This window comes from Finegoldia magna (genome assembly GCF_003182075.1).
Classification (GTDB): Bacteria; Bacillota; Clostridia; order Tissierellales; family Peptoniphilaceae; genus Finegoldia; species Finegoldia magna.
On record NZ_QGTH01000003.1, the window covers coordinates 1 to 57,671 of the forward strand.

General features: G+C 29.3%; 54 protein-coding genes and 1 pseudogene (1 of these 55 running past the window's edge). 50 read left to right on the forward strand and 5 right to left on the reverse strand.

Annotated elements, in window-relative coordinates; translation table 11 throughout:
• The coding region (locus DES33_RS01720) for an IS110 family RNA-guided transposase (RefSeq protein ID WP_110057920.1) at positions 1–929 on the reverse strand (929 nt) is incomplete at its 3' end.
• A 274-nt stretch (positions 930–1,203) separates the two neighbouring features.
• On the opposite strand from DES33_RS01720, the gene yajC reads away from it, so the two are divergent.
• The 12 genes from yajC (at position 1,204) to DES33_RS01780 (ending at position 13,207) form a co-directional block, all read left to right on the forward strand.
• Entirely contained in the window at positions 1,204–1,524 is a 321-nt protein-coding gene (gene yajC, locus DES33_RS01725) for a preprotein translocase subunit YajC (protein WP_110057921.1), read from the forward strand.
• Between the two features lie 66 nt (positions 1,525–1,590).
• A complete protein-coding gene (gene recJ / locus DES33_RS01730; protein WP_110057922.1) occupies positions 1,591–3,333 on the forward strand; it encodes a single-stranded-DNA-specific exonuclease RecJ in 1,743 nt (580 codons plus the stop codon).
• A 64-nt stretch (positions 3,334–3,397) separates the two neighbouring features.
• Positions 3,398–5,569, forward strand: coding sequence for a RelA/SpoT family protein (locus DES33_RS01735; protein WP_094205718.1), 2,172 nt, complete (start codon positions 3,398–3,400; stop codon positions 5,567–5,569).
• Positions 5,569–6,015 (forward strand): D-aminoacyl-tRNA deacylase, encoded by a 447-nt coding sequence (gene dtd, locus DES33_RS01740; protein ID WP_094205717.1) that lies wholly within the window; start codon positions 5,569–5,571, stop codon positions 6,013–6,015. The genes DES33_RS01735 and dtd overlap by 1 nt, the downstream gene beginning before the upstream one ends.
• Positions 6,015–6,623: an MBL fold metallo-hydrolase gene (locus DES33_RS01745; protein ID WP_094224732.1), complete on the forward strand. Its 609-nt coding sequence runs from the start codon at positions 6,015–6,017 to the stop codon at positions 6,621–6,623. Before dtd ends, DES33_RS01745 begins: the two co-directional genes overlap by 1 nt.
• A gap of 14 nt (positions 6,624–6,637) precedes the next feature.
• Positions 6,638–9,256, forward strand: a complete 2,619-nt coding sequence (locus tag DES33_RS01750) for a valine--tRNA ligase (protein ID WP_110057923.1) — start codon at positions 6,638–6,640, stop codon at positions 9,254–9,256.
• Positions 9,256–9,426, forward strand: a complete 171-nt coding sequence (locus tag DES33_RS01755; RefSeq protein ID WP_110057924.1) for a cation:proton antiporter — start codon at positions 9,256–9,258, stop codon at positions 9,424–9,426. Before DES33_RS01750 ends, DES33_RS01755 begins: the two co-directional genes overlap by 1 nt.
• Positions 9,401–9,922 (forward strand): hypoxanthine phosphoribosyltransferase, encoded by a 522-nt coding sequence (gene hpt, locus DES33_RS01760; protein WP_002836478.1) that lies wholly within the window; start codon positions 9,401–9,403, stop codon positions 9,920–9,922. The genes DES33_RS01755 and hpt overlap by 26 nt, the downstream gene beginning before the upstream one ends.
• The gene (locus tag DES33_RS01765; RefSeq protein WP_110057925.1) at positions 9,915–10,631 is read left to right on the forward strand and encodes a class I SAM-dependent DNA methyltransferase; all 717 of its coding nucleotides are present in this window, start codon (positions 9,915–9,917) and stop codon (positions 10,629–10,631) included. The genes hpt and DES33_RS01765 overlap by 8 nt, the downstream gene beginning before the upstream one ends.
• An 87-nt stretch (positions 10,632–10,718) precedes the next feature.
• Complete coding sequence (locus DES33_RS01770) at positions 10,719–10,922, forward strand: cold-shock protein (protein ID WP_002836476.1); 204 nt, start codon at positions 10,719–10,721, stop codon at positions 10,920–10,922.
• Between the two features lie 52 nt (positions 10,923–10,974).
• Positions 10,975–11,853, forward strand: coding sequence for an Hsp33 family molecular chaperone HslO (gene hslO, locus DES33_RS01775; RefSeq protein WP_110057926.1), 879 nt, complete (start codon positions 10,975–10,977; stop codon positions 11,851–11,853).
• 13 nt (positions 11,854–11,866) lie between these two features.
• Entirely contained in the window at positions 11,867–13,207 is a 1,341-nt protein-coding gene (locus DES33_RS01780; protein WP_110057927.1) for an MATE family efflux transporter, read from the forward strand.
• 40 nt (positions 13,208–13,247) lie between these two features.
• Here the strand turns inward: DES33_RS01780 and DES33_RS01785 are convergent, their stop codons facing one another.
• The 3 genes from DES33_RS01785 to DES33_RS01795 form a co-directional block, all read right to left on the reverse strand.
• Positions 13,248–14,477, reverse strand: coding sequence for a lipid II:glycine glycyltransferase FemX (locus DES33_RS01785; protein WP_110057928.1), 1,230 nt, complete (start codon positions 14,475–14,477; stop codon positions 13,248–13,250).
• Positions 14,478–14,588: 111 nt separating this feature from the next.
• Positions 14,589–17,219, reverse strand: a complete 2,631-nt coding sequence (gene ppdK / locus DES33_RS01790) for a pyruvate, phosphate dikinase (protein ID WP_110057929.1) — start codon at positions 17,217–17,219, stop codon at positions 14,589–14,591.
• A gap of 15 nt (positions 17,220–17,234) precedes the next feature.
• Positions 17,235–18,053, reverse strand: a complete 819-nt coding sequence (locus DES33_RS01795; RefSeq protein WP_094205708.1) for a pyruvate, water dikinase regulatory protein — start codon at positions 18,051–18,053, stop codon at positions 17,235–17,237.
• A 205-nt stretch (positions 18,054–18,258) separates the two neighbouring features.
• On the opposite strand from DES33_RS01795, the gene DES33_RS01800 reads away from it, so the two are divergent.
• The 12 genes from DES33_RS01800 (at position 18,259) to holA (ending at position 34,311) form a co-directional block, all read left to right on the forward strand.
• Entirely contained in the window at positions 18,259–19,668 is a 1,410-nt protein-coding gene (locus DES33_RS01800) for a L,D-transpeptidase family protein (RefSeq protein ID WP_110057930.1), read from the forward strand.
• Positions 19,669–19,760: 92 nt separating this feature from the next.
• A complete protein-coding gene (dprA, locus tag DES33_RS01805; protein WP_110057931.1) occupies positions 19,761–20,831 on the forward strand; it encodes a DNA-processing protein DprA in 1,071 nt (356 codons plus the stop codon).
• A gap of 49 nt (positions 20,832–20,880) precedes the next feature.
• Positions 20,881–22,848 (forward strand): transketolase, encoded by a 1,968-nt coding sequence (gene tkt, locus DES33_RS01810; protein ID WP_110057932.1) that lies wholly within the window; start codon positions 20,881–20,883, stop codon positions 22,846–22,848.
• A 143-nt stretch (positions 22,849–22,991) separates the two neighbouring features.
• Entirely contained in the window at positions 22,992–23,459 is a 468-nt protein-coding gene (locus DES33_RS01815; RefSeq protein WP_094208627.1) for a tRNA (cytidine(34)-2'-O)-methyltransferase, read from the forward strand.
• An 8-nt stretch (positions 23,460–23,467) separates the two neighbouring features.
• Entirely contained in the window at positions 23,468–25,066 is a 1,599-nt protein-coding gene (locus DES33_RS01820) for a Na/Pi cotransporter family protein (RefSeq protein ID WP_110057933.1), read from the forward strand.
• Positions 25,067–25,138: 72 nt separating this feature from the next.
• Positions 25,139–26,140 (forward strand): type I glyceraldehyde-3-phosphate dehydrogenase, encoded by a 1,002-nt coding sequence (gene gap / locus DES33_RS01825; protein WP_094205702.1) that lies wholly within the window; start codon positions 25,139–25,141, stop codon positions 26,138–26,140.
• A 66-nt stretch (positions 26,141–26,206) separates the two neighbouring features.
• A complete protein-coding gene (locus DES33_RS01830) occupies positions 26,207–27,394 on the forward strand; it encodes a phosphoglycerate kinase (protein ID WP_094224718.1) in 1,188 nt (395 codons plus the stop codon).
• A gap of 4 nt (positions 27,395–27,398) precedes the next feature.
• Entirely contained in the window at positions 27,399–28,154 is a 756-nt protein-coding gene (gene tpiA, locus DES33_RS01835; protein WP_094224717.1) for a triose-phosphate isomerase, read from the forward strand.
• Complete coding sequence (gpmI, locus tag DES33_RS01840; RefSeq protein WP_110057934.1) at positions 28,144–29,691, forward strand: 2,3-bisphosphoglycerate-independent phosphoglycerate mutase; 1,548 nt, start codon at positions 28,144–28,146, stop codon at positions 29,689–29,691. Before tpiA ends, gpmI begins: the two co-directional genes overlap by 11 nt.
• Before the next feature lie 3 nt (positions 29,692–29,694).
• On the forward strand, positions 29,695–30,981 hold the full coding sequence (gene eno / locus DES33_RS01845; protein WP_094224715.1) for a phosphopyruvate hydratase: 1,287 nt from the start codon (positions 29,695–29,697) through the stop codon (positions 30,979–30,981).
• 59 nt (positions 30,982–31,040) lie between these two features.
• The gene (locus tag DES33_RS01850) at positions 31,041–33,347 is read left to right on the forward strand and encodes a DNA internalization-related competence protein ComEC/Rec2 (RefSeq protein ID WP_094224714.1); all 2,307 of its coding nucleotides are present in this window, start codon (positions 31,041–31,043) and stop codon (positions 33,345–33,347) included.
• On the forward strand, positions 33,313–34,311 hold the full coding sequence (gene holA, locus DES33_RS01855; protein ID WP_110057935.1) for a DNA polymerase III subunit delta: 999 nt from the start codon (positions 33,313–33,315) through the stop codon (positions 34,309–34,311). The genes DES33_RS01850 and holA overlap by 35 nt, the downstream gene beginning before the upstream one ends.
• A gap of 53 nt (positions 34,312–34,364) precedes the next feature.
• On the opposite strand, the gene rpsT is transcribed toward holA, so the two are convergent.
• Positions 34,365–34,628: a 30S ribosomal protein S20 gene (gene rpsT / locus DES33_RS01860; protein ID WP_002836452.1), complete on the reverse strand. Its 264-nt coding sequence runs from the start codon at positions 34,626–34,628 to the stop codon at positions 34,365–34,367.
• Between the two features lie 122 nt (positions 34,629–34,750).
• Here rpsT and lepB point away from each other — a divergent pair, with 122 nt between their 5' ends.
• The 26 genes and pseudogenes from lepB to DES33_RS01985 all read left to right on the forward strand — a co-directional run.
• Positions 34,751–35,275 carry a signal peptidase I gene (gene lepB, locus DES33_RS01865; protein ID WP_094224712.1) on the forward strand — a complete coding sequence of 175 codons (525 nt, stop codon included), beginning with the start codon at positions 34,751–34,753 and terminating at the stop codon, positions 35,273–35,275.
• Between the two features lie 9 nt (positions 35,276–35,284).
• Positions 35,285–37,096, forward strand: a complete 1,812-nt coding sequence (gene lepA / locus DES33_RS01870) for a translation elongation factor 4 (RefSeq protein ID WP_094224711.1) — start codon at positions 35,285–35,287, stop codon at positions 37,094–37,096.
• Positions 37,097–37,143: 47 nt separating this feature from the next.
• Entirely contained in the window at positions 37,144–38,247 is a 1,104-nt protein-coding gene (gene hemW / locus DES33_RS01875; protein ID WP_094224710.1) for a radical SAM family heme chaperone HemW, read from the forward strand.
• 81 nt (positions 38,248–38,328) lie between these two features.
• A complete protein-coding gene (gene hrcA, locus DES33_RS01880; RefSeq protein WP_110057936.1) occupies positions 38,329–39,375 on the forward strand; it encodes a heat-inducible transcriptional repressor HrcA in 1,047 nt (348 codons plus the stop codon).
• Positions 39,365–39,931 (forward strand): nucleotide exchange factor GrpE, encoded by a 567-nt coding sequence (locus DES33_RS01885; RefSeq protein ID WP_094224708.1) that lies wholly within the window; start codon positions 39,365–39,367, stop codon positions 39,929–39,931. Before hrcA ends, DES33_RS01885 begins: the two co-directional genes overlap by 11 nt.
• A gap of 42 nt (positions 39,932–39,973) precedes the next feature.
• Complete coding sequence (dnaK, locus tag DES33_RS01890; RefSeq protein ID WP_094224707.1) at positions 39,974–41,800, forward strand: molecular chaperone DnaK; 1,827 nt, start codon at positions 39,974–39,976, stop codon at positions 41,798–41,800.
• Between the two features lie 98 nt (positions 41,801–41,898).
• Complete coding sequence (gene dnaJ, locus DES33_RS01895; RefSeq protein WP_094207141.1) at positions 41,899–43,017, forward strand: molecular chaperone DnaJ; 1,119 nt, start codon at positions 41,899–41,901, stop codon at positions 43,015–43,017.
• A complete protein-coding gene (gene prmA, locus DES33_RS01900; protein WP_110057937.1) occupies positions 43,017–43,940 on the forward strand; it encodes a 50S ribosomal protein L11 methyltransferase in 924 nt (307 codons plus the stop codon). The genes dnaJ and prmA overlap by 1 nt, the downstream gene beginning before the upstream one ends.
• The gene (locus tag DES33_RS01905; RefSeq protein WP_094224705.1) at positions 43,933–44,658 is read left to right on the forward strand and encodes an RsmE family RNA methyltransferase; all 726 of its coding nucleotides are present in this window, start codon (positions 43,933–43,935) and stop codon (positions 44,656–44,658) included. The genes prmA and DES33_RS01905 overlap by 8 nt, the downstream gene beginning before the upstream one ends.
• Positions 44,658–45,950 carry a tRNA (N(6)-L-threonylcarbamoyladenosine(37)-C(2))-methylthiotransferase MtaB gene (gene mtaB, locus DES33_RS01910; RefSeq protein WP_094224704.1) on the forward strand — a complete coding sequence of 431 codons (1,293 nt, stop codon included), beginning with the start codon at positions 44,658–44,660 and terminating at the stop codon, positions 45,948–45,950. Before DES33_RS01905 ends, mtaB begins: the two co-directional genes overlap by 1 nt.
• Before the next feature lie 46 nt (positions 45,951–45,996).
• A complete protein-coding gene (locus DES33_RS01915) occupies positions 45,997–46,332 on the forward strand; it encodes a histidine triad nucleotide-binding protein (RefSeq protein WP_094203655.1) in 336 nt (111 codons plus the stop codon).
• A gap of 94 nt (positions 46,333–46,426) precedes the next feature.
• Positions 46,427–46,606, forward strand: coding sequence for a 30S ribosomal protein S21 (rpsU, locus tag DES33_RS01920; protein ID WP_002836438.1), 180 nt, complete (start codon positions 46,427–46,429; stop codon positions 46,604–46,606).
• A gap of 135 nt (positions 46,607–46,741) precedes the next feature.
• Positions 46,742–47,329 carry an NfeD family protein gene (locus DES33_RS01925; protein ID WP_484493033.1) on the forward strand — a complete coding sequence of 196 codons (588 nt, stop codon included), beginning with the start codon at positions 46,742–46,744 and terminating at the stop codon, positions 47,327–47,329.
• Between the two features lies 1 nt (position 47,330).
• Positions 47,331–48,314 (forward strand): flotillin-like protein FloA, encoded by a 984-nt coding sequence (floA, locus tag DES33_RS01930; RefSeq protein ID WP_002836436.1) that lies wholly within the window; start codon positions 47,331–47,333, stop codon positions 48,312–48,314.
• Complete coding sequence (locus DES33_RS01935) at positions 48,314–48,727, forward strand: hypothetical protein (protein ID WP_094205684.1); 414 nt, start codon at positions 48,314–48,316, stop codon at positions 48,725–48,727. Before floA ends, DES33_RS01935 begins: the two co-directional genes overlap by 1 nt.
• 106 nt (positions 48,728–48,833) lie before the next feature.
• The gene (locus DES33_RS01940) at positions 48,834–49,298 is read left to right on the forward strand and encodes a ribosome maturation factor RimP (RefSeq protein WP_094224702.1); all 465 of its coding nucleotides are present in this window, start codon (positions 48,834–48,836) and stop codon (positions 49,296–49,298) included.
• Positions 49,299–49,307: 9 nt separating this feature from the next.
• Positions 49,308–50,582, forward strand: a complete 1,275-nt coding sequence (gene nusA, locus DES33_RS01945) for a transcription termination factor NusA (protein WP_110057938.1) — start codon at positions 49,308–49,310, stop codon at positions 50,580–50,582.
• A 25-nt stretch (positions 50,583–50,607) separates the two neighbouring features.
• Entirely contained in the window at positions 50,608–50,871 is a 264-nt protein-coding gene (rnpM, locus tag DES33_RS01950; RefSeq protein ID WP_110057939.1) for an RNase P modulator RnpM, read from the forward strand.
• 18 nt (positions 50,872–50,889) lie between these two features.
• Positions 50,890–51,018: pseudogene (locus tag DES33_RS09945) on the forward strand (translation initiation factor IF-2 N-terminal domain-containing protein); the annotation flags it as partial.
• Between the two features lie 423 nt (positions 51,019–51,441).
• Positions 51,442–53,181, forward strand: coding sequence for a translation initiation factor IF-2 (infB, locus tag DES33_RS01955; protein WP_394371397.1), 1,740 nt, complete (start codon positions 51,442–51,444; stop codon positions 53,179–53,181).
• Positions 53,182–53,188: 7 nt separating this feature from the next.
• On the forward strand, positions 53,189–53,554 hold the full coding sequence (gene rbfA, locus DES33_RS01960; protein ID WP_094224698.1) for a 30S ribosome-binding factor RbfA: 366 nt from the start codon (positions 53,189–53,191) through the stop codon (positions 53,552–53,554).
• Positions 53,544–54,512 carry a DHH family phosphoesterase gene (locus tag DES33_RS01965; RefSeq protein ID WP_094224697.1) on the forward strand — a complete coding sequence of 323 codons (969 nt, stop codon included), beginning with the start codon at positions 53,544–53,546 and terminating at the stop codon, positions 54,510–54,512. Before rbfA ends, DES33_RS01965 begins: the two co-directional genes overlap by 11 nt.
• Positions 54,496–55,359 carry a tRNA pseudouridine(55) synthase TruB gene (truB, locus tag DES33_RS01970; protein ID WP_094224725.1) on the forward strand — a complete coding sequence of 288 codons (864 nt, stop codon included), beginning with the start codon at positions 54,496–54,498 and terminating at the stop codon, positions 55,357–55,359. The genes DES33_RS01965 and truB overlap by 17 nt, the downstream gene beginning before the upstream one ends.
• On the forward strand, positions 55,350–56,276 hold the full coding sequence (locus DES33_RS01975; protein WP_094224696.1) for a bifunctional riboflavin kinase/FAD synthetase: 927 nt from the start codon (positions 55,350–55,352) through the stop codon (positions 56,274–56,276). Before truB ends, DES33_RS01975 begins: the two co-directional genes overlap by 10 nt.
• Positions 56,277–56,357: 81 nt before the next feature.
• Positions 56,358–56,624, forward strand: coding sequence for a 30S ribosomal protein S15 (gene rpsO / locus DES33_RS01980; RefSeq protein ID WP_002838220.1), 267 nt, complete (start codon positions 56,358–56,360; stop codon positions 56,622–56,624).
• A gap of 46 nt (positions 56,625–56,670) precedes the next feature.
• Positions 56,671–57,671 carry the start of a polyribonucleotide nucleotidyltransferase gene (locus DES33_RS01985; protein ID WP_094224695.1) on the forward strand. The gene runs 1,144 nt beyond the window's last position, so 1,001 of the gene's 2,145 nt are visible here — the first part of the coding sequence; its start codon is at positions 56,671–56,673; its stop codon lies beyond the right edge, outside the window.

Sequence of the window (57,671 nt, forward strand, 5' to 3'; positions counted from 1 at the left end):
TTAACAGCAACATCTAAGCCAGCATAAGCAACTAATTGATTAGCTCTCTCAAATCGAGAAATATCACCGATTTCTGAGAAAATAGCAGCACCTAAGACATCACCAATACCGGTAATAGAAGTAATAACAGGGCATAAAGAATTAATCATAGAAGAAATTTCATCTTCAATCTCAAAAATCTGATCTTCAAGAAAAGAAATTTGAGCAATAATTTGTTTGATTTGAAAAGAAAAAGACTTCAAAGCAAACTTAACACCAAAGGAATTAGAAGCTTTCTCTTGGATTTCTTTAGCCTTATCAATACCAAAGCGTCCTTTACTACACTTAGACAACATCTTAGCTAGCTCATCAGCAGGAATAGAAATCATGTCCTCAGGCAAAGGATACTTACTCAAAAGTTCTTTAGAAGTTACACCATAAATATTAGAAAAAAGCGAAGAATACTCAGGAAAAACCTGATCTAAAATAGCAACAAGCTTTCTTTTCCAATCAGAAGCTTCATCAACAAGAGCAAACCTAAACCTAGAAAGATTTCTTAAAGCAAAAGTATCCTCATCAGAAAAATGAGAAACAGAAAATTCACCAAACCTAAGAATTTGAGCAATGACAAAAGAATCAACAGAATCATTCTTGGTCTGTCTAATGTACATCTTTCTAAAAGCATCAGATTGAATAGGGTTAATAACAACACAGGAAAAACCTAAATCTATCAAGAAAGAATAAAGAGAAAGCCAATAATGACCTGTAGCTTCCATACCAATAATACAATTGTTAGAATCAATCGAAAAAGAGGAAATAAATTTCTGAAACTTTTCTAAACCCCTGATAGAATTAGAAAAAGAAAAAGACTCAGAAACAAGTTTACCATTAGAATCAATTATTGAGGCTTCGTGGTTATTCTTTGCAATATCAACACCAATGTAAAACATAAAATCACCTAGCTTTAATATAAATTTAGATAGAGAAAGAACCCTCAAGAACTTTACGACAATCAAACCTCGTTAGACATACAGCAACGAAATGTGCTATCCAGCTCATACTGATAAGGACGTAAAGTAGAGGCGTAACCCTTAAATAGGAAGACTAGCTTCAAGGAGGATAGCTACGACCTCTATCTATACAATTATTATCCCATATGAAAGTGGGATTGAGAATAAAAAGTAGTATTTATTACTACAACTACATTATACGAGGAGGATTATTATGCCAAAAATGTTAGCATCATTATTGCCTTTGATTGCACTTTTTGCTGTAATGTATTTTTTAATGATTCGTCCACAACAAAAACAACAAAAACAATTAATGGATATGAGAAACGCTATAAAAGTTGGAGACGAAGTAATTACAATTGGTGGAGTTAAGGGAACAATAGTTTCTGTAACTGATGATAGTGTCATCTTGGAAACTGCATCACAAAAAACAAGACTTGAATTTGTTAAAAATGCTATTGCATCTAATGTAAAGGCAGCAAAAGTAACAGAAAACAAGCAAGAAGACAAAAAAGAAGATAATGAAGAAAAATAGAAATTGATTTATAGCTCAAACTTAAAATTTGAGCTATAAATCCATTTTTTTATTTGGAGAGAATGAATGAATAAATGGTTAATAAACAATAGAGGTAATAATTTTAGCGAAGTATCTCAAAGATATAATATTCATCCATTAATAGCAAAGATTTTATTAAATAGAAATATTACAAATTTTGAAACCTTTTTGAATCCTAATGCAGAGAATTCATACCATGATCCTTTTTTAATGAAAGATATGGACAAAGCTGTGGAAATAATTACAAATGCTATTGAAAATGAGCAAAATATAAGAATAGTTGGAGATTATGATCAAGATGGAAATTCATCGACTATGACTTTATTAGATGGTCTTGGATATTTTACAGATAAACTTTCTTATGATATTCCTAATAGAATGATTGATGGATATGGGATTTCTTTTAGCATAATAGACAAATGTATTGAAGATAATATTGATTTAATAATAACATGTGATAATGGTATAAGTGCTATAGAACAATGTGATTATGCCAAACAAAATGGAATAAAAATAATTGTGACTGACCATCACCAAACAATAAAACTTGATGGAAAAGAAATCATTCCAAATGCTGATGCAGTTATTAACCCCCAACAGCTGACTTGCAATTATCCATTTAAAAGTTTATGTGGCGCAGGGGTTGCTTATAAATTAATTCAGGCTATAAATATCAAAAAAGGATACGGTATGTTAGAATGTGAAAATTTGCTCCAATATGTAGCAATGGGAACTGTATGTGATATCGTAGATTTAAAGGACGAAAATAGATATTTTGTGACTAAAGGATTAGAAGAAATCAATAATACAGAGAATTACGGTTTAAAATGCTTAATTGATATGACTGGAATTAAAAATGGAGTAAATGTTTACAGTTTAGGATTTATTATTGGTCCATGTATTAACGCCGCCGGAAGATTAGATACTGCTAAATTAGGCGTTGAACTATTTCGTGATGAAAACATGGATAATGTTGAGGCTTACGCTAAAGTCTTAGTTGATCTCAATGAAAAAAGAAAAAAATTAACAGAAGATGGATTTAATAAAGCTGTCGAAATAATTGAAAACACAGGACTGATAAATGATGATATTTTGATTTGTAATGTTGAAGAAATTCATGAAAGTGTTTGTGGAATCATAGCTGGTAGAATTAAAGAGAAATATAATAAACCAACGTTAATACTAACACAATCAGAAAATCAAGATGTTCTTAAAGGATCGGGAAGAAGTATTTCAGAGTATGATATATTCAAAGAATTTGATGAATTTAGAGAATTGTTTGTATCATTTGGTGGTCATCCTATGGCGTGTGGATTATCAATTGAAGAGGAAAAGTTAGATGAGTTTAGAACTAAAGTTAATCAAAGAAGCAGACTAACAGAAGAAGATTTTGTAAAAAAAATCCTTATCGATTCAAGCTTTTATGTAGACAAGATAGATTTTGATTTGATAGAAGAAATCGATCGTCTTCGTCCTTTTGGCAAGGATAATCCTAGACCGATTTTGGGAGATAAAAACTTGGAACTTATTTTTGCAAAGATGATTGGAAAAAATAAGAATGTTTTGAAGTTGAAATTACTCAAAAATAATAAAATAATTGATGCAATTATGTTTTCAGAAGCTATAGAAAAATATAATTATTTATTAGAAAAATTCGGTAAAAATGTAATGATTCAACTTGAAAACAGTATTGCTAGTAATGCAAAAATAGATATAATATATTACCCTGAGATTAATGATTTTAATAATGTGAAGAATATTCAATTAAATTTAATTGATTTAAGATAAGTGTTAACAATAATGCTCATGTTATGGTATAATTATAACAAAATAATTATTAGGAGGTAGCTTTATGCATTATGAACAATCGGATTTACAAAGTTTGATAAAATCTATAAAATCATATAATCCAAATACTGATGTAGATGAGATAACTAGAGCATATGGCTACATGGTTAGAGCTCATGAGGGACAATTTAGAAATTCTGGTGAGCCTTATGCAATTCATCCGATGGCTGTAGCTAAAATTTTGGCTTCTTTGAACATGGATGATGCAACTATTATAGCCGGGCTATTTCACGATGTCGTAGAGGATACAGAAATAACATACGAAGATTTAGAGTATTTATTTAGCAAAGAAATAGCTGACCTGGTCGATGGTGTTACAAAATTAAAACAAATCAAATTTAAAACTAAAAAAGATAATCAAGCAGAAAATTTAAAGAAAATGATCTTGGCAATGGCCAAAGATATTAGAGTTATAATAATTAAGTTGTCTGACAGGCTTCACAATATGAGAACTTTGGAATACATGACTCGAGAAAAGCAGATTGAAAAAGCCAATGAAGTTTTAGAAATTTATGCACCACTTGCTCACAGACTTGGTATGTCCACTATAAAATGGGAATTAGAAGATTTAAGCTTAAAGTATTTGGAACCAAATATTTATCAAGATATTGTAAATAAAATAAACGAAACTAGACAACAAAGAGAATCCCAAATACAAAATATTATAAGACAATTTCAAGATGAACTTGAAAAATATAATATAAAAGCGGAGATTTTTGGAAGGCCAAAAAGTGTTTTTTCAATATATAAAAAAATGTACAAAAAACATTTGGCTTTTGAAGAAATCAAAGATTTATCAGCCATCAGAGTTATAGTCAACAAAGAAAGTGAATGCTATGATGTTTTGGGAATTGCTCATAGATTCTTCAGACCAATTCCTAATACTTTCAAAGATTATATTGCAACTCCAAAACCTAATATGTACCAATCTTTACACACTACAATATTAGCTCATGACGGAAGAACGTATGAGATACAAATAAGAACTTGGGAAATGCATAAAACTTCTGAATATGGTATCGCTGCACATTGGAAGTACAAGGAAGGTACAACTAATAAAAAATCGAAATATGATAGCAAATTAGCATGGCTAAGAGAAATCATGGATTGGCAAAAAGATTATACTGATTCAAAAGAATTCATGGATTTATTCAAAGAAGAATTTGCCAATGATGAAGTTTTTGTTTACTCACCAAAAGGTGATGTAATGGATTTGCCATCTGGTTCAACACCGATTGATTTTGCGTACAAAGTTCACTCTGCAGTAGGAAACAAATGCGTTGGTGCAAAAGTAGACGGAAAGATTGTACCATTAACTTACAAATTAAAAACAGGAAATGTTGTTGAAATTCTTACAAATCCAAATTCAGGTCCTTCAAAAGACTGGCTAAAAATTGTAAAATCATCTCAAGCTAAAACAAAAATTAAACAGTGGTTTAAAAAAGAACAAAGAACTGAGAATATTGTTTCTGGAAGAGATATGCTTGAAAAAGAAGTTGCAAAAATGGGCTATAGTTTCAATGAATTACTAAAAAGAGAATGGCTTGAAGAAATTGCAAGTAAATTAAGCTTTTCATCTATTGATGATTTGTACGCTGCTATTGGTTACGGATCTACAAGGGTTACGCAAGTTATTCCTAAGCTAAAGGAATACCACAAAGACTATTACGAAACAGACCAAGTTGTAAATAAACCAAATCATGTCGATTTTGTTAATGAAGAGCCAAAAGAAAGTGGAGTAGTCATTGATGGAATTGATAATGTAGAAATAAAACTTGCTAAATGTTGTAACCCAATTCCTGGTGACGAAATAGTCGGCTACATTACTAGAGGTAGAGGAATTAGTGTTCACAGAAGAGATTGTTCCAATGTAAAATCAGTCAATGACAAAGATAGATTAATCACAGTTAGATGGGGCAATAATTTAATCAATCATAATTATCAAGTTGAACTTCAAATAATATCTTTTAGTAATGTCGGTTATCTTGCTGATATAACTAAAGTTATAAGTGAGTGCAAATTAAACATTAAAACATTTAACACTAGAACAAATAAAGATAAAACAGTAACGATTAATATAATATTAGAAATTAGTTCTAGTTCTCAGATCGATACAGTAATTGCTAGAATTAAAAATATTAAAGGAACTATAGACGTTTTTAGGGTGAATTCATAATGAAATTATTAGTTCAAAGAGTTAATAAAGCAAAAGTTGAAATAGATGGTACAACAAAAAGTGAAATTAAAGATGGTTTTTTAGTACTATTAGGAATTCATAGGGAAGATAATGAACAGGATATTGATTATTGCATCAGAAAACTTGTTAATTTAAGAATATTTTCTGATGAAGAAGATAAGCTTAATCTTTCAATTAAAGATTTAAATTATGAAATTTTACTTGTCTCTCAGTTTACATTGTATGCAAGTACTAGAAAAGGGAATAGACCATCATTTGATAAATGTGCCAAAGGAGAATTTGCTAGAGATTTATACGAAAAGTTTATTGAAAAGTTAAAAAAAGAAAATGTACCTTTTCAAACTGGGGAATTTGGAGCTGATATGAAGGTATCACTTACAAATGATGGACCAGTTACGATAATTATAGATAGTAGGAGTGAATAATGACATTAGACAAAATAGTTACTACAAAATATGGAGAAAACATGTACATTTTATCGGAAGATAATAAATGTTTTGTTGTGGATCCAGGTGCACAATCTGATGATATTTGTGAATATATCAAAAATCGTAATTTAGAAATACAATTTATATTGATTACACATGGTCATTTTGATCATATATTTGCAGCTGAAGAATTAAAAAATAAGCTAAATACAGTTATTTACGCTCCAGAAAAAGAAAAAGATTTACTCGAAGATCCTGAAAAAAATTATACAAGAAAAGTTGGAAATCCAATTACTTTAAAAGCAGATTATTATGTAAAAGAAGGAGATACAATTGAGTTTAATGATTCTAAAATATCAGTTTTAGAAACTCCAGGTCATACTTATGGCTCTAGTTGCTATATTTACAAGGATGTAATGTTTTCAGGAGATATGTTGTTCAAGAATTCAATAGGTAGATATGATTTGCCAACTGCAAGTTTTGAAGACATTAAAAATAGTGTTGAAAAGCTAAAACTTTTAAATAATGATATAAAAGTTTATCCTGGACACGGACCAGAAACTAATATTGGTGACGAAAAGAAATACAATCCATATTTTAAATAAAATTTAGGAGAATTATGAAAAATTTAGAAAAAAATTACAATCCAAAAGATTTTGAAGATAAGATATATAAAATTTGGGAAAATGAAGGTTACTTCAAAGGCGTTATTGATAATGATAAAAAACCATTTACAATTGTAATGCCACCACCAAATGTAACAGGTAATTTACACCTTGGACATGCGTTAAATAACACTATTCAAGATATATTGATTAGAAAAAATAGAATGGATGGATATAGTGCTCTTTGGGTTCCAGGAACAGACCATGCTAGTATTGCAACTGAAGCAAAAGTTGTAAGTAAATTAAAAGAAGAAGGAAAATCCAAAGAATCTTTAGGTAGAGATGGATTTTTGGAAGCATCTTGGGACTGGACACGTGAATACGGTGGAAATATCAAAAATCAATTAAAAAAATTAGGAGTATCTTGTGATTGGAGTAGAGAAGCTTTTACTCTTGATGACAATTTAACAGAAGCAGTAGAAGAAGTATTCATAAAAATGTACAATGATGATTTGATTTACCAAGGTGACAGAATTGTAAATTGGTGTCCAAATTGTCATACTGCAATAAGCGACATAGAAGTTGTCCACGAAGATGAATCGGGACATTTTTGGAATATTCGATATAAATTCAAGGATTCTGATGATTATATTGTAATAGCTACTACTAGACCAGAAACATTGTTGGGTGATTTGGCAGTCGCTGTAAATCCAGATGATGAAAGATATACTGACATTGTTGGAAAAACTTTGATATTACCATTAGTTAATAGAGAAATTAAAGTTATTGCTGATAGCTATGTGGATATGGAATTTGGAACTGGAATTGTTAAGATTACTCCTTCACATGATCCTAATGACTTTGAAGTAGGTGCAAGACATGAGCTAGGTCAATGTGTTGTAATTGATGAGGATGCAAAGATTGTTGAAGGATATGGTAAATATTCTGGATTAGATAGATATGAAGCAAGAAAATTAATTATCGAAGATTTGGAAAAAATCGGACAACTAGATTCAGTAAAAGAACATGAACATGCTGTAGGTCATTGTGAAAGATGTCATACTACTGTTGAGCCATTAATCAGTAAACAATGGTTTGTTAAGATGGATAAGTTAGCAAAATTAGCTTTAGACGCTTATAAAAATGAAGAAATTAGATTTATTCCAAAAAGATTCGAAAAAGTTTATGTAAATTGGTTAGAAAACATTAGAGATTGGTGTATTTCTCGCCAATTATGGTGGGGACATAGACTTCCTGTTTATTACCATAATGAAACAGGTGAAGTTGTAGTTGCAAGAAAAAATCCAGACCCTGAAAAATATACTCAAGATCCAGACACTTTGGATACATGGTTCTCATCTGCGTTATGGCCATTTTCAACATTAGGTTGGCCAAACGAAACAGAAGATTTGAAATATTTCTTCCCTACAAATGTGTTAGTTACTGGATACGATATTATTTTCTTCTGGGTAATTAGAATGGTATTCTCTTCACTTTATAATTTGGGGGAAGTTCCTTTCAAAGATGTTTACTTGACAGGATTAGTTAAAGACTCTCAAGGAAGAAAAATGTCAAAATCTTTGGGAAATGGTATTGATCCTATAGAAGTTATAGATCAATATGGAGCAGATGCGTTAAGATTTGCGTTAATCACTGGTAATACCCCTGGAAATGATTCAAGATTCTACATGGAAAAAGTAGAAGCGAATAGAAATTTCTGCAATAAATTATGGAACGCATCCAGATTTGTTTTCATGAATGTAGAAGATGATGTTAAAAACATCGATGATGTCGAATTACAAATTGAAGACAAGTGGATTATATCAAGCTTAAATGATGTCATTGATGAAGTATCTACTAATTTAAATAAATATGAAATTGGTATAGCAGCTGAAAAAATATATGATTTTACTTGGAATGTATTCTGTGATTGGTACATTGAACTAGTTAAACCAAGACTTTATGGAGATGATTCTATTTTAAAAGAATCTGCAATCTCAGTTTTGATTTATACGTTGACTAATGTAATAAAATTATTACATCCATTTATGCCATATATCACAGAAGAAATATATAGCTATCTTCCTAATAAAAATGATATGTTGATTAACGAAACATGGCCAAAATATTCTGAAACAAAATCATATAAAAACGAAGAACAAATTATTGACAAGTTAGTTGAATCTGTAATTAGTATTAGAAATTCAAGACAAGAAATGAATATTGCGCCTAAAAAACAATCTGATATATATATATTGACATCTGATAAGAGCTTAGAGGAAGATTTTAAACAACTAGAGTCACTATTTAGATCAAGCGTTTCTATAAACGAATATAAGGTTAACGAAGATATATCAGAAGATAATAATATTGTAATTGTTAAAGATTCTTATAAAATCATTATTCCATTGAATGATTTAATTGATTATTCTAAAGAATTAGAAAGACTAGAAAAAGAATTAAATACAGCTAAATCAGAATTAAAGAGAGCGGAATCAAAACTTAACAATGAAGGATTCTTAAAAGGGGCTCCTGAAGCTCTTGTAGAGAAAGAAAAAGAAAAAGTCGAAAAATATTCACATTTAATTGACGATATTAATAATTCTATTAGTTCTATTAAGGAAAATATGTAATGAAATTCAAAATCATATTTGGTTTTGTTTTGATTATGGTGTTGGTCAGCGTACAATATACTTTAAATAAAATTTTAGTATTATTAGAGAAGATTGAAAAAAAGATAGATGAGAATGTAAATAGTTCAAATACAGGGGTGAATAATGAAAGAAGAAATATTATTAAGTGAACAACAAATTAAAGAAAAAGTTAAAGAATTAGGTGCTCAAATTACCAAAGATTACAAAGATAAGAATTTATGTGTAGTATCTCTTCTTAGAGGAAGTTTTATGTTCATGTCTGATTTGGTTAGACAAATAGATATGCCAATTTGTATTGATTTTATGACTACATCTTCTTATGAAGACGCTGAAAAATCAACAGGTAAAGTAAAAATCCTTACTGATGTAAGAGAAAATTTAGAAAACTATGATGTGTTAATAGTTGATGACATTATTGATTCTGGAAATACAATCGTAAATACTTTGGAATATATTAAACAAAAAAATCCAAAAAGTGTAAAAACATGTGTATTGCTAGATAAACCAAGCAGAAGACAAGTTGAATATAACGCTGATTACGTTGGTTTTGAAATTGATGATGTTTTTATAGTTGGTTATGGTTTGAACTATAAATCATCATATCGAAATATACCTTACATTTTCATTTGGAATCAAGATGTATAAAGAATTTGCGTATATTTATGATAAATTAACTTTTGATATTGATTATGAAGAGTATTCTGAAGTTATCAAAAAAGAATTAAAAAAATTAGACATAAAACCAGAATCTATTCTTGAGTTAGGAATCGGTAGTGGAAATATGACAAAATACTTCTATAACTCTTCAATTAATTATACTGGAGTGGATCTTAGTAAAGAAATGTTGAAAATTTGTGCAGATAAATTTTCTAATATCAATATTATTAATGGGGATTTATGTCAATTAGAGCTAACAAAAAATTATGATTTTATTTTTTCTATTTTAGATACAATAAACTATATACTAGACTCAGAAAAACTACAGAATTTGTTCTCAAATATTAATGAAAATTGTACAGGAGTGTTTATGTTTGATGTAAACACTCCTTATAAGCTAATAGAAGTAATGGGTAACAATCACTTTGTGTATGAATATGAGGATATTTTTTATACTTGGGTTAATCAATATTACGAAGAAGATAATTTGATAGATTTTTATATTGACTTTTTTGTGAAAAATCAGGATAATTCTTATCAAAGGATTAGGGAAACTCAAACAGAAAAAGTTTATAGTTTGGATGCACTAAGATTTATGTTGTACAACAGTGGATTTAATACTGTTAAAATAATAGATTTTGATACAGGTAAAACTCTTAATAATTGTACCCAACGTGCATTATTTATATGTTATTAGGTAACGATAATTATTTCGTTGTATATTTTTATTGTGTATGTTATATTAATATAGTAAATGAAAACTACGTTAAATATTGGAGGAAATATGACAAAAGGGACTGTAAAATGGTTTAATGCTACAAAAGGCTTCGGATTTATCTCAACAGAAGATCATGGAGATGTGTTTGTGCATTATACTGCATTGGAAGATAACGGCGAATATAGAAAACTAGAAGAAAATCAAGAAGTTGAATTTGATATCGCCGATGGACCTAGAGGTCTTCAAGCTTGTAATGTAAAAAAATTATAATAAAATATTATTAATATGCCCCTTTTTAGGGGGTTTTTTATTTGGAGGTTATATGATAAATAAATTATATATTGCTACCGATTCTACAGAATCATTTAGATTTATAATTGTAGATTCTACGGAGTTAGTACAATCAGTAAGAGATATTCATAATACATCAGCAACAGCATCCGCTGCGTTGGGAAGATTAAGTACTATGGCGTCAATTATGAGTCACGAATTAAAAAATGACAAACACAATATTACATTAAATTTACAAGGAAACGGACCAGGTGGAATGTTAATTTCTACAGTTAACGGTAGAGGAGAGGTAAAGAGTTATGTAAGTCATCCAGAAGTTGATTTACCACCAAAATCTAATAAAAAATTGGATGTTGGTAATTTTGTAGGAAATGATGGTCTACTTACTGTTATAAAAGATTTTAAATTAAAGGAACCTTATATAGGTCAAACTAGTTTAGTTAGTGGTGAAATAGCTGAAGATTTTAGTAATTACTTCTATCAATCTGATCAAAGACCAACAGTTGTGGCTTTAGGTGTCTTGGTAGATACTGATTTATCGATAAAAAGCGCTGGAGGATTATTTATTCAAGCATTGCCAGGATATGATGAATCATTAATTGATAAATTGGAAAAAGATATTAATAATTTCCCACCAATTTCTTCTCTATTTGTAAATCATGAAAATCCTTTTGACGTTTTAAATCAATTTTTTGCAGACTTTGATTTAAAATTATTGGTGGAAAAAGAAGTAAAATATTTATGTGATTGCAATAGAGATAGAGTTGAAAGATCTTTGATTTCATTGGGAAAAGAAACGTTAAATGAATTGATTGAAGAGGATGGAAAGGCTGAATTGGTATGTGATTTTTGCCATGAAAAATACAATTTTACTAAAGAAGACTTGATAAAATTAAGAGATAATATATAAAGGATGGTGTTAATTGAAAACTAGAAATCTTACTGAAGGTAATATTTATAAGGAATTAATAAGCTTATCATTACCAATTATGGCAACATCTTTTATACAGATGAGTTATAATCTGATGGACTTATTTTGGTTGGGAAGATTGTCTATAGAATCAGTAGCTGCGGCTGGAACTGTAGGGTTTTTTGGATGGTTGAGTTATGCGATATGTATGATGTTAAGCGTAGGTGCACAAATATCTGTAGCAGATTGCATTGGTAAAAAGGATATGGATTCTGTACAAAAATACATATCTAATGCGATAAAATTTGCATTAATAGTTGGATTTGTATTTATTTTATTAATGATTTTATTTAAAGTACAAATAATACATTTCTTTAATCTGGATGAATCGGTCACAAAACTAGCATTTGAGTATTACGGATTTTTTGTAGCTTCAATATTTTTTAACTTCATAAATCCAGTTCTAACAGGAATATTAAATGGACAAGGGGAAAGTAAAATTCCTTTTATAATAAACACAATTGCTTTAGGAATTAATATAGTGTTAGACCCTATTTTGATATTTGGATTTGGTTTTATAAACCCAATGGGAATAAAAGGGGCCGCCCTTGCCACTTTTATCGCTCAAATGTCAGCATGTATTATGTTTATGATAGTTAGATTTGAATATTTCAAATACTTGAAAGAAAAAATGCATTTAATTTATGCAAAGAGACTTTTTAATTTAGGATTTCCTATAGCCCTCCAAGAATGCCTTTTTGCGACGTTTTCTATAATAATGGCTGCTATTATAGCTCATTGGGGAAAAGAAGCTATAGCTGCACAAAAAATAGGCAATCAAATAGAATCTATTACATGGTTAACTGTAGGTGGATTCAGTGTTGCATTATCTACCTTTATTGCTCAAAATAATGGAGCGAAAAACTATTCCAGAGTAATGGAAGGATACAAAAAAGGTATGAAGATATGTGTTGGTATAGGAATATTCACAACTATATTCTTATTCACTTTTGCTCCTCAATTATTTAAGCTATTTATTCCAGATGATCCTGATACTTTAAATATTGGGGTAGTGTATTTAAGAATATTATCAATTTCTGAAATATTTATGTGTGTAGAAATAGCTACTACTGGATTTTTGAATGGAATTTCATTAACTAAGTATCCTTCTATAAACGGAATTATATTTAATTTCATCAGAATTCCATTGTCCCTTCTGGTTATGTATAATAACTTGAGAATTGAATGGATATGGGTAATTATATCTTCACTTGTTATATGTAAGGGAATTAGCTTGTTTATTGTATTTTACAGAAAAGTTTACAAAAATAAATTAAAATATTTATTGGATTAAAAAACTAGGATTGATTATTATATCAATCCTAGTTTTTATATTATCTGTGTTTTAGCGCAAATTCAAATAATTTATTTATAAATTTATTAAATACTATATCGAACTCTCCAATTGTAGCTAACATTTCAGTGCCAAATCTTTTCTTAAATTCATATAATCCAGCTTCATGGTCTTCTACATTATCTTCCGGAGTATAACCTGATACTCCACCGAAATCATAAGATGTGCATCCTTTTTCTATAGCTCTTTTCATCATAGTCCATTGCATTAAATAATTTGGACTTAAATCTCTGAAATCATTTGAAGATGCTCCGTAAAGATAGTATGATTTTTTTCCACAAAATGTTAATAATGCTCCTGATAATACAATTTCCTCAACATCATTTTCGATGTATCCATTCATTTGCTCGATTAAATCTTTACATCTTTTTCTTCTATTATCTAATACATCTAGTTCTTTTAAGAAATTATTCTTTTTTTCTTCCGTTATATCTTTTTCCAATTTATTTTTAGTTTTTAGCTCTTGTTTATCTATTTGATCTAATTCATCTTCATTTGATTTTTTTACACTTGATGGAATAAGCTTAGTTAGGTATAATTCACAATCATCATCTGGATTTAAAACATCATATAAATTCTCGAAATATTCATGACTTCTGTGATTGAATTCATCTCTTTTAGCTGTAATTTCCATTAATTTTGAAAACTTAGATAATTCATTCTTGTCGCATCTTTTACATACAAGTCCATTTTTTAAAGATTTTTTTACAACACTTTTAGTTCTAGATTGAAAAGAATTCAAGACTTCTTTTTCAGATTTATCTATATCAGTTATCATATAATATCTAGGTTGATTATATTCTAACCCTTTTTTTAAACCATGATGGTAACATCCAAGTTCTTTTAAGTAGTCAATTAATCCATCAATTTCCACAGAAACTTTAGGGTCAAATTTCAAAGAAAAAACTTTGTTTTGTTTGCAAAAATCCTTTAAAATTTGGATAGTCGATTTTAAATCATCTTTATTTTCATAGTCAATCACAGGTCCTTTTGGAGCATAAGCAAAATAATAGGGAAGAACCGGTAGTTTTCTCAATAAAATTAAACATGCACCAACAAGTTTGCCGTCTTTTTTAATTCCAATATTTTTTCCAATCCATCCTTTTTTTACAAATTGCCATTTATATATTTGATTTAATTCTCCATATTTATGGTTTTTAACAAAATTATCATGTTCTTCACTACTAAGTGTAATCATTTCGTAAGCCATTTTATCACTTCCTTAACTTCATACATTATACCACAAATTGTTTCTATAATAAGTTATTAGAAATCAAAAAAAAGATAGAGTAAACATGTTTACTCTATCTAATTAACCTAATTATTTTAATTTTTCTCTTGCTGCTGCTTGAGCTGCTGCTAATCTTGCGATTGGAACTCTGTATGGGGAACAAGATACATAATCTAATCCAATTCTGTGACAGAATTCAACACTTTCAGGATCTCCACCATGTTCACCGCAAATACCTACGTGCAAATCAGGATTTGAAGATTTACCTCTTTCAATAGCAATTTTGATTAGCTGACCAACACCTTCTTGGTCTAATCTTTCAAAAGGACTTCTTGAATAGATTTTATTTTCTTTATATTCTGATAAGAATTTACCAGCATCATCTCTCGAGAAACCAAAAGACATTTGAGTTAAGTCATTTGTACCAAAACTGAAGAAATCAGCTTCTTCGGCAATTTCATCAGCCATTAAACATGCTCTTGGGATTTCAATCATAGTACCAATTTCATAATCTAATTTTTGATTTTTTTCTTCAAATACTTGATTGATTTCTTCAATTATTTGATCCTTAACGTATTTTAATTCTCTCTTTTCTCCAACAAGCGGAATCATAATTTGAGGAACTATTTCATGTGAAGTTTCTTCTTTAACTTTTAGAGCAGCACTAATAATTGCTCTTGCTTGCATTCTATAAATTTCTGGATAAGTTACAGCTAGTCTACAACCTCTGTGTCCAAGCATTGGGTTTACTTCGTGAAGTTCTAAAATAATATCATTTACTTCATCAAAAGTTAAATCCATTTCTTTCGCTAATTCTTCAATATCATGTTTTTCTTTTGGTAAGAATTCATGAAGTGGTGGATCTAAAAGTCTAATAGTAACTGACAAATCTCCCATTTCTTTGTATATATTATAGAAGTCATCTTCTTGGAAAGGTCTTAATTTATCAAGAGCTTTTTGTCTTCTTTCGGTAGTGTTTGAGAGAATCATTTGTCTAACGATTGGAATTCTTTCTTCGTTGAAGAACATGTGCTCAGTTCTTGTTAATCCTATACCTTCAGCACCAAATTCTTTTGCTTGATGTGCATCTTTAGGAGTATCAGCATTTGTTTTTACGCCTAATCTTTTAATTTCATCAACCCATTGCATAAATTGTGCAAAGTTACCAGTAAGTTGTGGACTTACTTTAGAAATTTCTCCTTTATAAACATATCCAGTACTACCATCTAATGAAATCAAATCTCCTTCTTTGATTTCGATATTTTTACCTCTTATTATTTTGTTCTCTTCGTCTACTCTTATTTCACTAGCACCTGCTACACAACATGCACCCATTCCACGAGCAACTACTGCAGCGTGAGATGTCATACCTCCTCTTGCAGTTAATATACCTTCGGCTTTAATCATTCCTTCGATATCTTCAGGAGATGTTTCTTGACGAACTAATATTGATTTAATGCCCTTAGATGCAGCTGTTTTACAATCTTCAGCACTAAAATAAACGTGACCACTAGCGGCTCCAGGTGAAGCAGCTAAACCTTTTGTAATAACTTCAGCATTTTCTAATTCTTTTTGATCAAAAGTAGGGTGTAGGAGTTGATTTAAACTATTTGGTTCTATTCTTAAGATAGCTTCTTCTTTTGAAATTAAACCTTCATTTACTTGATCTACTGCAACGTTTAATGCACTGATAGCAGTTCTTTTTCCGTTTCTAGTTTGAAGTAAATATAATTTAGAATTTTCAATTGTGAATTCCAGATCTTGCATATCTCTATAGTGTTCTTCCAATCTTTTAGTTATAGAATGGAATTGTTCATATACTTCAGGCATAACGTCTTGTAATTGACTGATTGGTTGAGGAGTTCTTATACCAGCAACAACATCTTCACCTTGTGCATTCATTAAGAATTCACCAAATAATTTATTTTCACCAGTTGCAGGGTTTCTTGAGAATGCAACACCTGTTCCAGATGTATTTCCCATGTTACCGAATACCATTGATTGAATGTTTACTGCAGTACCTAATTTATCATCGATGCCGTTTAATTGTCTATAAATTTTGGCTCTAGGATTATTCCAAGATCTAAAAACTGCTTCTATTGCATATCTCAATTGATCGATAGGGTCTTGTGGAAAATCTTCGCCCATTTCTTCTTTGTAGATTTGTTTGAATTTTTCAACAATTTTCTTTAAATCTTCGCTATCAAGATCTGTATCATCTGTAACGTTTTTTTCTTCTTTTATTTTATCTAATTCGTTTTCAAATAATACTTTAGGAATTTCTCTTGCAACATCTGAAAACATTTGAATAAATCTTCTATAAGAATCATAAGCGAATCTTTCGTTATTTGTTGATTTGGCTAAACCGATAACAGATTTATCATTTAAACCTAGGTTTAAGATTGTGTCCATCATACCTGGCATAGATATTACAGCGCCAGAACGAACAGAAAACAGTAGAGGATTTTCTTCATCGGAAAATTTCTTGTTTAATTCTTTTTCTGTTTCTTCAATATGAGATTTGATTTCTTCAAATAATCCATCCCATAATTTTTCGTCTTCTTGATAAAATTTGTTACAAGCTTCAGTAGTAATAGTAAATCCTGTTGGAACAGGTATATCCATATTAGTCATTTCGGCTAAGTTGGCACCTTTTCCACCAAGAAGGCTTCGCATGTCTTTATTACCTTCTTTAAAACTGTAAACATATTTTTCTGTCATTTAAAAAACTCCTTTTTAATCATTCATTTTTTTTAGATGTCTGATAATAACTTCTGCCGTTTCTTCAATTGCTCTGTCAGAAACGTTTATAATAGGACATCCGATTTTCTTCATTACCTTCTCAGCATAATCTAATTCGTCAAGTATTCTACCCAAATCAGAGTATGTACTTTCAGTTGGCAATCCCATAGATTTTAGTCTTTCTTTTCTGATTTTGTTTAGCTTATCAGGAGAGTTAGTAAGACCGATGACTCTTTTTGGTTCGATTTCAAAAAGTTCCTTTGGGACTGGTGACTCTGGTACAAGTGGAATGTTGCAAACTTTGTAATGCTTATTTGCAAGATACATAGATAATGGTGTTTTCGAAGTTCTAGAAACACCAATAATCGTTATATCAGCTCTAGCGACTCCTCTTGGATCTTTTCCATCATCATATCTTACAGCAAATTCAATTGCATCAATTCTTCTAAAATAATGTTCGTCAAGTTTACGTAATGCACCTGGATTTGTTGCTGGAGATCGTTTGGTTAGCCTTTGGATGGCTACAATTGATGGAGTTAAAATATCTACCGATATGAGATTATTCATATCACAAAATTTCTTTAAACTATCAATTAAACTTTCTTCAACTAAACTATAATATATAATAATATTATCCATTTCTAAGCATTTTTGTAATGTAGAATTAAGATGCTCGATAGATCGGATATGTCCAAATAAGTGAAATTTAGCATTTTCACAAGTAATATCAAATTGAGCTAAAGCGGCTCTTGCTATTTGATCACCTGTGTCCCCGGTAGAATCTGATAAAACTACCAGATTAATATTTTCCATAATTCACCCCTTTAATGTATCATCAATTTAATTATACATCATTTTTTACAATTTTAAAGCAAATCTTTGTTATTTTATTTAAAATTATCACAAATTTAATTAAGTATAGATTATAGAAAAAGTATAATTTAATATAAATGTTTACTAGTGTTGTGTATTTATGATATCATTCTAGGTACAGAAATAATTAATAGAAGGTGATAAATTGAAAGATGATTTACAAAAATATGAAGACAATAAAACTAGTCAAGTAAATAATGAGTCTTCAAAAAATAATAGTATTTATAAACTGAAAGAATCACAAAAATCACACTCATGGATTTGGGTTGTATCAATTCTTTTAGGTATTTATATATTGGTTTCAATATTTTTTAGCTTCATGACTTATCCTAACGCAAAAATTAATGGTGAAAATTTAGGTGTAAGAAAAATTTCTGATGTTAAAAATATTTTTGATGAACAAACCACATCAATTATCGGAAGAGATAATAAAACTGTTGCATTGAATAATTCACAAGCGGGTTTAAAACAAGTTGCTTTGGAAAATCAAACCTATGTGCAACATGGTTTTTTGTGGCCAGTTGAACTTATTAAAGGAATAAAAACAGATGTAAAAGTTAAGAAAAGTGTAGATTCTAATAAATTAAAAGAAACCTTAAAAAATAGTGAGTTATTTAAAAATATCAAAGAACCAAAAAACGCCCAATTGATTTTTGAAAACAAAAAAGCAATAATCAAACCTGAAGAATTAGGTAATAAGCTTGATTTGGATAAAGTTTGTGAATCCGTAATAAAAGGATTTAATGAACACAAGGATGAAATCAAATTATCTTCAGAATATATTAATCCTCAAGTTACAAAAAAATCATTGGAGCCAAACAAAAAAGAACTTGAAAATATTGCAAAAGCTTCTATTACCTTAAAATTGCCAAACGGAGAATCACAAAAAATAGAAGATAATTCTATTTTCTTAGATGAAAATTATAAGTTTGAAGATAAAAAAGTTCGAATTTTTGTAGATGACTTGAAAGAAAAATTTGAAGTTGTTGGGAAAGATTTTGATTTTACAACTCATAATGGTAAATCCATAAAAGTTAAAGCAAAAGTTTTTGGAAATGAAATTAACAAAAAACAAACAGTAGCTATGATTACAGATGCTTTAAAAAATGGTAAAACCATAGATAGTGATTTAGTATATAGCAGAAGAAGCCGAAATAATGGAGTTCTTGGAAAAAGCTATATTGAAATAAGCTTGGGAGCACAACATTTGTGGTATTTTAAAGATGGTAAACTAGTATTAGACACACCTGTTGTTACAGGAGATCCATCAATTGACCATGAAACACCAACAGGCTTATTTGAAATTTGGTCAAAAGAAACTGATAGATTTTTAAGAGGATTTAATCCAGACGGATCAAAATATAAAGTTCATGTAGATTATTGGATGCAAATTGACTATACTGGTGTAGGAATTCACGATACAAAGGGAAGGGCCGCCTACGGTGGACAAATCTTTAATGGTGCTGGAAGTCATGGTTGTATAAATACTCCTATAAATCATGTTCGTACAATTTTCAATTCGGCTGAAAATGGAATGCCAGTTGTAATCTATTAAAAATTAGTCGATTATTTTATGATAGTCGACTTTTTTTATTGAAAAAAAATATATATTAATGGTATTCTATATGTAAAGAAAAGGGGTAAATTATGGATTCAGATTTATTATTATTTTTAAGTAGTTTGAACACGAATTATAATTGGATAGGTCCAATTCTTGAAAATTATAGCTCATTAGAGGATATTATCTACGATAATGCAAAAAAACTTTTAGAAGTAGATCCTAAAATTTACGAATTTATTCTAAAAAATATGAAAAAATTCGATATAAATTTGTACAAAGAAAAATTATGGAAAAACAGTATAAAATTTACTACATACGGTGATTCAAAATATCCGAAAAAATTACTTGAAATAGATGATGCACCATATACTTTGTACTATAAAGGTGATTTGACTGAAGAGTTCAATAATTGTGTTTCATTTGTCGGAGCTAGAAAATGTAGTCAATATGGATCTTATGCATGTAAAAAATTTGTATCTGAAATATCACAATATAAAATACCAGTTGTTAGTGGATTGGCTCTTGGCATAGACAAAATTTCTCATCAAACTTCTCTTGAAAATAATAATAAAACAATTGGAGTTTTAGGGTGTGGAATAGATCAAGTATATCCCAGGAGCAATTATAGAGTGTTTCAAGATATGATTTCATCACATAACGGAGTAATTATGAGCGAATATCCTTTTGGAATAGCACCATTGCCATATAATTTTCCATTTAGAAATAGAATTATTTCTGGTTTATCACTTGCAACTGTCGTTATTGAAGCAAAAGAGAAAAGCGGTACATTAATCACATCATCTTATGCCTTGTCTCAAGGTAGAGATATATTTGCAGTTCCCGGAAATATTAATTCAGTATATTCAACTGGAACTAATCAATTAATAAAAGATGGAGCTTACATATTAACCGACGTTTTGGATATTATAACTCAAATCCCTGAATTTCAAAATAAATATATAGAAAAGCCACAATTAAGTTTTGATTTGAATGATTTAGAACGTAAAATATATAATTTATTGAAAATTGAGGCCAATTCACCAGATGAAATTTCTATAAAATTAAATGAAGATATATCTGATGTATTGATGAGTTTAACAAAAATGGAATTGTTGGGAATTGTTGTGGATATTGGAAGCAAATACTCATTAAAGTAGATTAAATAATGTGATATAATAACATTGGAATTTTATAGAGGAGAATGATATGGACAAAAAACAATTAGCTATTAATACTATTAGATTATTATCTGTAGAAATGATTCAAAAAGCGAATTCAGGCCACCCTGGACTTCCTTTAGGTGCAAGCCCTATGACATTTACATTATTTAATGACATAATGCATTTTTCACCAAAACACAGCGATTGGATAAATAGGGACAGATTTATTTTATCGGCTGGACATGGGTCTGCAATGTTATATTCACTTTTACATTTATTTGGATTTGGAATAACTGTTGATGATTTAAAAGAATTTAGACAATACAACAGCTTAACACCAGGACATCCAGAATATTTGCATACAAAAGGAATTGATGCTACGACTGGTCCTCTAGGACAAGGATTGAGCATGGCTGTTGGTATGGCAATTGCTCAGGAATATATGGCCAGCCAATTTAATACCGAAAACCACAAAATTTTTGATAACTATACTTACACAATTGTTGGTGATGGTTGTCTTCAAGAAGGAATAACTAATGAAGCTAGTTCAATAGCTGGATCATTAAAACTTTCAAAATTGATTTGTTTATATGATTCTAACAATATAACAATTGAAGGCGATACAAAAAATATTTTCTCGGAAAATGTCAGAGCTAGATATGAAGCGTTGGGCTGGGATACTTATTTTGTAGAAGATGGAAATGATATAGAAAAAATAAGAGAAACTATCGAACTTGCGAAAACAACAGATAAACCATCATTTATTGAAATAAAAACAAAAATTGGTTATGGAAGTGTTGTTGAAGGAACTGCAAAAGCGCATGGAGCTCCAATTGGTGCAGAAAACATTCCAAGTTTAAAAGAAAAATTAGGCTTAGACTTTACAGAAGAATTTTATATTCCGCAAGAAGTTAAGGAACTTTTTGTGCAATCAACTTCAGAAAAGGAAAAATATTATTCTGAATGGGAAAGTATGTTTGAAGACTACAAACACACTCACAAAGACCTTTATGATAAATTAATGAAATTCTTATCTAAAGAAATTGACGAAGAATATTTAACATCTAAAGAGTTTACTAGCTTCGAAAAAGATGATGCTACAAGATCATACTCACATGTTTTATTAAATAGATTAAAAGATAAACAATTAAATATTGTTGGAGGATCTGCGGATCTAGCTCCATCTAATAAAACATTTATGGATGGTTTAGATGTATTTACGCAAACAAATAGATCCGGAAGAAACATACAATTCGGCGTTAGAGAACACGCAATGGCTGCTATCACGAATGGTATAAGTTTATATGGTGGTTTAATTCCTTATTGCGCTACATTTATGATTTTTTCAGATTATTTAAAACCAGCGATGAGATTGTCATCTTTAATGAAGAGACAAGTTCTATATATATTGACTCATGATTCAATTGGTGTTGGAGAAGATGGACCTACTCATGAACCAATAGAACAATTAGCAATGCTTAGAACTATTCCAAATCTTAATACTATTAGACCTGCTGATGGCTTTGAAACATCAATGGCATACAAGATAGCATTAGAAAATAAAGAAACACCAACAGCTTTAGTATTGTCTAGACAAAAATTAGTTAATTTAAAAGAAACTAATGAACAAGCCTTAAAAGGAGGATATATTCTAAAAAAACAAGAGTCTCCTGATTTAGTAATAATAGCAACAGGTTCTGAAGTTAAACTTGCATTAGATGCATGTGAGGCTCTTGAAAAAGAAGGAGTTAAGGCTCAAGTTGTATCAATGATGTGTCAAGAAATTTTCGACAAACAAGATCAAGAATACAAAGATTCTGTTATTCCAAAAAATGTTGAAAAAAGAGTTAGCATTGAATGTTTGTCAACTTATGGATGGCAAAAATATACTGGACTTAATGGATTAAATATAGGAATAGATGAGTTCGGAATGAGCGCTCCAGGTAGTAAAATAATGGATCACTTTGGATTTACAGCAGAAAAAATAGTTGAAAAAATAAAACAATATTTATAATCGATAGACCGTCAACAATTTTGTGTTGATGGTCTTTTTGTTTTAAAATTTTAATCGTTTTTAAAATTGAAATACTATTTCTTTTATGGTATATTTTTTATGGGAATATTAAAATATAGTTAAAGAATCGTAAAGAGGTGGATATGATAAATATTGTTCTTTTAGAACCTGAGAAACCTTCAAATACAGGGAATATAGGAAGAACTTGTGTTCTAACTAATTCTAGATTACATTTAGTTAGGCCATTTAGCTTTAGACTAGATGACAAATTATTAAAGAGGTCCGGCATGGATTATTGGGATAAAGTTGATTTAGTTATTCATGATGATATGAATGAATTTTTAGAATATATTAAAGGAAATGATAGAGTTTTTTATGTTGAAACTTTTGCAACAAATTATTATCATGAGCTTGAATATCAAGATGGTGATTTTTTCGTGTTCGGAAAGGAATCTTCAGGAATAAATAAAGATTTGGTAGCTAAGCACAATGATCATTCTATAAAGATTCCAATGAATATGGAAATTGATAGATCATTAAATTTAGCAAATTCGTGCAATATAGTTTTATTTGAAGCATTGAGACAGATAGATTTTCCAGGATTAAAGTAGGAGGTATTATGGATATTATAACTCCGGTTTTAGGTGGGTTGGCACTTTTCTTGTTCGGAATGACAATAATGGGTGAAGGTCTCCAAAAATCGTCAGGTAATAAATTAAAAAAGATAGTAGGTTCTTTAACTAGGAATAAATACATAGGTGTGTTACTAGGTATAGTAGTAACGACGGTAATACAATCATCATCTGCAGCAACAGTAATGGTTGTGGGCTTTGTAAATGCAGGTTTAATGCCTTTGAATCAAGCTGTTGGAGTAATTATAGGAGCAAATGTCGGAACTACAATTACTGCGCAAATAATCGCTTTTGATATTGCGAAATATGCACCATTAATTGTAGCTTTTGGTGTACTTTTATATATGAGTGCAAAAGATGATAGGAAAAAAAATCTAGGTGAAGTCTTTGTTGGTCTAGGTTTAATTTTCATAGGAATGAATACTATGGGAGATGGATTAAATCCACTATCTAAAGAATTGTGGTTTAAAAATGCTTTATTAAAATTAAACTCACCGATAATTGGAGTTTTTGTAGGATTTTTCTTAACTACTGCAGTACAATCATCTTCAGCCTCTATTGGTTTAATACAAGCTTTGGGAAAACAGGGATTATTAACAATCAATCAAGCAGCTCCTCTTTTATTAGGGGGCAATATTGGTACTACTACTACTGCTTTACTTTCATCAGTAGGAGCAGGGAAAAATGCTAAAAGAGCAGCAATAATACATTTATTATTTAACGCAATTGGTACGATAATTGTACTATTATTTTTAAATAAATTGATGCAAAACATAGTATCTATGTTAACTCCATTAAATGTTTCAAGACAAATAGCAAATTATCATACTTTATTCAATATAATAAACGTTGCAATTCAACTTCCAGTTTCAAACTTTTTAGTTAAAGCTGCTATGAAAATTGTTCCAGGTGAAGAACACGCAAAAGACTTACAATATTTAGATGACAGAATTTTAGAAACTCCTTCTATTGCGGTTGAACAAGCTAGACTTGAAGTTATTAGAATGAGTGATATAGTATATCAAAATTTTAAAAATGTTGATGAATACTTTATGACAGGTAACAAAAAACTAAGATCAAAAATATTAGCAGAAGAAAAAAGAATTAATAATTTGGAAAAACATATCGTTGAGTATCTTGTAAAATTATCTAATAAATCTATTTCAGATGAAGAACATACACAAATTTTTATTATGCAAGATATGCTTAATGATCTCGAGAGAATAGGAGATCATGTTGAAAATATATGTGGAATTGTAACTCTTGTTTATGACGAAGAAAAAGAATTTAGCAAAGTAGCTATCGATGAATATAAAGATTTATATACAAATGTAGAAAATGCAATTATAGATTCAACTATGGCATTTAAAAATAATGATCAATCATTGGCTTCTAAAGTCGCAAATATTGAAAATAATGTAGACTTTTTAGAAAAAAAATATAGACATAATCATATCAAAAGAATTAACAACAATGAATGTGATTCAACAATTGGAGTTAATTTCTTAGATATTCTATCAAATTTGGAAAGAATATCAGACCATTGCACTAATATATCCAATTATACTCTTCATATTGAAGTATAGGTTTGATTTAAAAAAACATTAAACGGGTATATAATAAAAGTATGTATTATGAAATATTTCAAGGAGGATTAAATGAAAGTAGCAATTAGTGGATTTGGAAGAATAGGTAGAGATGTAACAAGAATTTTAATTCAAAAAAATGACCCTGATCTTGAATTAGTGGCATTGAACATTACAAGTGACCTTAAAACAAATGCACATCTTTTAAAGTATGACTCAATTTATCGTACTTTTGAAAAAGACGTTGAAGTATTAGCGGATGACAAAATTAAAATTGGTGATAGGGAAATAACTGTTGTAAATAACAGAAATCCAGAAGAATTACCTTGGAAAGAATTAGGTGTTGATCTAGTTATCGATTCAACGGGCGCTTTTAAAGACAAAGAAGGTTTATCAAAACATATTAAAGCCGGTGCAAAGAAAGTATTATTAACTGCTCCAGGTAAATCAGATGTTAAAATGATTGTAGTTGGAGTAAATGACAAAGAATATGATCCAGAAAATGATGATATTATTTCCAATGCATCATGTACAACTAACTGTTTAGCTCCAGTAGCTAAAGTTTTAGATGATGAATTTGGAATTGAAAAAGGGTTAATGACAACAATTCACGCTTATACTAACGATCAAAACATTCAAGACGCTCACCACAAGGATTTAAGACGTGCAAGAGCAGCTGCTTTAAGTATGATTCCTACAACTACAGGTGCTGCTAAAGCTGTTGGTAAAGTTCTACCACAATTAGAAGGTAAAATGACAGGACTTGCAGTTCGTGTACCAACACCTACTGGATCTATTACTGATTTAACAGTTCTTTTAGGTAAGGAAGTTACAAAAGAAGATATCAATAATGCTATGAAAAAAGCTAGTGAAGGCGAATTAAAAGGAATCTTAGGATATTCTGAAGATCAATTAGTGTCTTCAGACATCATTGGAGATGAAAGAAGTTCAATATTTGATGCTGATATGACTTATGCTTTAGGAAATATGGTAAAAATTGCTTCTTGGTATGATAATGAATGGGGTTATAGTTCAAGAGTATTTGATTTAGCAAAGATTATAGCTACAAGATAATAAAACTATTTAGAGTCGATGGTAAAATATTTTTGCAATCGACTCTTTTCAAAGAAAGGTTAATCTATGAATAAAAAAACACTAAAAGATTTAAATGTTGAAAATAAAAGAGTATTAGTTAGAGTAGACTTTAATGTTCCAATTAAAGATGGTATTATTACAGATACGAATAGAATAGAAGCATCTATCGCAACGATAAAGTATTTAATAGATAATAATGCTAAAGTTATTTTAATGAGTCACTTAGGTAGGCCAAAAGGCGAACCAAAACCTGAATTCACATTAAAGCCGGTTGCAGAAAAGCTTTCTGAAATTATTGGTCAAGAAGTAAAATTTGTTGATAATGATAAAGTTGTGGATAATTCTGTTATTGAGCAAAGTAAACAATTACAACCTAAAGAAATTATGTTAATTCAAAACACAAGATATAGAAAAGAAGAAGAAAAGAACGATGAAGAATTTTCTAAAGAATTATCACAATTAGCTGATTTATATGTAAACGATGCTTTTGGAACCAGTCATAGAGCTCACGCATCAAACGTTGGAGTGTCTAAGTTCTTACCAAGTGCTGTAGGATTTTTAGTTCAAAAAGAAATAGAAATCATGGGAAAAGCTCTTGATGATCCGCAAAGACCTTTTACAGCAATATTAGGTGGTGCAAAAGTTTCTGATAAAATTGGAGTTATAGAAAACTTATTGGATAAAGTTGATACTATACTAATAGGTGGGGCTATGGCATTTACATTCATTAAGTCACAAGGAAAAAATGTCGGTAAATCCTTAATTGAAGAAGATAAATTAGATTTAGCAAAATCTCTATTGCAAAAATCTCAAGAAAGAGGAGTTAAAATATTCTTGCCAGTGGATTTCGTGGCAGCTAAAGAAATGACTGAAGAATCTGATTCAAAAATAATTGGTATAGATGAATTTACAGACGATATTGCTGGATTTGATATTGGCACGAAAACAATAAAGATTTTTGATGAAGAAATACAAAAGTCCAAAACTATTGTATGGAATGGACCAATGGGAGTATTTGAAATCAAACAATTTAGCAAAGGTACTTTTGAAGTTGCAAATTCGTTAGTAAAATCTAATGCTACAACTATTGTTGGTGGTGGAGATAGTGCTTCAGCAATTGCAAAATCCGGAAATAAAGACAAAGTAACACATGTTTCAACAGGTGGTGGAGCTTCTTTGGAATTTTTAGAAGGCAAAATTTTACCTGGTATTGATTGTATTGATGAGAGATAGTAATATGAGAAAACCATTAGTTGCAGGAAATTGGAAAATGAATATGACAGATGGAGAGACTAAGCATTTCTTAAATGATTTAAAGAATCTGAGAGTTTCTGATAATGTCGAAGCTTGCATTATATCTCCATTCACATCACTAAAAACTCTTACAGAAGCCTTAAAACATTCAAATATTTCTACTGGAGCACAAAATATGTATTTCGAAGATAGCGGCGCTTTTACAGGAGAAATTTCTCCAAATATGCTTAAAGATTTGGGAGTGGACTATGTTATAATTGGTCATTCTGAAAGAAGAACTATATTTAAAGAAGATGATGAACTATTAAATAAGAAAATAATATCAGCTTTAACTCACAAACTTAAACCAATACTTTGTTGCGGAGAAAACTTAGAACAAAGAGAATCTAACAATCATGAAAAAATTGTGGAATCACAAATAAGATCTGACTTAAAAGGAATAAGCGAAAAAGAATTAAAATCTAAACTTGTAATCGCTTATGAACCAATATGGGCTATTGGAACTGGTAAAACAGCTTCAAGTGACGATGCACAATCAATGTGTAAATTTATTAGAAATTTATTGACAGAAATGTATAGTAAAGATTTAGCTGATTCAGTTAGAATACAATACGGTGGAAGTGTAAAACCTGAAAATGTAACTGATATTATGTCGAAAGAAGACATTGATGGAGCTTTAGTAGGGGGTGCGAGTTTAGAAGCAGAAAGTTTTTCTAAACTAATTAATTATGGAGAATAAAAAAGACAAATTAATCCTTATCATCTTAGATGGATGGGGATTAGGCAAAGACTATCCAGGAAATGTTATTAAATTAGCTGATACTCCAACTTTTGACAGACTAATGAGTGAATATCCAAATTCACAATTGATTGCTTCAGGAAATGAAGTAGGTCTTCCGGCAGGTCAAATGGGAAATTCTGAAGTAGGACACATGAATATTGGTTCTGGTAGAATAATTTATCAAGATTTAAGTAAAATTACTAATGACATAGAATCTGGAAAATTTTATGAAAATGAAGTTTTAAAAAATATCATTTTAAAAACTAAAGAAAAAAATAAAAAACTACACCTATTAGGATTGGTTTCTTTTGGTGGAGTTCATTCTCATTATGATCACCTTGTAGCAATCCTTAAAATGTGCAAAAAGTTAGATTTTTATGATGTAGTAATACATTGTTTTACAGATGGAAGAGACGTATCACCAACATCTGCAAAAAATGATTTACAAAAATTACTAGGTGATATAAAAGAAATTGGTGTAGGTAAGATTGCATCTGTTTGTGGTCGTTATTATGCAATGGATAGAGACAAGAGATGGGACAGAGTAGAAAAAGCATATAATTGCATTACTAATGGAGTAGGAAATAAAAATAATGACCCAGTCGAATATTTACAAGATAGTTATGATAAAAATATCACTGATGAATTCATTGAACCATGTGCAATAGTCGATGAAAATGATAACATAACAAAAGTCGAAAATGAAGATTCTTTTATATTCTTTAATTTTAGACCAGATAGAGCAAGACAACTTACAAGAGCTTTTGTAGACGATGATTTTGATGGTTTTAAAAGAACAAAATACAAAGATATTTTGTTTGTAACAATGACAGAATATGATAAAACTATCCAAAATGTCCAAATAGCTTATCCAAAACAAAGATATAATAATGTGTTAGGACAAATTATTTCTGAAAATGGATTAAAGCAATTAAGAATTGCAGAAACAGAAAAATATGCCCATGTAACATTTTTCTTTAATGGTGGTATAGAAAAAGAATTCAAAAATGAGGATAGGATACTAATTCCATCCCCGAAAGTATCAACTTATGATCTTAAGCCAGAGATGAGTGCTGTAGAAGTTAAAAATCATGTAGTTGATGTCATTAATAAAGATATATACGACTTAATCATTTTAAACTTTGCAAATTCGGATATGGTTGGTCATACCGGTGTAATTTCAGCAGACAAAATAGCCGTTGAAACTGTTGATAAATGTCTAGACGAAATATTACAATCTATAGATAAAAATGGAAAATATCACGCTTTGATAACTGCTGATCATGGGAATAGTGAATATTTGATCGATGAAATGACAGGAGGACCATTCACGGCACACACAACTAATCCTGTGCCTTTTATAGAATATCCAGACAAAGATATCAAATTGAATAATGGTATCTTAGCTGATATAGCACCAACAATTTTAGAATTGATGAAAATAGATAAACCTTCTGAAATGACAGGTAAATCTTTAATTAAAAAAGGAGAATAAATAATGAGCTCAATAATTGACATTTATGCAAGAGAAGTTTTAGATTCTAGGGGAAATCCTACAGTTGAAGTTGAAGTTTATACTGAAGCGGGAGCAATGGGATCAGCGATAGTTCCTTCAGGTGCTTCTACTGGAGTACACGAAGCTGTGGAATTAAGAGACAATGATGAAAAAAGATTTCTTGGAAAAGGAGTAGAAACTGCTGTTGATAATGTAAACTTAGAAATAGCAGATGAATTAGTAGGTTGGGATGTGTTTGATCAAGTTGGAATAGATAATTATCTAATAGAATTAGATGGCACTGAAAATAAATCTAGACTTGGCGCAAATGCTATTTTAGGTGTTTCTTTAGCTGTTGCAAAAGCTGCTGCAGATGAAAATGGACAAAGATTATTTGAATATATTGGAGGAGTAAACGGTAAGACTTTACCTGTACCAATGATGAACATTCTAAATGGTGGACAACACGCTGATAATAATGTAGACATTCAAGAATTTATGATTATGCCTGTAGGTGGAGAAAACTTCAAAGAATCTTTAAGAATCGGTACTGAGGTATTTCATAATTTAAAGAATGTATTAAAGTCTAGAAAATTAAATACTGCTGTAGGAGATGAAGGTGGTTTTGCACCAAATCTCGAATCTAATGAGGAAGCATTACAAACTATAGTTGAAGCTATTAAAAAAGCCGGCTATGAACCAGGAAAAGATGTAATGATTGCTATAGATGCTGCAGCTAGTGAATTCTATGAAGATGGTAAATACAATATGGCTGGAGATAATGCAGTAAGAACAAGCGATGAAATGATCGAATATTACAAAAACTTAGTTGAAAAATATCCTATTATTTCTATTGAAGACGGATTAGCTGAAGATGATTGGGATGGTTGGAAGAAACTAACTAAAGAATTGGGATCTAAAATCCAATTAGTTGGTGATGATTTATTTGTTACAAATGTTAAGAGATTACAAAAAGGTATTGAAATGGGTGTATGTAACTCCATTCTAATCAAATTAAATCAAATAGGAACTTTAACTGAAACTCTTGATGCCATCGAACTAGCTAAAAGACACGGATACACTGCCGTAATATCTCATAGATCGGGAGAAACAGAAGATACTACTATAGCCGATGTTGCTGTCGCTACTAATGCTGGACAAATTAAAACTGGCTCAACATCAAGAACTGATAGAATCTGTAAATATAATCAATTATTAAGAATTGAAGATATGCTAGAATCTACTGCAGTATATGATGGAATAAAAACTTTTTATAATTTAAGCAAATAATTAAAAATACAAGGAATCACAGCGATTATTAGCTGTGATTCCTATTAATTAGGTGAAAAATGTTAATCACTACGGTAATTTTAATACAGATAATTTTAACAACAATTTTATACATATATTTCAATCCGATATTTCTAGCAGTTGATGTAGTGGTTACAGGATTGCTTCTATTTAAAGATAAGAAGAAACTTATTGTCTCACTGTTAGTATTATTTCTGACTATTTTTCATTTAAACATTATTAATGATAATTACAAAAATATTAAAGATAATGAATTTGTAGATATTAACGCTGTAGTAATCAATAAAAACAGATCAAATAAAAAGTATATTGTAAAGGTAACTAATCACTATAATATAAAATTTTTATTAACAACAAAAAAAGATTTGAATATAGGAGATATTGTCAATATAAGATCAAAAGTTAACAAAGCATATACGAATGGTAATCCATTTATGTTCAACTATAAATTTTATTTATTAAAGAGCAATATATATGGTGATATATACTGTAGGACTGATCCTGATATAATAGGAAAGTCTAATTCACTTTTTTTAAGTATTAGAAGCAAAATTCTAAACCACATAATTTTTAAATTAGATTCAAATTTTAATGATATTGAATCATCTGTTTTAAAGTCAGTATTTACAGGGTTTAATTTTTTGAGTGAAGATTACAAAAATGATGTTAAGGTATTAGGAATAAGTCATATATTTGCAATAAGTGGGCTACATATTATTATTCTATACACGATTTTTAATAAATTATTTGGTATTTTTAAGATTAACAGAAAAATTATTTCTTGGTTATCTTTGTTTTTAATAGCAATTTATGGATATGCAGTAGGACTACCTTCATCTATATTAAGAGCGTTTATTATGTTAGTTATAGTGGAATTATCTAATCAAATGCAGATAGACCGGTATAATTTAAATAATTTAATTATTGCAGCTATCTTAATTTTGCTTATGAATCCATATAATCTACTTGATGTTGGATTTATTTTTTCTTTTTTAGCAACATTTACTATTTTATATTTATATCCAAAATTCAAAAAACAAAATAGCAAACTACGTAATTATTTGATGCTTTCTACTTTAGTTTATATAATATTATTACCAATACAACTGAGGTTTTTTAATGAATTTACATTTGGTTTTATCATTGGAAATACCATTATTTTACCTATTTTTACACTTATCATACAATTGTCGGCTATTGTACTTATGATACCTAATAGCTTTAATTATGTATTTGTTCAAATTATAAAATTTTGTTTAAAGATTATAAATTATATCTTCATTACAATTAATTCATTTAATATACAAATTCATAGTTTTATGAGCTTTTCTCTATTGATGATTTTTGTTTATTATATAATAATATTTGCAATTTATAACAGACATTACATTAAAACTTTAAACGACTTTAATAAACAAACCTTAAAAAATATGTTCTTAATAAGCGTAATTATGCCGGTAATTTTAAGCATTTTTAATCCTATTACGCATATAAACTTTGTGGATATTGGTCAAGGTGATTGCTTACTTGTAAGACAATATTTTAAAAGTTTTATGATAGATACTGGAGGTTCATACAAATCAGAAGATAAATCTGGAACTTATCTTGTAGAATATCTTCACAAAATAGGTTTAAATAATCTTGATTATGTATTCTTGACTCATTTTGATGAAGATCATAGTAAAAATTTGATTAATATTAACAAATCTTATAATCCAATAGTTTTATCAAGAACTAATGGAGAAAAAATATTAAAAAGCAAGTATAATCAAAATAACGATTACGTAAATCTGCAAAATAATCAATTACTAAAAATTGGAAATGTTTATATCAAAGTCATTGATAAACCCATAAGTGATGAAGAGAACGATAAATCTATAGTTTACAAAGTATATGTTAATGATATTTCATTACTAATCACAGGAGACATCTCTGGAGAATATGAAAGAAATATTTTAAATGGAGATATAACATCTGATGTGTTGAAAATTTCCCATCACGGAAGTAAAAACAGTTCAGATTTAAATTTCTTAAAAAAGGTTAATCCCAAATTATCTATTATTTCTGTAGGTCTAAGAAATGATTATGGACACCCACATCATCAAACACTAGATAATTTAAATAAACTAAATATTCCAATAAAAAGAACTGATAAAGATGGAAACATTGAGATTGTCTCAAGCAAGATATTTAATACTATAAGATCTAATAGAGATAAATATTCGATTTTTAATATTTTAGTGAAAGAGCAAAATTCAATTATTACAACAATTTTCGTATTATATTACTTTAAGAATAGAGGAGCAAAAGATGGATTTTTCATTGGCGAAACAAAAATTATATAATAATTTGTTATCTAATCTAATTTTAATACACGGAGAAGAAAAATTTTATATAGAAAAATATCTCTCATTAATAAAAGAGCACTACAATGCTCAAAGTTTTGATGAGTACGAATTATCAGATTTCGAAAAAATATATAGTTCTTCTGAAACTATTCCTATGTTTAGTGATAAAAGACTCATTTTAATCGATGATGTAGATTTAACTAAAACAGGAATTTCAAAAAACAAGGAAAGTATTGATAAATTATTACCTTATATAAAAGATATTCCAGAGTATACTTTGATTATCATGACATCATACGGTAATGTATTTAAGTCTAAATTTTTAAAAGAAATAACAAAATATGGCTCAGATATTGAATTCAATAAGTTAAACAGAAATCAATTAAAAGCCTATATAATAAATTACCTAAAAGGGAAGAAGATTAATAATAATATCGTTAATGTTTTCATTGAATATTCACTTTATCTTATAAAAAATTCTGAAAAGACATTAATTGATGTTAATAATGAATTAGATAAGTTTAGAAACTTAGAGAAATATGAAATAACAGAACATGATTTGAATTCTCTTATAAATCAGTATGATAAAAATATTTTTGATCTAACAGATTCAATAGCATCAAAAGATTTATCTAAGACGATATATTACTTAAATTTACTTATAAATGACACATCAGACACTTTTAAAACACTTCATATGGTTATTAGATTATTTAGAAATTTATTATATATAAAAGAACTTCTACGTTTGAAAGTTTCGCAAACTGAAATCACAAAGAGAGTAAAAATATCATCATACGAATTAAATAAAGTTCAAAGTTTTGTGAAAAATTGGAGATATGACCAGTTAAGATTTGCGTTTCATAAAATGTATGAAATAGAAACTACATTAAAAACAAATACGTTAAATTCTAAGTACTATATAGAAAATAGTATTTGCGAAATTTTAGCAAAAAAATAAAGGTTGAATTTACTTCAACCTTTAAATAATGTAATGGATCCTTTACATTATTTCTATGCTAATTTGTTTAATTCTTTAGCCATTCTGCTAATTTTTTTAGCTGCACTGTTTTTAGAAATTGTGTTCTTACTTGCAGCTTGGTCAATCTTTTTAGTTGCTAAATTAAATAATTTAGTAGCGTCTTCTTTATCGTTTTTTTCAACAGCTGCTTCAAATTTCTTTATGAAAGTTTTGATAGCTGATTTTTTAGATTTATTTCTAGCTGTTTCAAGTTTAGTTACATCAATTCTTTTAATTGCTGATTTAATATTTGCCATAATATCCCTCCTTTATTTTTGAACAGTGTTATTATTATACACTATAGAATTAATTATTTCAAGTAATCTAGAACATTAATTGTAAATTATGTTATAATAGGTTGGTAAAGAATGGTGATAGTATGAAGAAATTTTTAAATAGTAAGTTTTCAAATTTGCTATTTGCAATATTTATAGCTTTAGTAGTATGTTTCGTAATAAAAACTTTTATTTTAGAAACACAAATAGTAAAATCATCAAATATGAGTCCCACTTTAACTTCTGGAGATTTTGTTCTCATTAACAAATTAAACAAAATTACTGGATATATTAAAAAAACTGATATAGTTCAGTATTATGATCAGAAGGATTCAGAATCTAATATTGCAAGAGTTATTGCAATGCCTAAGGATTCAGTGGAAATTATAAATGATGATATTTTTGTTAATGGAAAAAGAATATATGAACCTTATATTCTGCTACAACAGTCCAAAAAATTAAACAACAATAAATGGGTTTTAAGTAAAGATGAATATTTTGTTATAAATGATGATAGAGAATTAGATAATTATAATGACAGCAGGTACATAGGACCTATTAATAAAGATTCGATAATCGGTGTAGTTTTCTTTAGGTTATATCCTGTTGATAAGATTGGTTCGATTTAGGAGATTTAAATGAAAAACGATAAAAAATACATAAGAAATTTTTCAATAATTGCGCATATAGATCATGGGAAATCAACATTAGCTGATAGATTGATTGAAGAGACAGGTATGCTTACTCATAGAGAAATGAGTGAACAGGTTTTGGATTCTATGGACTTGGAACGCGAAAGAGGTATAACAATCAAATTAAAAGCCATTAAATTATCTTATAAGGCTAAAGATGGTAATGTATACAATCTGAATTTAATAGATACACCAGGTCATGTTGACTTTACTTATGAAGTAAGTAGATCATTAAAAGCGTGTGAAGGTGCAGTATTAATTGTCGATGCAACGCAAGGTGTAGAGGCACAGACATTAGGAAATGTATACTTGGCCATCGACCAAAATTTAGAAATTTTACCTGTAATAAATAAAATAGACTTACCAAGTGCCGACATTGATTTTGCAAAAAAGGAAATAGAAGATATTATTGGATTAGATGCTGAAAATGTTCCTGCAGTATCGGCAAAAGAAGGAATAAATATAGTAGATGTTCTAGAAGATATAGTTAATAACGTTCCTGCACCAATTGGGGACGAAAATAAGCCTCTAAAGGCATTAATATTTGACTCATATTACGATTTTTATAAAGGCGTTGTCGTTTATGTCAGAGTTTTTGATGGTTGTATAAAGCCAGGATCTGAAATTTTAATGATGTCTACTAACAAATCATTTGAAGTTACTGAATGTGGTTACACATCTTCCGGAATGATAAGCACAGATGAAATTAGCGCTGGAGATGTAGGATATGTTGTCTGCAGTATCAAAAATGTAAAAGATGCTAGAGTAGGTGACACTATAACAGATAAAAACAATCCTGTAAATAAACCTCTGGAGGGATATAAGCAAGTTACACCAATGGTTTATTGTGGTATTTATCCTGCTGAAGGTGAAGATTTCAATTCTGTAAGAGATGCACTAGAAAAACTTCAAGTTAATGACGCAGCTTTAACATTTGAAAATGAAACATCAATCGCACTAGGTTTTGGATTGAGATGTGGATTTTTAGGGTTGTTACACATGGAAATTATTCAAGAAAGATTAGATAGAGAATTTGACTTAGATATCATTGCTACTGCTCCAAGTGTAATATATAAAGTTCATAAAAAAGATGGAACTGAAGTAGAAATACAAAATCCTACAAATTTCCCAAAGGAAACTGAAATTGATTATGTTGAAGAGCCTGTTGTTCATGCTGAAATCATGACTCCTACAGATTATGTCGGAGTAATTATGGAACTTTGTCAAGGAAAAAGAGGAACTTTCATAGATATGACTTACCTTGATGAAAAAAGAGTAACAATAAAATACAAATTACCATTAAATGAAGTGATTTATGATTTCTATGATGCTTTAAAATCAAAAACAAGAGGTTACGCATCTTTGGATTATGAGTTAATTGGTTATGAAAAATCTGATTTAATTAAACTAGAAATAATGATTAATTCAGAAAAAGTTGACGCGTTAACATTAATTGTTCACGAAGATTTAGCTTATGAAAGAGCAAGAAAAATAGTAACGAAACTTAAAGATGAAATACCAAGACATCAATTTGTAATTCCTGTACAAGCTGCAATAGGAAATAAAATTATCGCAAGAGAAACTATAAAAGCATACAGAAAAGATGTACTTGCTAAGTGTTACGGTGGAGATATAACTAGAAAGCGTAAACTATTAGAAAAACAAAAAGAAGGTAAAAAGCGAATGAGATCGGTAGGTAGCGTAGATGTTCCTCAAGAAGCTTTCTTATCAGTCTTAAAATATGATGAAGGAAATTAAATTTGTTAAGCCAAGCGAAAGTTTGGCTTATTTTTATAGGAGGAGTTATGAAAGGAATCTATATTCACATACCTTTTTGTGCTTATAAGTGTAATTATTGTGATTTTTCAACAATGACGAAACAATACCAAAGAATTGATGAATACTTTGATTTATTACAAAAAGAAATAAATATGTACAATAATCCTAATGACAGAATAGATACCATTTATATAGGAGGAGGAACACCGAATCTTGTGGATTCTAAATATATTGAAAAAACGTATAACGTAATAGATAGCTGTTTTAACTTACAATTAAAGGAATTTACTATTGAATGCAATCCAGAGTTCGTCACAAAAGAAAAAATTGAAAACTATAAAAAAGTTGGTATAGATAGAGTATCATTGGGAGTTCAATCATTTAATGATCAGTACAACAAATTTTTAGGAAGACAGCATACAGTATCAGATGTTTTTAAGTCATTTGAAATAATTAAAGGTTACATTGATAATATTTCAATTGATTTAATATTTGGATTTCCAAATCAAACTTTAGAATCTCTGGATAAAGATCTTAATTATATAATAAAACTCAAACCAAATCATGTGTCGTGGTATAACATGATATTAGAACCTGGAACAAAATTTTACAAAAACTATAAAGACATAAATAGAAATGATGATATAGAATACGAAATGTATATGAAGATTTGTAATGGTTTAGAAAATTATAAACACTACGAAATTTCTAATTTTGCAAAAGATAATTTTGAATCCATTCACAACAAGATTTATTGGAAAGACGAGCAGTATTACGGATTTGGTTTATCTTCATCTGGATATTTAAATCAACTGAGATATACAAATGAGTTTTTCTACCCCAATTACAAAAACAAAATAATAAAAAATGAAAAGCCTATTAGTTTTTCTGAGAAAATTGATTTAGAAAAAAGAGAATTTGAATTCATAATAACTAATATGAGATTAAAGAATGGATTAGATTTAAAAGAATACTTTGAAAAATTTGGCATAAATTTATACACGAATAACAAAAAATTAATCGATAACTGGATTAATAAAGGATTGTTAACTTTAAACAACAACCATATAAGCTTTACAAATCAAGGCTTTTTCGTGTCAAATAGTTTTTTCGTAGATATTTTAGTATAACACTTGACACAGTATAAATGGTAGTGTATAATTTTATTATCACTCAAGGTAATAGGTTGCTAACAAAAAAGAGGTGAGGTCTTGAATGAAAATTTAACACAAAGAAAATTTAATATCTTACTCGCTACTATAGACAATTATATAAAGACTGCTCAGCCGATAGGATCTCGAGTTTTGTCAAAGAATTATAATATAGGTTTCAGTCCAGCAACTATCAGAAATGAAATGAGCGACTTAGGTGATTTGGGATATTTAGTTCAATCTCATATTTCATCAGGAAGAATTCCATCGCAAAAAGCTTTCAGATTGTATGTGGATTATATTCTAGACAAACTTTATAAAACCGATGATTCTAGCTCTTCGTTAATGTCTATAAGAAAACCCTATGAAAGAATTGTTGAACCTGAGAAATTGATTAAATCTTCTTCTCAGTTTATTTCTGAAATAACTCAGTATCCGGTTATTTCTATGTTAAAAAAATCAGATAGGATGCATTTATCACACATAGAGTTACTTTCAATAAGCGATTATAATTATGTTTTATTAACGTTATATGATTCTGGTGACTTAAATCATACTGTGATTTCATCAGAGCAAGTCATAGAATCAAATGAATTAATTAAGATTAATTTTCTATTGAAGAAACTTTTTTTAGGGAAAAATCTAAATGAAGTTTATGATAATTTAGACGAATTTTCTTCAAAATATAAATATAATGATCTTTTTAAAGGTGCAATTACCGATATTATTGAAAATGAAAAAGATAAGTTATCTTCAATGTATGTATCTGTTGAAGGCTTATCAAATATTTTCAAATATAGTGAATACAGCGACTTAGACAAAGTCAAAACCATAATAGAATACCTTGAAGACAAAGACAAAATAGTGAATATTTTGAATTCTTCAGATAATTTCTTGGACATTAAAGTGGGAGATGAAAATAACGAACAATCACTTGTTGAAAACACAATCATCAAGAGTTCTTATTTCTTCAACAAGAATAACATCGGTGTTATAGCTATTGTTGCTCCCATGAGAATGAATTATGAACTTTCAATAGAAGCTATGTTTAAATTATCTAGAAGAATTAATGGATTAATTATTAGGGGGGATTATTATGAAAGATAACGAAGAAAATTTGAAGCAAAATCAATATTCAGAAGATGTAAAAAATGGAGAAAAAGACTTAGAAAAAGAAAAAATAAATAAAAATGAAACTGAAAATGAGTCAGTAAAAGGAGAAGTCGAAAGCGACAAAGATGAAGTTGTAAATTCTGAAATAGAAGATTTAAAAGACTCTTTAAAAAGATTACAAGCGGATTTTATCAATTATAAGAATAGAACAAATAGAGAAAGACAACAGTCTATTGAATTAGCCAATGAGTCTTTAATTTTGAAAATTCTACCTATAATAGATGATTTAGATAGAGCTATCGATAGTAAGGAAGAAAAAGATGAGTTCTCTAGCGGTGTTGAATTAATTAGAGACAACCTACTATTATCACTAAAAGATTTCGGGTTGGAAGAAGTAGATTGTTCAGATAAATTTGATCCAAATTACCATCATGCAGTTATTACTGAAGATAGTGATAAGGGTTCAGATATGATAATAGAAGTATTCCAAAAAGGATACATTTTGAATAACAAATGCATCAGACCTGCAATGGTCAAAGTTAGTAAATAAGAATTTTAAATATAGATAAAAATCTAAAAGGAGGATTTTATAATGAGTAAAGTAATAGGTATTGATTTAGGTACAACAAATTCAGCAGTAGCAGTTATGGAAGGTGGAGAATCAGTCATAGTTCCTAACTCAGAAGGTAATAGAACTACTCCATCAATCGTAGCATTCACTAAAGATGGTGAAAGATTGGTTGGTGAAACAGCAAAAAGACAAGCAATCACAAACCCAGACAGAACAATCACATCAATTAAAAGAGAAATGGGTACTGAATACAAAGTAAACATTGATGGTAAAGATTATTCTCCAGAAGAAATTTCAGCAATGATTTTGCAAAAATTAAAAGCCGACACTGAAAGTTATTTAGGAGAAGAAGTTACAGAAGCAGTAATTACTGTCCCAGCTTACTTTACAGACTCTCAAAGACAAGCAACAAAAAACGCTGGTAAGATTGCTGGATTAAACGTAAAAAGAATAATCAACGAACCAACAGCGGCTGCATTGGCTTATGGTATTGATAAAGAAACTGATCAACACAAAGTTATGGTTTATGACTTAGGTGGTGGTACATTCGACGTTTCAATCCTTGAAGTTGGAGATGGCGTATTCGAAGTATTAGCTACACGTGGTAATAACAGACTAGGTGGAGATGATTTTGATGAAAAATTATTAAACTATCTTGCAGATGAATTCATGAAACAAAATGGTGTGGATTTGAGAAAAGATGCTACTTCTAAACAAAGACTTAAAGATGCAGCAGAAAACGCTAAGAAAGAACTATCTACAAGAGTTTCTACTAATGTTAACTTACCATTTATTTCTGCAGTAAATGGAACTCCAGTTCACTTAAATATGGATATTACAAGATCAAAATTTGATGAATTAACATCTGACTTGGTTGAAGAATCTTTAAAACCAGTAAGACAAGCATTAGAAGATGCTGGATTAAGTCACAATGATATAGAAAAAGTTTTATTAGTTGGTGGTTCTACAAGAATTCCAGCTGTTCAAGAAGCTGTTAAAAAATTAATAGGTAAAAATCCACAAAAAGATATTAACCCAGATGAATGTGTTGCTATTGGTGCAGCATTACAAGGTGGTGTATTAACTGGTGAAGTAAAAGATTTATTGTTACTTGATGTTACACCTTTATCATTGGGTATCGAAACTTTAGGTGGAGTATGTACAAAATTAATCGAAAGAAACACTACAATTCCAACTAAAAAATCTCAAGTATTTACAACAGCAGCTGACGGTCAAACATCCGTGGAAATCAAAGTGCTACAAGGCGAAAGAGAAATGGCAGCTGACAATACTTTGTTAGGACAATTCAACTTAACTGAAATTCCAGCAGCCCCAAGAGGAGTACCTCAAATTGAAGTAACATTTGATATTGATGCGAATGGTATTGTAAACGTAAGTGCTAAAGATTTAGGATCTGGAAAACAACAAGCTATGACAATTACTTCTTCAACTAAAATGAGCGATGAAGAAATCAAGAGAAAAGTTGACGAAGCAAGTAAGTATGCTGAAGAAGATAAAAATAAAAAAGAAACTATTGAAACAAAGAATAACGCTGAATCTGTAATTTACCAAGTTGAAAAGACAATCAAAGACTTAGGCGACAAAGTTTCAGAATCCGAAAAATCTGATATCAGTTCAAAAGTAGAAGCTTTAAAATCAATCTTAGACTCAGGAGATAACAACGATATTAAAGCTAAGACAGATGAATTAACTCAAGAAATGTACAAATTAAGTTCTAAACTATATGAAAACACAGCTCAACAACCGGGAGCTTCACAAGAATCTAAAAAAGATGATGATGTTGTAGATGCTGATTATGAAGTTGTTGATGACGACGAAAATAAATAATAACTAAAAAATCTTAAAAAAGGGGTAAAATTCTTACCCCTTGATTTTTTTGTATCTTTTAGTAAAATAGAAAAGTCAGTAGATTAGGATGGTGAATAATGAAAAATTTGTACGAAATACTTGAGGTTAATGAAAACGCAACTCAAGAAGAAATAAAAAAATCATATAGAAAATTAGCAAAAAAATATCATCCAGATATAAACAGTGGTGATCCTGAAGCTGAAAATAAATTTAAAGAAATTAACGGAGCATATGAGGTTTTAGGTGATAAAGAAAAAAGAAAAAAATACGATATGTACGGAGATAGAATATTTGATCAAGGATCAGGTGGAGGATTTTCAGATATCGGTGATATATTTGGTGATTTTTTCGGTGATATATTTGGTGGTTTTAGTTCTAGATCTTATTCTAGAAATCCAAATGCCCCTAGAAAAGGCTCTAATATTCAAGTTGAACTGGAAATAGATTTTGAAGATTCAATTAACGGTACTAAAAAAGAAATTTCTTATAAGAAAAAGGTAAAATGTCATGTTTGTAATGGCGATGGAGCAAAGCCAGGAACAAAAAAGAGAAAATGCGATAAATGTAATGGTACTGGGATCATAAACGATACTAAAAGAACACCTTTTGGAATTTTTACACAACAATCTGAATGTGATAAATGTCATGGAGAAGGCTATGTAATCGATGAAAAATGTGAAAATTGTAAAGGTAAAGGATACGAAGTTCAAAGAAAAACAATAAACATTACTATACCTAAAGGAATAAACAACGGAGCTATCATGAGTGTAAAGGGCGAAGGTAATGATGGCGAAAACAATGGTAGTCCAGGCGACTTATATGTTATCATAAAGATTAGAGAACATGAATTTTTCAGAAGAATTAATAATGATATTGTTTTTGATATGCCTATCACATATGCTCAGGCTGTACTTGGTTCAAAAATTGAAGTTCCAACTTTAGATGGCATAGAAGAATTTGAACTTCCAGAAGGAACTCAACCAAATACAACATTTAAACTTAAATCAAAGGGTGTTCCATATTTAAATTCTAATACAAGAGGAGACATATTATTTACTGTTAAAATCATTGTTCCTAAAAAAATAAATAAAGATCAAAAAGAAAAATTGATTGAATTTTCAGAAAGTATGAATCAAGAATTAAATGTAAATGAAAAGAAATCAATATTTGATAAAATAAAGGATATGTTTGAATAATGGAAAAATGGCTAAGCTTTGATATTAAATGTCCAAAAGGATATGACGAAATCATAAGTTCTATACTATACGATTTAGGAATAGAAAATTTACAAATAGATGATTATCAAGATGTTTTAGATTTTAAGAAAGATCAACCTTATTGGGTGGTAATAGACGACGAAGATTTTACACCACATGATAATGTCATCATTAAAGCTTTTTACGAAGATGATAAAGTAAATTATGAAGAAATTGAAGCAAAAATTAATGAATTCTCTATCAATAACAAGATAGATGTTCAAATTAGTAAGAACAAAGAAATTGAAGATATTGACTGGGCTAATGAATGGAAAAAGTATTACGAACCATTTTATATTGGCAATATTCTTATAAAACCTAGCTGGATTGAAATAGATGAAACAGATCACACCGTGTTAGAAATTAATCCGGGAATGGCATTTGGTACAGGACTCCACGAAACAACAAACTTATGTATTGAACAACTTCAACAGCTGCAGCTTGATAATAAGAGTGTTTTAGACATTGGTTGTGGATCAGGAATACTTTCTGTAGCTTCTTCAAAATTAGGTGCTAAAGAAGTTTTTGCTACAGATATTGACCCATTAGCTGTAGAAGCAACATTAGATAATGCAGAACTTAATAAAATATCTAATATCAATGCTGTAGAAGGCTCTCTATTAGATAAAGTTGATAAAAAATACGATGTAGTAATAGCTAATATTTTATTGAACGTATTAGACATTTTAATTCCAGATTTGCCAAAAGCATTAGAAAAAGATGGAATTTTCATTTGCTCAGGATTGATCAATTCTCAAAGAGATAAAATTGTAAATATTTTAGAAAAAAACAACCTTGAAATTGTAGAAATATCTGAAAAAGGTGAATGGATTAGCGTAATAAGTAGGTTCAAAAATGTATAGGACTTTTCGAAATCCCAAAGATAAGATAGATGATAAAATTATAATAAAAGATGAAGATTATAATCATATCAAAAATTCTTTAAGACTTACAAAAGGTGATTTGATTCATCAAGTAATTGTAGATACAACTTTTGTAACCGAAATTGAAGATATTACTCCCGATGAAATAATTTGTAAAATAATAGATGAAGATAACATTCAATATGAATCTCCTTTGAACATTACTTTGTATCAATGTATCCTTAAATCAGATAAAAATGAGTATATCATACAAAAAGCTACTGAATTGGGAGTAAATAGAATTGTATTTGTAGAAACTGAAAGAACTGTTGTCAAATTAGATGAAAAAAAGTGGATTAAAAAAAAGAATAGATTTGAAAAAATCGCACTAGAATCATCTAAACAGTCAAAGAGAACATCTATCCCTGAAATAGAAGGACTACTTAATATCCATGAAATATCAAATCAAGATAATAGTTTAAGTTTAGTATTCTATGAAAATGAAACAGAAAGCATTCAATCTTTGTTGACTAATTCAAATTATAAAGATATAAATATTTTCATTGGCCCAGAAGGCGGATTATCTGAAGAAAATTTAAATGTTTTAAAGTCAAAAGGATTTAAATCAGTTTCATTGGGAAACAGAATTTTACGCGCAGATACAGCTCCAATTTGTGCTTTGAGTATTATTCAATATGAATTAGGAGATATAAAATAATGAAAAAAGTAAAATTTTCAACATTAGGTTGTAAAGTTAATCAATACGAAACAGAAGCAATGGCTGAATTATTTGTGAAAAATGGTTATGAGATTACAGAAGATTATAATTGCGATGTTTTTGTGCTTAATACATGTACCGTTACAAATTTGTCCGATAGAAAAAGTCGACAACAAATATCTAAGATTAGATCTGAAAACAGTGATGCAATAATTGCTGTTGTAGGTTGTTACTCTCAAGTTAGTCCTGATGAAATAGAAAACATTGAAGGTGTAAATGTAATTCTCGGAACAAAATACCGAAAAGAAATCGTAGAACTATGTGAACTAGCAAAATCATCTAATAAAATTATAAACAAGGTCGAAAATATAGGTAAGAATAGAGAATTTGAAGAATTAACTATAAATACAGAGCATTCTATGACAAGAGCTTATATTAAAATACAAGAAGGTTGTAGTCAATTTTGTTCGTACTGTATAATTCCTTACGCGAGAGGACCTATACGTTCTAGAAATATTAAAGATATTGTTTTAGAAGCAAAAAGATTAGCAGATAATGGTTTCAAAGAAATTGTACTGACAGGCATCCACGTAGCGTCATACGGAAAAGACTTAGAAAATGATGATATTGGTTTAATTGATGTAATAGAAGATATCGGACAAATTGATAAAATAAAGAGAATAAGATTGAGTTCATTAGAGCCAAGAATTGTCGACAAGCAATTTTTAGATAGATTAAGTAAAGTGGAACAATTTTGTGATCATTTTCATTTATCTTTGCAAAGCGGTTCTGATTCAATACTTCAATCTATGAATAGAAAATACGATACAGATTTATATGAAAAAACTATCAATTTAATAAGAGAATATTACCCAAATGCTGCAATTACTACAGATATAATAGTTGGTTTTCCTGGAGAGACTGATGAAGACTTTGAAAAAACATTAAACTTTGTTGATAAGATTCAATTTTCAAAAATACATGTGTTTAAATATTCTAACAGAAAAGGCACCGTAGCAAGTAAAATGAAAAATCAAGTATCTGGAGTTGTAAAAAAAGAGAGAAGTAAACTACTAATAGAAAAATCAAAATACTATACAGATAAATTTTTAGATAATATGTTAAATCAACCAATAAAAGTATTGTTCGAATCGAAAAACGATGATGGCTACATTAAAGGATATACAACAAATTATATAAGAGTAAAAAGAGAATATAATCCAAATCTTTCAAATAAAATAATAGACGTCATATGTAATAGAAGAGAAAATGAAGAACTTGTGTGTGAATAATTGAAAATTTAAATATTTTTTGGTATAATATCACCGGAGGCGAGTCATGGACTGTGTATTTTGTAAAATAGTTAATGGAGAAATACCTTCTAAAAAAATATATGAGGATGATTTGGTATACGCTTTTCACGACATCAATCCTGTTACTCCAGTACATTTTTTAGTTATACCTAAAGAACATATTTCTGGTGCTAATGATATTGATGAATCAAATTCACAAATAGTTGCTCATATATTTGAAGTAATTGCAAAACTAGCAAAAGAGTTCGATATTGATAAGTCTGGCTATAGAATAGTAAATAACTGTGGAGAAGATGGTGGACAAACAGTACATCACATGCATTTTCACGTGTTAGGTAAGAAAAAACTTAGCTGGCCATAAAAATATTGTTATTTTATTAGAATTGTGTTATACTATTTTGGTATAAATTCTGCTCTTTTGTGAGCATTCTTGCAATAAAGAGGGGAGGGAAACCATGTCAGAAATTAAAGTAGGAGAAAACGAATCATTAGATAATGCTATAAAAAGATTTAAAAGACAATGTGCTAGATCTGGAGTTTTATCTGAATATAGAAAAAGAGAACATTATGAAAAGCCTAGCGTAAAGAAAAAGAAAAAATCTGAAGCAGCTAAAAGAAAAAAAAGAAATTTCTAATGAAATTGATATTTAATGAAAGATTCCTTATAGGAATCTTTTTTTATTGCTTTGTTTAGTGTATAATTGTGTTATAAAGATATTTAGGGGGTGTTATCGTTTTCTATGGATATATTTTCTAATCATATTTTAAGTATGATTTTTTTAGCAGTAACATTTATTTGTATCACACTGCTTATGTTATCAAACAAGAAGATTAAATACGGTATTCTAACTGCTGTTTTTTCTGTTCTATTTATTTTGTCTTATTATAATCACGGTGATATCAACATAGTGGGTATATTAGTATTTTTAATAGGGCTCTTATTCGTTGGATTAGAACTAATAGTTCCAGGTGGTTTTATTGCTGGAATTGTGGGTGTCTTATCAATGATTGTTGGAATAAGCATGATTATTAATAATCTGTACCTAGCATTTTTAACAGTAGTTATTGCCATAACAATTGATGTTTTGTTTATATTAGTATTTTTAAGTAAAGATTTTGACTCAAGTAAATTCAATAAATTTGTTTTAAAGGAAACTAATTCAAAATCATTTACTCAGTCATCAAAAAAATACTTGAACAAAAAGGGAATTACTATAACACCTTTAAGACCGAGCGGCAAAATTGAAATAGATGGAGATTATATTGACGCTATTACTAGGGGAGATTTTATTCCAAAAGGTTGCGAAGTTGTTGTTAGTGAAATAAAAGATTTTAAAATAATAGTAAGGAGAGTGTAAAATGCCATTTGAAATTCCATTTTTAGTACCTATATTAATAGTTATATTGCTATTAGTATTCTTTTCGTTAGTTCCTGTAGGTTTATGGGTTACTGCTCAATTTTCAGGAGTCCACGTCAAAATCTCACAATTAATAGGTATGAGATTACGTAGAGTTATTCCTAAAAATATTATAAATCCTCTTATCAAAGCAACAAAAGCAGGATTAAATCTAACTACTAATCAACTTGAAGCGCATTATCTAGCAGGTGGTAATGTAAATACTTTAGTAAATGCATTAATTGCCGCTCAAAGAGCAGATATTGAGTTAGAGTTTGAGAGAGCAGCAGCTATTGATTTAGCTGGTAGAAATGTTTTAGAAGCAGTACAAGTTTCTGTTAACCCAAAAGTAATTGAAACTCCAAACATTGCTGCAGTAGCAATGAACGGTATTGAAGTCATTGTTAAAGCTAAGGTTACTGTTAGAGCAAACATTGAAAGATTAATTGGTGGTGCCGGAGAAGAAACTATAATAGCTAGAGTTGGTGAAGGTATTGTAACTACTGTAGGTTCATCTGAATCTCATACATCTGTATTAGAAAATCCAGATTCAATCTCCAAAACTGTATTGAACAAAGGATTGGATTCAGGGACTGCATTTGAAATACTTTCGATTGATATTGCAGATGTTGATGTAGGAAGAAATATCGGAGCAAAACTACAAACTGATCAAGCAGAAGCTGACAAACGAATTGCTCAAGCAAAAGCAGAAGAAAGAAGAGCTATGGCCGTTGCAAAAGAACAAGAAATGATAGCAGAAGTTCGTTCAATGAGAGCGAAAGTAGTTGAAAGTGAATCAAAAGTTCCTCTAGCTATCGCTAAAGCTTTAGAATCTGGTAATTTGGGAGTCTTGGATTATTATAATATGAAAAATATTATAAGTGATACTGAGATGAGACAGGCTATTTCTGGAAATAGCGAAAAAATAAAAGAGGATGATAAGTAATGTTCTCTTTTCTATCTCTTGTAATTACGATAATAGTTGTAAAGTTTTTCGCTAATTATTTTATTCACATGAGTAGTTCTAGACGTTACCAAAAAAACTTTAACCGTAAGGATTATCGCAAGAAAAAGACATTAGAAGATTTAAGAAAAGATAAATCAAATACCAAATTATCTTATAATAAATCAAACAATTCTCAATACAATCAAAATAATATCAATAATTTTGAGCAAACAAATAATAGAAAAGAAAATCAAAAATTAATTGATAAAGATTTTTTCGAAGAAAAAAACGACGAATTAGAATTGATTAGAGTTGAGATTAATGATGAATTTAAACATAAAGATGAATTAAAAAAAGCTATCATTATGAAAGAAATAATTGATAAGCCTTTGTCTTTAAGAAATAGAAGATAGTTTGATTATTATGATTAATTATGATACAATTAGTTTAGAATAAATTGTGGCTAAGAGTGGGGAATCCCACTCTTATTTATTTAAATAATTTACGAAAAGGAGATATATGAATAAGAAATATCTTAGGGAACTTATGAATAATGATCTCAGCCCTTTAATTGAAGATACTGGAATCGACTTTTATGATGTAGAATATTCAAATCAAAATGGAAAAAATATTTTGACTTTTTACATTGAAAAGAATGAAGGTCTAATATCAATTGATGATTGTGAGTTAATAAATAATAGAATAACTGACAAACTTGACGAAATAGATCCTATTTCAGATCCCTATTATTTAGAAATTGCATCAGTAGATATAACTACACCATTCACTAGAGATAAAGATTTCAAAAAAAATTTAGGGAATGTTGTAATAGTAAATTTATATCAAAAATTAGATAGTAAGAAAGAGTTCAAAGGTATTTTAAAAGATTTTAATGATCAAGAAATATCTTTGGAATTAGAAAAAAATCAAATTAAAATTGAAAGGAGTAATATATCATCGATTAAGCTTTCTTTATTCGATTGATAGTAATATATGAACAATGATTTTATAAAGGCTCTTGATGAATTAGAAAAATCAAAAAAAATACCAAGAGAAGTTGTTTTCGATGCTTTAGAAAAAGCATTGATTAAAAGCTATGAGAAAAATTTTGATTATCAAGACCATGAAAACGAAGAAAGTTCTGTAGAAGTTAACATAAATAGAGACAACGGTAAGGTGAATTTATATGCAATCAAAACAGTTGTTGAAAATGTTGAAGACAAAAATACTGAAATAAGTTTAGAAGAAGCTAAGACTATTAAACGTAAATACGATTTAGGTGATAAAGTGAAAATTGAAATAACACCTAAAAACTTCGGAAGAATAGCTGCTCAAACTGCTAGAAATATTGTTATTCAAAAACTAAAAGATGCAGAACGTGATAATATTTATAACGAATTTATTGACAGAGAAAAAGAAATAATCACTGGAACAGTTCAACGTGTTGAACGTGGAATTGTCTATATAGATTTGGGTAGAGTAGAAGGTATAATACCAGTTTCAGAACAAATAAAATCTGAAGAATATACTCCTAACAAAAGATTAAAACTTTTTATTAAAGAGGTCAAGAACACTACAAAAGGAGCTCAAATAATATTATCAAGGACAGACAATTCTCTAATAAAAAGATTATTTGAATTAGAAGTTCCGGAAATAAATGATGGAACTGTTGAGATTTTTAGTGTTGCAAGGGAACCTGGCTCAAGAACTAAGATCGCGGTATTCAGTAATGATGAAAATGTTGATCCAGTTGGCTCATGTGTAGGTTTCAGTGGAGCCAGAGTTAAGTCTATTGTGGATGAGTTGAATGGCGAAAAACTTGATATTGTTATTTGGTCAAAAGATATTAAGACTTTCATATCTAATAGTTTAAGTCCATCTGAAGTTATAGCTACATTCATTGACGAAGCTCAAAAAATATGCCGTGTAATTGTTTCAGAAGATCAATTATCTTTAGCCATAGGAAAAGAAGGACAAAACGCTAGACTTGCAGCTAAGTTAACGAACTGGAAAATAGACATCAAAGGACTTAACCAATACTTAGAATCTTATGAAGATGGCAGCTTGTCTGTTGAATTCGATGGAGAAGTTGATTTTCTAGAATCTAATGGTATTGAAGTTAGAGATGAAGATAAAGAAAAAGTTTTTGATAAAATTAAATATCATGAATCAGATGATATAGAAGAAATTGAAGATATTGAAGATACTGAAGAAGATAATTCTTTAGAATCCGAAAACACTGAAATTGCAGAAGATTCTGAAAATTAAATGTATTTAAGTTTTGGAGTATTAAATGAAAACTAAAAAAATTCCTTTAAGAAAATGTGTTGTTTGTGGTGAAAATAAACCAAAGCAAGAACTAATAAGAGTTGTTTTTAATAAAGAAGACGGAGTTTCTGTAGATTTGACAAATAAGAAAAATGGCAGAGGGGCTTATTTATGCAAGGATTTAAAATGTATAAACAAGGCAAAGAAAAACAGAAGACTAAATCAGGTTTTAAAAACAGAAGTAGACGCACTTATATATGAGGAGTTAATTAACCATGTAGAAGATTAATCAAAAGGAGGTCTTTGTATGGAAAAGATAAGAGTATATGAATTGGCAAAACAATTGAATGTTTCAACAAAAGACTTAATGAACAAATTAAAAGAAAACAAAATAGAAGTTAAAAGTCACATGTCAACATTAGATAAAGACCAAATATCAAAAGTTAAATCTTTTTATGAAAAACCAAAAAAAGTTCAAAATAATCAAAAGAACAGTAATTCAAAAAAAGAAAATAGACAAGATGTAAATAAAATTTCAAAAGAAAACGTGGAAAGCAAATCGCATACTGAAGCTAATAAACAAGATGATAATTCTAAAAAAAGATTTAAACCAAAACATCCAAGAAATAATGATGATGAATCTGTATCTCATTTCGATAAGATAAAACATAAAAACAAATCTGAAATGAATGAAAAGCATGATTCTAAAGATAAGAAAAAGAATAAGAATTTTAAAAATAACAAAAATAAAAATTCTAACAAAAATAAAAATAATACAAATAACAAGAATAATAGAAATAATAAAAATAAAAAAGAAGAAGTCATCAAGAATGAGCCAAAAGAACCTAAGAAATTTATTATTCAACCTACAATTACAGTAAAAGATTTATCTGAGAAAATAAGTGTATCTATTAGTGAATTAATAATGAAACTAATGGAATTAGGTATAATGGCAAATCAAAACCAAGAAATTGATTTTGATACTGCTAGTTTAGTGGCTGGTGAATTCAATGTTATCGTTGAACAAGATGAAGTCGAAGATTTTGATGACGATGACGTGTTTAACCTAGATTTTGAAGATAAGGATGAGGATTTAAAAGAAAGACCACCTGTCATCACTGTAATGGGACACGTTGACCATGGTAAAACATCTATACTTGACAGAATTAGAAATTCTAGAGTAGCTGGTAGAGAAGCCGGAGGAATTACACAACATATAGGTGCGTATACTATTAGAGTTAACGACAAAAAAATAGTATTTTTAGATACACCAGGTCACGAAGCTTTTACAGCAATGAGAAGTAGAGGGGCACAAGTAACAGATGTTTCAATATTGGTAGTTGCTGCAGATGATGGTGTAATGCCTCAAACGGTGGAAGCTATAAATCACTCAAAAGCTGCTGGCGTTCCAATAATTGTCGCTGTTAATAAAATAGATAAAGAAAATGCTAATATAGAAAGAGTAAAAACTGAATTAGCTGAAAATGGATTGGTACCTGAAGACTGGGGTGGAGATACAGTTTTAGTTCCAGTTTCTGCTAGAACAGGTGAAGGTATTGATGAATTACTTGAAATGATTTTAATGGTCGCAGAAATGGAAGAACTAAAAGCTAATCCAAATAGACTTGCTGTAGGTACTGTAATTGAAGCTCAGTTAGACAAGGGAAGAGGTCCAACTGCTACAATTTTGGTGCAAAAAGGTACTCTAAAACATTCAGATATGGTATTTAGTGGACAAGCAAGTGGTCGTATCAGAGCTATGTTTAATGATCAAGGAAAGCAAGTTAAAAAAGCAGGTCCTTCAACACCAGTATTGATTTTAGGTTTAAACGAAGTACCTGAAGCTGGCGATATGATATACGCTGTCAAAGATGAAAAAGAAGCTAGAAATTATGCTCAAAAAATAAAAGACCATAACCGTGAAGAACAAATCAAGTCTTCTTCAAACGTGAACTTAGACGAGTTATTTGGAAAAATTTCAGACGGAGAAACTAAAGATCTTAATATTATAATAAAAACTGATGTTAAAGGTACAATTGACGCTATTAAACAATCATTAATAAAATTAAGCAATGATGAAGTAAAAGTTAATATAATTCACGGTGCTGTCGGTGGTATTACTGAATCTGATGTTAACTTAGCATCTGCATCAAGTGCTATAATAATCGGATTTAATGTAAGACCAACTCAAGTGGCTTTGGATATGGCAAAAAATGAATCTATAGAAATCAGAACATATAGAGTTATATATGATGCCATAGAAGATGTAAAAAATGCAATCACTGGTATGTTAAAACCTCAATATCAAGAAGAAGTTTTAGGTAGAGCTACAGTTAGAGATACCTTCAAAGTACCGGGAGTAGGTACTGTTGCCGGTGTGTATGTTAATACAGGAAAAGTAACAAGAAATGCTGTGGTTCGTTTGTTGAGAGATGAAATATTAATTTTCGAAGGTCCTATTTCTTCATTGAAGAGATATAAAGACGATGTTAAAGAATTAACTCAAGGCTATGAGGGCGGTATGGGCTTAGAAAATTATAATGACATTAAACCAGGAGATGTACTGGAAGCATACGTGCTAAACGAAGTACAAAGATAGGAGAATTATGAATATTAAAAGAGTAAGAAGAATTTCATCAGAAATCAAAAAAGTTATTTCAAGTTCTATAATTAATTCACTAAAAGATCCTAGAATTGACAAACTAAATGTTTCTGTTACCGACGTAAAAGTAACAAATGATTTGAGTTTTGCTACAGTATATATAGCTGTAATAGGCGATGATGAAAAGAAAAAACAAACTCTTGAAGGATTGAACAAAGCAAAAGGATTCTTAAAAAAACAAATTGGTGAAAGTGTAGATTTAAGACATGTACCACAACTGATTTTCAAAATTGATGAAACAAGTGAGCAAAGTATGCATATTGAAAATCTAATAAAATCAATTCATGAGGAAAATTATAATGATGATTAATGATGAAATCTTGAAATTTAAAGAGCAATTGAATGAAGCAAGTTCAATTGCTCTAATTTCTCACTTAGACCCAGATGGTGATAACTTAGGTTCATTAACTGCTTTATCAAAAAGTTTACTCAATTTAGGAAAAAAGGTATATCCTATTGAGTTTGACAAAATTCCTGAAAATCTAAAATTTCTACCTAATTTAGATTTGCTATCAGATAATACAGATATTAATATTGATATGATAATTTGCCTAGATTGTGCTAATTATGAGAGATTAGGTCAGATTGATGAATTATTTAACAAAGCAAAATTCAGAATAAATATAGACCATCATCAAAGTAATGAGTTTTACGGTGACGTTAACATAGTAAAAAAAGGTTATAGTTCAACTTGCGAATTAGTATTTGATTTAATAAATGAAATTAATCTACCAATTGATAAAGAAATTTCCATGTCACTTTTAACAGGAATTTCAACTGATACTGGAAGATTTTTATATTCTGCTACAACTGCAGATACATTAGCTAAAGCTTCTAAATTAGTTGAAAATGGTGCAGACATGATGAAAATCAATGAATTAATTTATCAATCAAAAAAATTTGAAGCACAACTTTTAGAAAATGAAATCTTATCTAAAACTGAAATTTATAATGATTATGTTGCAATTGGTTTTGTAATGACAGATCAATTAAATAAGTATAATGTTGAAATTTCAGATATTGATAGTGTAATTAATACTTTCAGAGATACTGACAAAATCAAAATATCAGTATTAATTAAACAACAAACTGAAAATGAGTACAAGGTAAGTTTCAGAAGCAAGGGAAATATTGATGTAGGATTAATTGCCAAAAATCTTGGTGGAGGCGGTCATAAGAATGCTGCTGCTACAAGAATTACAGGGGATTTTGAGACAGTTTCAAATAAAATAAAAGAAGAAATTGATAGATATGGATTGTGTAATTAATGTTTTTAAGGAAAAGGGATATACATCTCAAGATGTTGTTTCTATATGTAAAGGAATTTTAAAAACTAAGAAGATCGGACACGCTGGTACTCTAGATCCTGACGCTACCGGAGTTTTGTTATTAGGCGTTGGAAAAGGAACTAAAATAACAGAATATCTAATGGAATATGGTAAAACATATATATTTGAAATGTGTTTTGGTACAAGTACAGATACTCTTGATTTATCTGGTAATGTCACAGGTTTTTCTGAGAAAACATACGATAAAGAAAAATTAAAGGAAATTTTAGATGATTTAAATGGTAAAACTATTGAACAAGTACCTCCAATGTATTCCGCAGTTAAGGTAAATGGAAAAAAACTTTACGAATATGCAAGAGAAAACATGGAAATTAAGAGGAAATCCAGAAAAATTACAATTTATAATATTGAACCATTACATCTTCTAGAAAATTCATGTATAATCAAAGTTAGATGCTCTAAGGGAACGTATATTAGAGTTTTAATAGAAGATATTGCCAAAAAATTAGATAGATTAGCATACATGAAATCACTTATTAGAGTAAATTCTGGTGGTTTTGATATAAAAGATTCAATAAAAATAGAATCGCTTAGAAAATGTAATATTGACGATGTATCATTTTCAGTCTACGAAAGTTTGACAGAAATGAAATCTATCGAACTTGATGATAATTTATATAAAAAAATTACCAATGGTGTTAAAGTGAACATCAACCACAAAAACATTGATAATATCAAAGTAGTTTGTAAGAATAAATTTATTGGAATCGGCAGTATTGAAGATAATATTTTAAAAATGAATAAGGTATTTGACATATGCAAATAATTGATTTAGACAAAGATAACGTAAAAATTAATATTGATGCTATTACTTTAGGAAATTTTGACGGATTACATTTAGCACATCAAAAACTTATAAATAAATGTGTTAGCTTAGGTAAATCAGGGGTTATTATATTCAAGTCACATACTTCAGAAGTTTTAGAATATGCTAATTTTAAAAATATATTAACAACGGATGATAAAATAAATATATTAAAAAGAATGAATGTAGATTACTGCTTAATCAAGTCATTTGATAAAGCTTTTTTATCCTTAAAGCCTGTAGAGTTTTTAACTTATGTGAAAGAGCATACTAATTTCAAAAATTTAGTTGTGGGCAAAGATTTCAAATTCGGAATTAATGCATCTGGTAATGTATCTACTTTAGAAGATTTTCAAAAAGTTTTTAATTATAAACTCTACACTATAGATGACCAATTTATTAAAAATGTCCCTATTAGATCGACAACAATTCGCAAATTTTTAATGAGTGGAGACGTTGAGAATGCTAATTCAATGCTCTACAGACCATTTAGTATTAAGGGAGTTGTCGTCGATGGTAAACATAGAGGAAGAAATTTAGGTTACCCTACTGCTAATTTGGAATGTAAACAATATATTATACCAGCAGCTGGCGTTTATTATACTAATGTTATTTATGATAACAAACTATACAAAGGTATAACTTCTGTAGGAGAAAATCTAACCTACGATGAACATGATGTTAAAATTGAAACTCATATATTAGATTTTAAAGGTGATTTGTATGGAAAAAATTTAACGTTAGTATTCATAAAAAAAATAAGAGATAATGTAAAATTTAATTCTGAGATTGAACTTATCAATAAATTAAAAAGCGATTATAATTTTGCAAAAAACCAAGATTTAGATTTACAATTACAAGATTATATGATAATATAAATAAGTACTACTTTTACATTGATATTCGAAACCTCAACGATATCGCTGTAATGGTGAATATTAAATTTTATGGAGGAAATTATGTACAACAAAGAAATCAAAGAAGAAATAATCAAAGAATACCAAACAAAAGAAGGAGACACTGGTTCTCCAGAAGTTCAAGTAGCTTTATTGACTTACAGAATAAACTACTTAACTGAACATTTAAAGTCTCATAAGAATGATCACCATTCAAGAAGAGGTCTTTTCAAAATGATCGGTAAAAGAAGAAATCTTCTTAACTATCTTAGCAATAAAGACATTGAAAGATACCGTGATTTAATTAAAAGATTAAACATTAGAAGATAATTGAAAGAGCGGGTTTTTCCGCTCTTTTTATTTATAAGGAGAATATATGATAAAAAAATATGAATATGATTTATGCGGTAAAAAAATAGAAGTTACGATTGGAAAAGTTGCTGAACAAGCTAATGGAGCATGTTTAATTCAATCTGGAGAAACCGTACTTCTAGTTACTGCTGTAGGATCAAAAGAGCCACGTGAGGGAGTTGATTTCTTCCCATTAACATGCGATTTTGAAGAAAAACTTTATTCTGTAGGAAAAATCCCAGGAGGATTTATAAAGCGTGAAGGTAGACCTAGTGAAAAAGCTACATTAACTGCTAGACTAATCGATAGACCTTTAAGACCATTATTCCCTGAAGGATATCATAATGATGTACAAGTTATAGCTACTGCACTTTCTGTGGATCAAGATAATACTCCCGATATTTTAGCTATGATAGGATCATCTATCGCATTGAGCATTTCGGATATTCCTTTCTTAGGACCTACTGGTTCTGTAGCTGTAGGAATGATTGATGGTGAATTTATTATAAATCCTACGCAAGAACAAAGAGATAAGTCTGATCTTGAATTAACTGTAGCTGGTACTAAAGATGCTATCATGATGGTTGAAGCTGGATGTAATAATATTACTGAACAACAAGTGTTAAAAGCTATACTTAGAGCACATGAAGAAATCAAGAAAATTTGTGAATTTATTGAATCAATTCAAAAAGAATGCGGAAAACCAAAACAAGAATTCGTTCAACCAGAAAAAAATGTAGAGTTAGATGAAGAAGTAAAATCATTCTGTATTGAAGATTTAAAGAAAATTACAGTTAATGAAGATAAATTAGATAGAGAAGATCACATTAATACTCTTAAAAAAGATGTAGTGAATCATTTTGTTGAAAAATATGATGAAAGTATAGCTTCAAAAGTTTCTACTATATATGATGATTTAGAAAAAGCAGAAGTAAGACGTTTAATATTAGAAGATCATATCAGACCTGATAATAGAAAACTTGATCAAATTAGAGAAATAACTTGTGATGTTGATATATTACCTAG

What these genes read in the sequence shown, in the direction of transcription:
- DES33_RS01975 (WP_094224696.1), top strand. Translation starts at nt 55,350, where the DNA reads ATGCAAATAATTGATTTAGACAAAGATAACGTAAAAATTAATATTGAT.
- rpsT (WP_002836452.1), bottom strand. Translation starts at nt 34,628, where the DNA reads ATGGCAAATATTAAATCAGCAATTAAAAGAATTGATGTAACTAAACTT.
- DES33_RS01915 (WP_094203655.1), top strand. Translation starts at nt 45,997, where the DNA reads ATGGACTGTGTATTTTGTAAAATAGTTAATGGAGAAATACCTTCTAAA.
- eno (WP_094224715.1), top strand. Translation starts at nt 29,695, where the DNA reads ATGAGCTCAATAATTGACATTTATGCAAGAGAAGTTTTAGATTCTAGG.
- DES33_RS01795 (WP_094205708.1), bottom strand. Translation starts at nt 18,053, where the DNA reads ATGGAAAATATTAATCTGGTAGTTTTATCAGATTCTACCGGGGACACA.
- hpt (WP_002836478.1), top strand. Translation starts at nt 9,401, where the DNA reads ATGAAAGAAGAAATATTATTAAGTGAACAACAAATTAAAGAAAAAGTT.
- dnaK (WP_094224707.1), top strand. Translation starts at nt 39,974, where the DNA reads ATGAGTAAAGTAATAGGTATTGATTTAGGTACAACAAATTCAGCAGTA.
- truB (WP_094224725.1), top strand. Translation starts at nt 54,496, where the DNA reads ATGGATTGTGTAATTAATGTTTTTAAGGAAAAGGGATATACATCTCAA.
- lepB (WP_094224712.1), top strand. Translation starts at nt 34,751, where the DNA reads ATGAAGAAATTTTTAAATAGTAAGTTTTCAAATTTGCTATTTGCAATA.
- hslO (WP_110057926.1), top strand. Translation starts at nt 10,975, where the DNA reads ATGATAAATAAATTATATATTGCTACCGATTCTACAGAATCATTTAGA.
- nusA (WP_110057938.1), top strand. Translation starts at nt 49,308, where the DNA reads ATGAACAATGATTTTATAAAGGCTCTTGATGAATTAGAAAAATCAAAA.
- DES33_RS01885 (WP_094224708.1), top strand. Translation starts at nt 39,365, where the DNA reads ATGAAAGATAACGAAGAAAATTTGAAGCAAAATCAATATTCAGAAGAT.
- DES33_RS01830 (WP_094224718.1), top strand. Translation starts at nt 26,207, where the DNA reads ATGAATAAAAAAACACTAAAAGATTTAAATGTTGAAAATAAAAGAGTA.
- DES33_RS01940 (WP_094224702.1), top strand. Translation starts at nt 48,834, where the DNA reads ATGAATAAGAAATATCTTAGGGAACTTATGAATAATGATCTCAGCCCT.
- ppdK (WP_110057929.1), bottom strand. Translation starts at nt 17,219, where the DNA reads ATGACAGAAAAATATGTTTACAGTTTTAAAGAAGGTAATAAAGACATG.
- DES33_RS01925 (WP_484493033.1), top strand. Translation starts at nt 46,742, where the DNA reads ATGATTTTTTTAGCAGTAACATTTATTTGTATCACACTGCTTATGTTA.
- rnpM (WP_110057939.1), top strand. Translation starts at nt 50,608, where the DNA reads ATGAAAACTAAAAAAATTCCTTTAAGAAAATGTGTTGTTTGTGGTGAA.
- DES33_RS01765 (WP_110057925.1), top strand. Translation starts at nt 9,915, where the DNA reads ATGTATAAAGAATTTGCGTATATTTATGATAAATTAACTTTTGATATT.
- rpsO (WP_002838220.1), top strand. Translation starts at nt 56,358, where the DNA reads ATGTACAACAAAGAAATCAAAGAAGAAATAATCAAAGAATACCAAACA.
- dprA (WP_110057931.1), top strand. Translation starts at nt 19,761, where the DNA reads ATGGATTCAGATTTATTATTATTTTTAAGTAGTTTGAACACGAATTAT.
- rpsU (WP_002836438.1), top strand. Translation starts at nt 46,427, where the DNA reads ATGTCAGAAATTAAAGTAGGAGAAAACGAATCATTAGATAATGCTATA.
- DES33_RS01735 (WP_094205718.1), top strand. Translation starts at nt 3,398, where the DNA reads ATGCATTATGAACAATCGGATTTACAAAGTTTGATAAAATCTATAAAA.
- gpmI (WP_110057934.1), top strand. Translation starts at nt 28,144, where the DNA reads ATGGAGAATAAAAAAGACAAATTAATCCTTATCATCTTAGATGGATGG.
- floA (WP_002836436.1), top strand. Translation starts at nt 47,331, where the DNA reads ATGCCATTTGAAATTCCATTTTTAGTACCTATATTAATAGTTATATTG.
- recJ (WP_110057922.1), top strand. Translation starts at nt 1,591, where the DNA reads ATGAATAAATGGTTAATAAACAATAGAGGTAATAATTTTAGCGAAGTA.
- DES33_RS01785 (WP_110057928.1), bottom strand. Translation starts at nt 14,477, where the DNA reads ATGGCTTACGAAATGATTACACTTAGTAGTGAAGAACATGATAATTTT.
- prmA (WP_110057937.1), top strand. Translation starts at nt 43,017, where the DNA reads ATGGAAAAATGGCTAAGCTTTGATATTAAATGTCCAAAAGGATATGAC.
- DES33_RS01905 (WP_094224705.1), top strand. Translation starts at nt 43,933, where the DNA reads ATGTATAGGACTTTTCGAAATCCCAAAGATAAGATAGATGATAAAATT.
- tkt (WP_110057932.1), top strand. Translation starts at nt 20,881, where the DNA reads ATGGACAAAAAACAATTAGCTATTAATACTATTAGATTATTATCTGTA.
- DES33_RS01935 (WP_094205684.1), top strand. Translation starts at nt 48,314, where the DNA reads ATGTTCTCTTTTCTATCTCTTGTAATTACGATAATAGTTGTAAAGTTT.
- rbfA (WP_094224698.1), top strand. Translation starts at nt 53,189, where the DNA reads ATGAATATTAAAAGAGTAAGAAGAATTTCATCAGAAATCAAAAAAGTT.
- DES33_RS01745 (WP_094224732.1), top strand. Translation starts at nt 6,015, where the DNA reads ATGACATTAGACAAAATAGTTACTACAAAATATGGAGAAAACATGTAC.
- lepA (WP_094224711.1), top strand. Translation starts at nt 35,285, where the DNA reads ATGAAAAACGATAAAAAATACATAAGAAATTTTTCAATAATTGCGCAT.
- gap (WP_094205702.1), top strand. Translation starts at nt 25,139, where the DNA reads ATGAAAGTAGCAATTAGTGGATTTGGAAGAATAGGTAGAGATGTAACA.
- DES33_RS01815 (WP_094208627.1), top strand. Translation starts at nt 22,992, where the DNA reads ATGATAAATATTGTTCTTTTAGAACCTGAGAAACCTTCAAATACAGGG.
- tpiA (WP_094224717.1), top strand. Translation starts at nt 27,399, where the DNA reads ATGAGAAAACCATTAGTTGCAGGAAATTGGAAAATGAATATGACAGAT.
- DES33_RS01750 (WP_110057923.1), top strand. Translation starts at nt 6,638, where the DNA reads ATGAAAAATTTAGAAAAAAATTACAATCCAAAAGATTTTGAAGATAAG.
- holA (WP_110057935.1), top strand. Translation starts at nt 33,313, where the DNA reads ATGGATTTTTCATTGGCGAAACAAAAATTATATAATAATTTGTTATCT.
- DES33_RS01850 (WP_094224714.1), top strand. Translation starts at nt 31,041, where the DNA reads ATGTTAATCACTACGGTAATTTTAATACAGATAATTTTAACAACAATT.
- mtaB (WP_094224704.1), top strand. Translation starts at nt 44,658, where the DNA reads ATGAAAAAAGTAAAATTTTCAACATTAGGTTGTAAAGTTAATCAATAC.
- DES33_RS01755 (WP_110057924.1), top strand. Translation starts at nt 9,256, where the DNA reads ATGAAATTCAAAATCATATTTGGTTTTGTTTTGATTATGGTGTTGGTC.
- hemW (WP_094224710.1), top strand. Translation starts at nt 37,144, where the DNA reads ATGAAAGGAATCTATATTCACATACCTTTTTGTGCTTATAAGTGTAAT.
- DES33_RS01820 (WP_110057933.1), top strand. Translation starts at nt 23,468, where the DNA reads ATGGATATTATAACTCCGGTTTTAGGTGGGTTGGCACTTTTCTTGTTC.
- dnaJ (WP_094207141.1), top strand. Translation starts at nt 41,899, where the DNA reads ATGAAAAATTTGTACGAAATACTTGAGGTTAATGAAAACGCAACTCAA.
- dtd (WP_094205717.1), top strand. Translation starts at nt 5,569, where the DNA reads ATGAAATTATTAGTTCAAAGAGTTAATAAAGCAAAAGTTGAAATAGAT.
- yajC (WP_110057921.1), top strand. Translation starts at nt 1,204, where the DNA reads ATGCCAAAAATGTTAGCATCATTATTGCCTTTGATTGCACTTTTTGCT.
- DES33_RS01965 (WP_094224697.1), top strand. Translation starts at nt 53,544, where the DNA reads ATGATGATTAATGATGAAATCTTGAAATTTAAAGAGCAATTGAATGAA.
- DES33_RS01770 (WP_002836476.1), top strand. Translation starts at nt 10,719, where the DNA reads ATGACAAAAGGGACTGTAAAATGGTTTAATGCTACAAAAGGCTTCGGA.